The sequence below is a fragment of the Pseudomonas sp. CFBP 13710 genome, assembly GCF_014842235.1.
Lineage (GTDB): Bacteria > Pseudomonadota > Gammaproteobacteria > Pseudomonadales > Pseudomonadaceae > Aquipseudomonas > Aquipseudomonas baltica.
The window spans coordinates 1-57274 of record NZ_JACYVJ010000004.1 but is presented as its reverse complement, the minus strand read 5'-3'; the positions used below and the strand labels follow the sequence as shown (position 1 = coordinate 57274).

The following is a 57274-nucleotide window of genomic DNA, read 5'->3' as shown; positions in this document are numbered from 1 at the left end:
CTCATCCCGGCGAAGCGTTGCTGGCAGATGTACTTCCGGCCCTGGACATCAAGATCGCGGAGTTCGCCCGGCGCTTGGGCTATGCCCGGGAAACCCTTTCACGGATCTTGCACGGTCATGCCCCCATCAGCCCGGACCTGGCCGTTCGCCTGGAGCGTGCTGGAATCGGCAAAGCACGCACCTGGCTGGCCGTTCAGGCTGATTGGGATCTATGGCAGGCAGAGCACCGCGAGCAACCGCTGATCGAGCCGTTTGCCGCTTCCGTGTCTTGACTGCTCTGCCCTCAACTCCGTCTAGACGAAGTCGGCAGCTTCAGCCAGGGCCTTGACGAATGCATGGTAGGTCCTGGGTTGTCCTCGCGAAACTTCTTGGTGGCGTACTCGTCGCTACGCGGCTCAGCCTGCCATCGCCTTGACATCATCTGTCCAATTCCTTTACAAAGCCGACACACAGGGATTCGCTGATCAGGCCACGGATGAAGGCTAACTATTTTCGATTCTGGCTGGGGCAGGTGCTGCTCGGCCTGTTCATAGGCTGCATCGCACTGCTGGACCCCTTCGGGCTTTCCAGCTCCAGTGACGCTGCGTCTTCGCAGTGGATCAATCGCATCGCCGCCAGCAGCTACCCAGACACTGGGCAGCAGCAGGTGGTCGTCGTGCTGATCGACGACGCCTACCTCATGCGCAACGCCACCTTCTGGCCCCTGCCCTATGCGCAGCAAAGCCAGCTATTCAGGCGTCTGTTGGCCTACAAACCGCGGGCGGTCTTCGTGGACTTGATGTACAGCCACGACCACTCACTCAATGATGCCGACAACGGCAGCCAACTGCTGGTCAATGTCTTCGAGCGCTATCGAGAACAGGGCATCTCGCTTCTGTTGGCCAACACCGGCGAGACCCGCGGTGTCGACGGTCAGGCCAACGCTTTGGCGGCGCTGGACCAGATGAGCCGTCGTGCACTGGTGAAGTGGAGCGATGTCGGCGACCGATACCCGTTGGCCGTCGAGACGTCGCAGGGGCTGATCGAAACGCCAGCGCTGGGTCTGTACCGCGAGTTTTGTCGCGACCGCGAATGTACCGGGCTGCCTGTCGATGCAGCCCAGGCAGCGCAACGCGCACCCATCGCGCTGCGCTGGGGAAGGGCACTGTCACCCCTGCAATCGCTGGCCACCTCGGTGGCGGAATGCTCGGTAGCGGGCAACGCCTGGTATGCCCAGTTATGGCAGGCGATCTTCTGGAAGTTCGGCGACAGCGGCCAGGCCACTTGTGCCTATACCCTCACCCTCAAGGCCAGCGCCCTGGAAGCCAATTCGCCCGAGGACCGTGCGCTCTTGCGGCAGTTGCTCAGCGACAAACTGGTGCTGGTGGGGGCTCAGATCACCTCGGCCGGCGACCTTACCCAAACGCCGGTGCACGGCCTGCTGCCAGGGGTGTACCTGCACGCCATGGCGCTGGACAACCTGGTGACCTACCACGATGCGTATCAACGCGATCCGGACAGTTATTTCTGGCTATCGATCAGTTGGCTGGACCTGGTGCAACTGGGTTTCGTCATCGTCATCGTCGGTCTGCGTGCCTGGTATCGACGGCGCCGCCATCGTCGCGCCAAAGCGTGGCGCGCCCCCCTGTTCAGTTGGGCCATCGTCCAGGCAGCACTGGCCGTGCTGTGCTGGGGACTGTGGCAAAACAACATCAGCCCGGCCAATGTCCTGGCCATTGCCGTGTTGTCGATTTCAATCATCTCAGCGCCGATCAGCCTGTTTGCCAAGCGGCGATGGCGATCGCTCGTGCGTTATTTCGCCCAGCGCAGGCGCGCTCGTATTTCACTTGTAGAAGGAACTCAAGGATGACCCGAATCACGTTTTTGCTGTTGGCAGCGCTGTGCAGCCCGAGTGTGTTGGCCACCACCGTCGACGCCTATGAAGCCGATCCGCTGACATTGCTCGACGAGCATGGCAAATCTCAGGGCAGGTTGCCTGTGAAGGATGCACCCAAGCCGCCGTTGCAGGTGTTGGCCACCCACCCGAATCTGGATCAGGTACAGGTCGAGCTTGGCGGACGCAAAGTCTGGCTGGACACCATGGACCTGCGTTTGAGCGAAGGCAAGATCGTTACCACGCCTTGCGAAAGCCTGCCCATCAGCCAGAAGGCCGACACCCGGAACGCCTCGACCATCGGCTTCGGTTCTGGCTGCAGCAAACCATGAGCGCCGGGACGGTGAGGGACCGGGCTTTGCACACCAGCCTTTGCGCCTTGGCCTGCCTGCTGCTCGGTGGTTGTGGCACGCTCAAGGGCGCAGATGCTGCATTCATGAACCTGGTAGGGCCTTCTACCCAATCCCAGGTCAAAGGACGCTATCTGGACACGGCGGATGTACGCCAGTACTACAGGCTCGACCCGCAACGGGTCAGCGCACAGCGCCTGAGCTATGACGGCATGGCGGTCCCGGCCGGGGAAATTCGCCAGCACAATGTGGTGCTCATTCCACCTTTGCAGACGTACCTGCAAGGCATCGTCGGCAGGCTCGGCAAAGGTTGGCCAGGCGAGTTGCCCGCTCTGCAGGTGAAGGTCATCGACAGCTACGGTTTCGGGCCATCGGCCGACCCGTACGGCAATCTGTTCGTCCCCTTGGGCATGCTCGACAACGTCCAGAGCGAGGACGAGATCGCGGCGATGCTGGGGCACGAAATGAGCCACGTACTGCTGCACCATCATGATCGACGGGCAGCGTTCCAGCAGCAGAATGCTGTGCTGAGCAACGTGGCAACCTCGGTGGTGCTCGCGACCATGATCGCTGACACCGGAGTGAACCGTAGCTCGGGCAGCTTGAAGTTCATCAGCAAGGACCCGCAGGGCATGCAGAAAACCGTGGGCAATACGGTGCTGTATACGGCCTTGGTGAACAGCTTCTCGGAAAACATCTGGAGCACGGCCTGGGGGCGCAGCCAAGAGGACCAGGCCGATCTGCTGGGTGCCGACTTGATGATCAAGGCCGGCTATGCTCCGCGCGCCGCCAGCCACAGCCTGCAGCGCCTGAGCGATTTCCAGGGCAAGCAGAAGTCCTTGCTCGGCAGCTTTGCCACGCAGCGAAAGGAAGCCATGCAGGCGTCGTTGCAGAACCTGCAGGTCGATCGCTTGGTCAAGGAGGTGGAAGTCACCTTGAATCAAGGGCTGGCCACCGGCATCACTGCCGCAGGCCAGTATTTCCAGCGCTCGCACATGTCGCCGCTGGACCGCGATACCGAACTGCGCCAGTACCTGCAACGCCAGTACGATGGGCAACGACGTGCGCCGGTCAATGCCGATGACTGGCAGCGATTGCGGGCCTCTGGCGCGGTCGCACCGTCGCTGCAAGCCTACAAGGACGCCTATGCGGCGACCGTGGCACTTGAACAAAAGAAACTGCGCGAAGCGCAGCTGTTCAGCGACCGGGCGCTGACGTCTGCGGTACGCGACCAGCCCGGCATCCGTCGAGCCGCCTTCAGTGTCGACATGGCGCAGGGCAAACGCCGCGAAGCGCTGATCGAGTTGCAGTCGATCAAAGACTGGTCACTGGCCAGCCCTGAGCTGTATGACTTGATGATCGCTCACCATCTGCGCAACGACGATCCACGCGCAGCCCTGGCGCTGATTGCCCAAGCGGAAAGGACACTGGGCTCCGAAGAGCTTTTCATCACCGAGAAGCTGGCCGCCAACCAACGGCTCAAGGACGACGCACAGGTCAAGCTACTGGCACGCAAGTGCGCGCAGTACCCGACGCGCAAGGACGGTTGCAAGAAACTGCTACCGGCCTGAGGCGCGTCGCGTGTTCACTTGGCGAACTTGTACTCGCCGCCCTGCTCCAGCGCTTTTTGATACGCCGGCCGTGCTTGCAGGCGCTCGACCCAGGCAGCCAGGTGGGGGTAGGCGTCCAGCTTGCCCTGGGCTTTGGCCAACTCGCCGACGAAGCTCATCTGCACGTCGGCGCCGGTCAGTTCTTCACCCACCAGGTAAGGCGTCAGGCTGAGGGCGGTATTCAGGTAGCCCAGGTAGTTGTCCAGTTCGGATTCGATGCGCGGATGCAGCGGCGCGCCGGCTTCGCCCAGACGGCCGACGTACAGATTGAGCATCAACGGCAGCATGGCCGAGCCTTCGGCGAAGTGCAGCCACTGCACGTACTCGTCGTAGGTGGCACTGGCCGGGTCAGGCTGCAGGGCGCCTTGGCCGTGACGACGGATCAGGTAATCGACGATGGCGCCGGACTCGATGATGGTGTGCGGGCCGTCCTGAATCATCGGCGATTTGCCCAACGGATGGACGGCCTTGAGTTCGGCTGGCGCGAGGTTGGTCTTGGTGTCGCGTTCATAACGCTTGATCTCGTAAGGCACGCCAAGCTCTTCCAGCAGCCAGATGATGCGTTGCGAGCGTGAATTGTTCAGGTGGTGAACGGTGATCATGACGAAGACCTTCTGTAGGGGCAGGTTAAGAGCAGACCCGGCCTGACCTGCAGAGTGCAAAAAATCCCTGCGCGGGGAGCGCGCTCTTCACTCATCTCGATAGCTTCCTGTGGGCAAAACAGTTCCTGCTGCGCCACTCGGTGTTTTCGCAATAAAACGCTTCGACGGCGCCGATTTGTGGCCGCTTGCGCGCAGCCCCTGGCGGTAGATTGGACAGCAGCGGTCCAGCAGAACGACCGAGCGACAACAACCAGCTCGCCTCCCACCTGCCAACCTTCAGGAGTCCCGTACATGACACCGACGCCACTGCGCGCATTCAAGTTCGCAAGCCTTGCACTGCTGGTCGGCGCCTTCGGGCAGGCTTGGGCAGAAGACATTACCTTCGTATCGCAGGGCGGTGCCTACCAGGAGGCACAGAGCAAGGCCATCCTCGAACCGGCGGCCAAGAAGCTTGGCCTGACCCTCAGGCAGGACAGCTCGCCCAAGGCCTACCCGATCATCAAGACCCAGGTCGAAAGCGGCAAGGTCAGTTGGGACGTGGTCGACCTGCCCACCGGCGATTGCCTGCGCGGTGAGGCCGAAGGCCTGTTCGAAAAGCTGGACCCAGCCTTGGTGCCGAACGCTGCGCAGCTTCCGGCGGCGCTCAAGGACGACTACACCGTCGGCTACATCAGCTACTCCACCGTGCTGGCGTATCGCACCGATGCCTTCAAGGGCGACAACGTGCCCAGGACCTGGGCGGATTTCTGGGACACGAAGAAATTTCCGGGGCAGCGCTCGCTGCGCAACCTGCCGCGCCCCACCCTCGAGATTGCCTTGATGGCCGACGGCGTGGCGCCTGACAAGCTGTACCCGCTGGACGTGGAGCGGGCCTTCAAGAAGCTCGAGGAAATCAAGCCGCACATTGCCACCTGGTGGACGTCCGGCGGGCAGTCGGCGCAGTTGATCAGTGACGGCGAGGTGGACATGATCCAGGCCTGGAACGGTCGCATCACGGCGGTGCAGGCCGACGGTGCGCCGGTAGCCTTCGACTACAACCAGGGCGTGCTGGAAACCAACTCGCTGTGCGTGCTCAAGGGTACGGCGCACCGGACGGCAGCGATGAAGTTCGTCAACGAGGCCATCGACGCCAAGCTGCAGGCGGCGCTGCCGATGATCATCGACTACGGCCCGCTGAACCCCGAGGCGTTCAAGACCGGCACCATTCCTGCCGAACGCGCGACCAAGCTGCCGTCTTCGCCCGAAAACATCTCGCGTCAGGCGCTGCTGTCGGCCAAGTGGTGGGCGTCGCAGGAAGGGGTGAAGGCCGAAGAGCGCTGGCTGGCCTTTGTGCAGAAAAAGTAGGCGTGCCAGGGCGGGCCTCTTCGCGGGCAGAGCCCCGCTCCCACAGAAGTATGCCTGAAGCCTGCCTCTGAAACGGGGCACCTGAGCGCTGCCTTTGTGGGAGCGGGTCTCTGCCCGCGAAGGGGCCAACGCAGTTGCTGCTGTCGCCCACCCTCAATACGAAACAAACCACTCCGGCGCAGGCCTTTTAAGCCCGTTTCGTTCTTGGCTGAGTCGGTACATTGAACCTTGAGGGTCGCCATGACCGACCAACAACAAGCTGCTTGCGCTGTTTCACCGGCGCTCGGCCGTGAGGAATCGTTCCATGTCCAACGCCTATCTCGCCAAATCCATGCCTGACGCCCACAGCGAGCCGCCTGCAAGCAATGCCGATGCCCTGGCGCGCGAGGAACGTCGGGAGAATACCTCGATGTTGCTGCTGCTCGCCCCGGCGCTGTTCATGGTGGTGGTGCTGTTGATCCTGCCGATGTGCTGGCTGGCGTTCCAGTCGGTACAGACCGAAGACGGCTTTTCGCTGGCCAACTACGCGCGCATCTTCGAAGAACGCATCTACTGGGATACGTTCTACCTGACGTTCAAGATCAGCCTGATCGTGACCCTGCTGTCCATCGTCATGGGCTTCCCGATAGCCTACGCCGCCTCGCGCCTGCAGGGCTTCTGGGCCAACCTGATTCTGATCTGCGTGATCCTGCCGTTCTGGACCAGCGTGCTGGTGCGCTCCTACGCCTGGCTGGTGTTGCTGCAGCGGCGCGGGGTGGTCAACCAGACGCTGCTGGACATGGGCATCATCGACCAACCGCTGAACATGATGCACAACACCACCGGCACGGTGATCGGCACTCTACACGTGATGTTGCCGTTCATGGTGCTGCCGCTGTATTCGGTGATGAAGAAGATTCCCCAGGACCTGATGCAGGCTTCCGAAAGCCTGGGCGCCAAACCCTTCTACACCTTTCGCCGGGTGTTCCTGCCGATGGCGGCGCCGGGTGTGATGGCCGGTTCCATCCTGGTTTTCGTGATCTGCCTGGGCTTCTTCATCACCCCTGAACTGCTGGGCGGCGGTCGCACCATCCTGGTGTCGATGCTGGTGCAGCGCAACGTCGAGCTTTATCACGCCTGGGGCGCCGCCAGTGCGGTGGGCCTGGTGCTGCTGTTCGTGGTGTTCCTGATCTTCTGGGGCATCAACCGCTTCATCCCCATCGAACGCATCCTGGGAGCACGCTGATGAATACGCTTGCCTACCTGCGCCAGCTACGCCTGTCGCATGTGCTGTTCACCGTGCTGGTCGCGGCGATTCTGCTGTACCTGATCATCCCGGTGCTGATCGTGGTACCGATGTCGTTCTCCGAGGCGCGCTTCCTGCAGTTCCCGCCCAAGGAGTGGTCGCTGCGCTGGTATGAAGCCTTCTTCCACAGTGCCGAGTGGATGTCGGCGGCGCGGGTCAGCCTGATCACGGCCGTAGTGACCACTGCAGTGAGCCTGCCGATCGGCATGGCCGCGGCCTACGCCATCAACAACTCGAGCCTGAAGGTCATCCGCACCCTGCAGATCGTGTTGCTGCTGCCCATGATGGTGCCGATCATCCTGATCGCGGCGGGGGTGTTCTTCGTCTACGCGCGGGTGGGGCTGATCAGCTCGCTGACCGGCCTGGTACTGGCGCACATCATGCTGGCCCTGCCCTACGTGATCATTGCCCTGCTCGCCGGGCTGCGCAATTTCGACATGTCGCAGGAGATGGTCGCGCGCAGTCTGGGCATGAACCGCTTTCGCGCGTTCATGGCGGTGACCTTGCCGCAGATCAAGCCCAGCGTGGTTTCGGCAACCCTGTTCGCGTTCATCACTTCGCTGGATGAAACGGTGGTAGCGCTGTTCATTTCCGGGGGTGACAACCAGACCCTGACCAAGCGCATGTTCACTGCACTGCGCGACGAAATCGACCCGACGATTGCGGCGATCAGTTCGATCCTGATTCTGGCGTCGCTGATTCTGGTGGTGGTGGCTGGGCGGAACAAGCAGGGGTAACACCCCCCAGCACAGCCTGCCGCCACCCCACCGCAATTCAGCATCCGCGCCGCGCCGCGTGCCCCATCTCGGCATCGCCCGCTGCGTGGACATTTCTACACTAGGTCCATCGTTCGGACTGCAAAGGCACCTTGATCATGTTGAAGCATTCACTGCGTGACCCTTCCCTGCTCGTCGAGCGCGCCTACGCCAATGGCCAGTGGATCACCGCCGATGACGGCGCCACCCTTGCCGTGACCAATCCAGCCGATGGCAGCGTGATCGCCAACGTACCGGCCTTGCAGGCAGCCGAAACCCGGCGCGCCATTGCCGCCGCCGAGGCCTGTTTCGTCACCTGGCGCGAAGTGCCTGCGGCCGAGCGCGCCAAATTGCTGGAGAAGTGGTACCAACTGATCATGGACAACCAGGAAGACCTGGCCTTGATCATGACCGCCGAACAGGGCAAACCCCTGGGCGAGTCGCGCGGTGAAATTGCCTACGGTGCGAGCTTCGTCAAATGGTTCGCCGAGGAAGCGCGGCGCATCTATGGCGACACCATTCCTTCACCCGCTGCCGACCGCCGCATCCTGGTACTCAAGCAGCCGATCGGCGTGGTCGCGGCGATCACCCCGTGGAATTTCCCCAACGCCATGATCACCCGCAAGTGCGCACCGGCCCTGGCCGCCGGTTGCCCGGTGCTGGTCAAGCCGTCGGAGATGACCCCGCTGTCGGCCCTGGCCCTGGCGGTGTTGGCCGAACGCGCAGGCATTCCGGCCGGGGTGTTCAACGTGCTCACCGGCCTGCCGGCAGGCGTGGGCGGCGAGATGACCAGCAACCCGGCCGTGCGCAAGCTGTCGTTCACCGGTTCCACCCGCGTCGGCCAGCTGTTGATGAGCCAGTGCGCGACGACCATCAAGCGCCTGAGCCTGGAGCTGGGCGGCAACGCACCGTTCATCGTGTTCGATGACGCCGACCTGGACCTGGCCATTGCCGGCGTCATGCAGAGCAAATTCCGCAACGCCGGGCAGACCTGCGTGTGTGCCAACCGCATTCTGGTGCAGGACGGCATCTACCAACGTTTCGCCGAACGCCTGAAGGCGGCGGTGGCCGAGCTGAAAGTCGGCGACGGTCTGGCCGAGGGTGTGACCATCGGCCCGTTGATCAACGCTGCGGCAGTGGACAAGGTGGCCCGCCACATCAGCGATGCCGTGGAGAAAGGCGCTACCGTTGCCATTGGTGGGTTGCCGCAAAACGATGGCCTGTACGTGCAGCCCACGGTGTTGCTGGACGCCAACGCCGACATGCTGCTGGCCAGCGAGGAAACCTTCGGCCCCGTGGCGCCGCTGTTCCGCTTCCACACCGAGGACGAAGCGCTGACGCTGGCCAATGCCACGCCCTATGGCCTGGGTGCCTACTACTTCACCCAGGACATGCGCCGCGCCTGGCGCGTGGGCGAGCGTCTTGAGTTCGGCATGGTCGGCTTGAACACCGGGATCATCTCCATGGAAGTGGCGCCCTTCGGCGGCGTGAAGCAGTCGGGCACCGGCCGCGAGGGATCCAAGTACGGCCTGGATGAATTTCTCGAAGTGAAGGCCTGGCACATCGGTGGGTTGGGTTGATCTGTGTCGGGCATCGGCATCGCATGACGGCCCTGACGCGGCTCGCGCCGCTGCTACAGAAGATCGCATTCCCTTGTCGATCGCATTCTCCTGTAGCAGCGGCGCGAGCCGCGTCGGCGGGCAGCGCGGATTGTCAGGTAACCCATGACCACCTATTCAGCATTTTCTGGAGCACCACAGATGAATTTCACTGAAGGTTTCGAATCGGTCAGCGTCAACCAGGTCAGCAAGCACTACGGCAGCCTCAAGGCGCTGGACAACGTCAATCTCAAGGTGGAAGCCGGCGAATTCATGTCGCTGCTGGGGCCCTCGGGTTCGGGCAAGACCACCTTGCTGAGCATTCTGGGTGGCTTCATTCGGGTGAGCTCCGGCAACATCCTGTTCGGCGAGCGCAACGTTACCCTGATGCCGCCGCACAAGCGCGAAATCGGCGTGGTCTTCCAGAATTACGCGCTGTTCCCGCACATGACCGTGGGCGAGAACGTGGCCTTCCCGTTGCGTGCCCGCGGCGAAAGCGCAGGCAAGAGCCGGGAGCGGGTCAAACAGGCCCTGGCCACGGTGGAACTCAGTGGCTACGAAGAGCGCTCGATTGCCGCGCTTTCCGGCGGCCAGCGCCAGCGCGTGGCACTGGCCCGGGCCATCGTTTTCGAACCCAAACTGATTTTGATGGACGAGCCGCTGTCGGCCCTGGACAAGCAGCTGCGCGAGACCATGCAGATCGAACTGCGCGCCCTGCACAAGCGCCTGGGCGCGACCATGATCTACGTCACCCACGACCAGCGTGAAGCGCTGACCATGAGCGACCGCATCGCCATCATGCGCGGCGGGCAACTGGTTCAGGTCGACACGCCACGCCGCCTGCACGACCACCCTTCGGACGACTTCGTCGCCAGCTTCATCGGCGAAAGCACCTTGGTGCCGCTGCAACGCAGCGCGAACAACGGTTTGACCCTGGGCTCCACGGCCCTGCGCACCACGCGCCCGGTGCCCGCTACGGGCGATGTATTCCTGGCGCTGCAAGCGGAAAAGCTGCTGCTGGACAGCGCCAGCGCCGGGCCTGAATGGAACCGTCTGAGCGGGCGCGTCGCCGACATCGTCTTTCAGGGCGAAAGCTTGAAGGTCTTCGTCGATCTGGACGGTGGGCCCACCGTCAGCCTGCGCCAGCCAAGCCACCACGAAGGCAACCTGAGCCTGCCGCCGATCGGCTCGCCGATGCTCATGCGCCTGCATCCGGAAGACACCATCGTGGTGCCGCGCGCCGGGGTTTGAGGAGGTCAGTGCAGGCCCCTTCGCGGGCAGAGCCCGCTCCCACAAGGACCTGCACAACTGTGGGAGCGGGGCGGGCGGCGAGCCCTCTGCCCGCGAAGGGGCCAGCACTGACACCCCACCACCCAAACAACCGAATCTACCGCCCCACCCGCAAAAAAAACGCAAACACCCCAGCCAAACCCACAACTTCGGTGCTTGTGATTTGCGCCACTCCTTATCCTGATCACATCACCCGCCACGCTCGGCGCTCACGGAGATCGAGATGAATTCTGCACTGACCGAAAATCAACGCCTGCTGGCCCTGCGCGAACAACACGTGCCCCGTGGCATCGCCACCGCGCACCCGATAGTGGCCGCGCGCGCCCAGGGTGCCGAGCTGTGGGATGTGGACAACAAGCGCTATCTGGATTTCGTCGGCGGCATCGGCGTGCTCAATGTCGGCCACAATCACCCCGCTGTGGTCGAGGCGGTGCGCAGCCAGGTGGGCAAGGTGTCCCATGTCAGTTTTCAGGTGGCGGCCTACGAGACCTACATCGACGTGGCCGCGCGGCTGAACGTGCTGGTCGGCGGGGACGAGCACTACAAGAGCGTGCTGTTCACCTCCGGCGCCGAAGCGGTGGAAAACGCGATCAAGATCGCCCGCGGCTACACCCAGCGGCCTGCGGTGATTTCGTTTCGCGGAGGGTTCCACGGACGCACCCTGTTGGGGGTGACCTTGACCGGCATGAGCCAGCCCTACAAACAGAATTTCGGCCCGTTCCCGGCGGAGATCTATCACGCCAGCTACCCCAATGCCTATCGCGGCATCAGCAGCGACGACGCCCTGGCGCAGTTGCACGAGCTGTTTGCCAGCGACGTGGCGCCGGATCGGGTCGCGGCGATCCTGATCGAGCCGGTGCAGGGCGACGGCGGTTTCCTGGCCGCGCCGGTGGAGTTTCTCCAGGCGCTGCGTGCGCTGTGCACGCAGCATGGCATCGTGTTGATCGCCGATGAAATCCAGGCTGGATTCGGCCGCACCGGGAAAATGTTCGGTTTCCAGCATGCGGGTATCCAGCCGGATCTGGTCACGGTGGCCAAGTCTCTGGCCGGTGGCATGCCACTGTCGGGGGTGGTGGGCCGGGCCGAGATCATGGATGCGCCGACGCCCGGTGGGTTGGGCGGCACCTACGGTGGCAACGCCGTGGCCTGTGCGGCGGCGCTGGCGGTGCTGGACCTGTTCGAGCACGAAGACCTGCTGGCGCAGGGCGAGCAGCGTGCGGTGCAGTTGCGCGAGGGCTTGCTGGGGCTGCAGAAACGCTATCCGCGCATCGGTGATGTGCGGGGCCTGGGCTTCATGCTGGCCATCGAGATGGTCAAGGACGATGCCGGGCACAGCGCCGATGCCGATCTGGCCCAGCGGGTCATCGACCAAGCGCGCCAGGCGGGGTTGCTGGTGATCAAGTGTGGGCTGTATCGCAACGTGGTCCGCTTCCTCGCGCCGCTGGTGACCAGCGCCGAGCAGGTGGCAGAAGCCTTGCAGATGCTCGACACGGCATTGGCAAAAGCCGGGGCCTGACTGTGGGAGCGGGGCGGGCGGCGCGCTCTTCGCGGCCACGGACCGCTCCTACAGGGATCAGGGCCAAACGTAGGAGCGGTCATCGGCCGCGAAAAATGCGCCGCGGTACACCTGGCACACTGCGGCGCGCTGTTCGCGGCCACCGACCGCTCCTACAGGGATCAGGTCCAAACGTAGGAGCGGTCAGCGGCCGCGAAAAATGCGCCGCGGTACACCTGGCACACTGCGGCGCGCTGTTCGCGGCCACCGACCGCTCCTACGGTGGAAAAGCTGTAGGAGTCTGCAGGGAAGCCCTTCATACCGTCGCTCAGGAGCAATCCATGAAAGTCACACAGTACAAGGCCCTGGGGTTCTCCTATGCCACCCTGGTCGACCGTGAACGGGGCATTCTCGAAGGCCTGCGACCCTTGTCGGTGCAGAGCGAGACTCCCGGCAGTGACGCGCAACTGCTGACGGCCTACCGCGCCATCGCCCAGGAGCTCGGCCAGGCGGGCGGCAACCCCAGTGCCAGTGCGTTCCACGGCCAGCTGTACCAGCGCATGGCGCACCGATTGCATGTGATTCCCGGCTGGGATGAAAGTGTGGCTTTCGGTAGCTCGTCGGCCCATTGGCCGATCTTCGAAGACGCCCCCGGCGCCCTGCAGTACCTGAGCAAGTTCTACCGGTTGATACTGATCGCCCCACCCCACGGCATCGATGTCGGCGCCCTGACCCAACGCTTGCCGGTGGCATTCGATGCGGTCATCGAACCTTGCAACGATGACTGGCACAGCAGCCTCGCCACCGAGCTGCAGCGCCTGGGCCTGGAGCGCTCGCAGTTGCTGCCGGTGCGCAGTACCGAAACGGATGACCCCTGGAACCTGCGCGTGGATTTTCCGGTGTGTACCCTGCACCGTGACCACCGCCAGCCATGGAATCTTTCGCCCCAGGCTCTGGACGGCAAGCGCTGTGAATACGCCAGCCTTGCGGACCTCGCCCATGCCCATCAAACGGCATTGCACGCCTGAGGCCCACGTTCATGCTTTGACTTGACGAGGTCCACCCCATGGATGCTGCAACGAAACTGGATCGCATCGACATCAATATTTTGGTGCAGCTGCAGAAGGACGGGCGCATGACCAACGTCAGCCTCGCCGAAGCCGTTGGCCTGTCCCCCAGCCCCTGCCTGCAACGGGTCAAACGCCTTGAGTCGGCGGGCTACATCAGTGGCTATGAAGCGCACGTCAATCTGGCCAAGTTCGCCAGCTCCGTCACGGTGTTCACCGAGGTGACACTGTCGGACCACAAACGCGCCGATTTCGTGAAGTTCGAATCGAGCATCCGCAACATCGACGAGGTGCTCGAATGCCATTTGATCAGCGGCGGGTATGACTACCTGGTGCGGTTCCTGTGCAGCAGCATCCAGCACTACCAGGAGCTGATGGAGTCGATCCTCGACAAGAACATCGGTATCGACAAGTATTTCAGCTACATCGTCATCAAGAGCCCGGTGCTCAAGAGCGCTGTGCCGTTGCGCAGTTTGGTGCGCGCGGTTTGATTCACGCACCGCGGTGACCCCGGACGCGGCTTGCGCCGCTGCTACAGGCCGATGTTCACGTCCGCCCACCCTACATCCCATGCCGCGTCCGGCCGTTACGCCGTCTCAACTCAATATGCAAAACACCTTGCGCACCGTCTGCTCGCTGGACCAGGCATTGGTCGCCCCCGCCGGCACCACCACGACCTCGCCGGCGCTGACCGTGCAGGCGTCGCCCTGCTCGGGCGTCAAGGTCACTGCGCCTTCCAGAATGAACATCAGCTCGCTGTAGGCCGGCTGCACCTGCTTGCGCGCGTAGGCCTCGCACTGCCACAGGCCGATACGCAGGTTGGCCACGCTGAACAGCGTTGCGCTCCAGGCTTTCGGAGCCGGGGTCAGCAGCACTGTTGCCGACGGCGGATCGCTGGGCGGCAGTGATTGAGCGAAGTCGATCTTCAGCGGCGTGCGAGGCATGTCAGTGCTCGGCGGCAAGCCGGGGAAAGCCATGAACAGGCGACGCAGCTGCCCGCGATGCTGCCAGCGCACTGCCACACCACGAGGCACCACGAAACAATCCCCAGCCTTCAGGCGCAGGTCGAAGCCCTCGCCCTGCAGGGTCAGCTCGCCGGCCTCCACAATCCCCAGTTCGACCCAGGGAAAATCATCGATCGACAAATTGGCGCCGACGCTGGTCGAGGCGCCCACCGCGTAGCCCGTGTGGGGGTCATGGAAATGCACGGTACGGCCGGCCGCGAGGGGGTCGTCCTGCAACGCAAAGGCGGCGACGGGTAGACGGCGTTCGATGGCGGGCTGTAAATAATGCAGGATCGGGGGCATAGGTCTCGTCTTGGCAATGAAGAAGTTCGCGGCTCAGCGGCCGATGGCATCCAGCAGTTGTTGCCAACCTGCCGCCAAGCGTACACCCGGCGCGCGAAAGGCATGCAGGGGAATGGGCTTGAACGTGTCGCCCGCCAGCAGGCCCAGTTGCACCGGTTCGCCCGCGGTCATGGCTGCCAGTTGCTTGCCCATGTAGGTGGACATCGCCACGCCACCGCCGTTGTAGCCGATGGCATAGAAGCTGCGCGCGTCCAGTTGACCTGCATGGGGCAGGTAATCGAGGGTCATGGCCACCAGCCCAGACCAGCGAAACGCCACGGGCTGGTCGCGCAGGACCGGAAACACCACGCCCATGCTGCGTTGCAGGGTGGCGAAGGCGCTGTCCGAATCGTCTTTGCCGAACGCCCCGCGGCCGCCGAAGATCAACCGGTCGCCGACCACCCGGAACCAGCGCAGCATGCGTTTGGTGTCGCCACAGACCTGGCCGCCGGGCATCAGCGTGGCCAATACGTCGGCCGACAGTGGTGCAGTGGCAATGATTGCGCTACGAAAGGGAATAAGCCGTCGGTGCAGAGTATCGGTCGCGGCGCTCTGGTCGGAATAGCCATTGGTGGCATACACCACCTGTCTGGCACTGACTCGACCCTGGGGCGTCTGCACGATGATCCGGTCGCCTTCCTGGCGAACCTGCAACGCCGGGCTGTTGATGAACATCTTCACGCCGCGCTCGTTCAGGCTGTGAGCCATGCCCCGGGCGTAGTTGAGCGGGTGAATGCCGCCCGCCTTCGGCGTCAGCAGCCCGCCGTGAAAAAGGGTCGAGCCGGTCATTTCCCGCACCTGCGCCGCGTCGATCATGCGCGACGACTCGCCGCCGGTTTCGCGCTTGATCCAGTCAGCGGTGTTGCGCAGTCCGGTCAGGGCAAGTTCGTTGTGGGCCGCGGCAATGTGCCCACCCATGTGCAACTGCGCGCCCTCGATGCCCAGGCTGTCGATCATTTCCACCAGGCTGTCCACGGCGGCATAACCGGTGCGGTACATGTGCAGAGCGGTGTCGCGATCGAAGCGCTGCATCAGGGCAGGAAAGCCGACGCGAAACTTGGGCGACACCACGCCGCCGTTACGGCCACTGGCGCCCCAGGCCAGGGTATTGGCTTCCAGAATCAATGGCTCGCGGCCGCTCAGGGCAATGTGGTGAGCCGCAGACAGCCCGGTGTAGCCGGCACCGACGATCACTACGTCGCACTGCCGCTCGCCGTGCAATGCTTGCAGGGCCGGGGCCGGTCGGGCGGTGGCCGCCCATAAACTCTTCGCAGTCATAGCCGGTTTCCACCAGAAGGCGGCGCTCGGAGCAAGCGCCGCTGTTGTCAGCCCAGTTCCTGTTCGACCGCGTCGGCCAGTTGCGCCAACGAGGTGAAATGGTAGTGCGGCTTGGTGTGCTCGGATTCCAGGGTGCCGCCGCTGCCCTTCTGCGCGTGGCGACGTTCGATCCAGCAGGTCTGGTAGCCCAGACGCATGGCCACGCCAATGTCGTGGTACTGGCTCTGCGCAACGTGGAGAATCTCTTCGAAGACGATGCCCTGCGTGGCCAGCACCCCACGGGTGTAGGCGAAAAACTGCGGATCGGGCTTCTCGAATCGCACATCGTCGACGGTCACGCGCACATCGAACGGCTCGTCGAGGGTCTTGGCCATGTGGTTCAAGGCCCAGATCTGCGAGTTGGTGGTGGCCACCAGCTTGAAGTGCTTGTGCAGACGCTTGAGCGCCTCGATCGAGTCGGGGAAGGCCGGGAAGTTTTCCACCGCCAACGCCAGGCCGCGGGCGTATTCGTCGCTGTCCGGCAAGCCGAGCTGGCGCGCGATCAAGTGATAGCAGCGCTCCAGGTCATCCGGCCACCAGCCCGAATCGGGCATGGCGCGGGCATCGCGGTAGGCCTTCAGAATGTCGTCGTCGCTGCACGCCTTGCCCGCTTCGCCTGCCACTTCGCGCACATGGTTGAGAATGCCGGCTTCGAAATCGATCAGGGTGCCGACGACATCGAACGTCAGGGCTTTGAACTGCTTGAATGACATAGGGCGCTCCGCATGATGAACCAGGGGAAGGTGCAAGGTGTGGTTCAATTATCAGCCGGGTGAATCGCCATATGTTCTGTTTTGTCCTTACCTCAGGGCATAACCTACTGTTTTTCCCGCGATGGCGGCATACCTGTGTTCATGACGCCTCCGCGATCTTCCGTGCCAGGCATAACTGTGGGTAAAGCGCGTCGACGCGCATGATGTCGGCCTGCATTTCTTCGATGATCCACTGGCGCACGCTTTCCACGATAGGGCGGCTCGGACGGTTGGCCGGTGTCACCAGGCAGCAGTGCCGGGCACTGACCGTGACCTCGTCACCCACCGGCAGCAACTGCCCGTTGGCCAGGCAGTGCGAGACCACGTTGAGCCAGCCCAGGGCCATGCCCTGGCCAAGCAAGGCGGCCTGCACCACCACCGCATAATCGGAGAACACCAGGGCATTGTCTGCGCGTCCACCCTGGTCGAAAGGCGCCGCCCAGGTACGGTCCTGGTTGTCCATGTGGATCAGCGCAGGCATTGCATTCTTGCCCTTGCCGCTCGGTACGCCGGCACGGTATTGCGGGCTGCACACGGGCAGGGTGATCTCGGGGAGAACCAGGCTGTCTGCGGCCTTGACGCTGCCGGCGTCGAGGTAGCGCATGCCCAGGTCGACATCCATCAACGGCCCGCCGATGCGCCCGGACATGAGTTGGTAACGCATGTCCACCGCGGGAAAGCGCTCGCTGAAACGGCTCATGCGCGGCATCAGCCAGTGTGTGGTGAACGCGGTGGACACCGACAGGGTGATGGTTTCCATGCCGGTAGCGCGGGCCGAGATTTCGCCGATGGCCGATTCGATGGTGTCGAAACCTTCCTGGACGCGGCGGTAAAGAAGGGTCCCGCTTTCGGTGAGCCGCGCGCCGCCACGAACGCGTTCGAACAACTGTACCCCAAGGTGTTCTTCCAGGCGCGAGAGCATGCGGCTCACGGCAGGCTGGCTGACGCAGAGTTCGTCGGCCGCACGGGTGAAACTGCCGCAACGGGCGGCTGCCTCGAAAACGAACAAGGAGCCGGAGCTGGGCAGTTTTCTGCGAAGGTTGGACATGACCTGAGTTTATGCCTGGGAAAACTATTAGTAAATTGCCCTGACAGGAAAACCGTTCCTATTCTGACGGCACGTAACTCCTTTTTCCCCGCAGCGAACTCGGACGCGGCTTGCGCCGCTGCTACGGGGACGCAGGCGCATCGGCCTTTTTTATCACTGGTGGAGAGCGAATTTTGGACAACGCGTTGAAGTTCTATATAGACGGACGATGGGTCGAGCCGTCGGGCGCGCGGCGCCTGGCGGTGATCAATCCGGCCAGCGAGCAGGCGTTTACCGAAATCGCCTTGGGTGAACAGGCCGATGTCGATGCGGCGGTCGCGGCGGCGCGACGCGCCTTTACCGACTTTGCGTTTACCACTCCGGCCGAGCGCAAGGCGCTGCTCGGACGGATCCTCGAGTCGTTCATGGCCCGCTACGACGACATTGCCGCGGCCATCATGCAGGAGGTCGGCGCACCGCGAGCCTTGGCCCATGACTGGCAGGCCGGTATCGGCAAGCGTCACCTGGAGCAGATGCTGCGCACCCTGGACAGCTTCGAGTTCCGCACCCGGCGCGGCACCACGCTGATCAATCAAGAGCCAGTCGGCGTGGTGGCCTTGATCACGCCCTGGAACTGGCCGATCAATCAGATCGCCTGCAAGGTGGCACCGGCACTGGCCGCCGGCTGCACCCTGGTGCTCAAGCCCAGCGAGATCGCGCCGATCAACGCCATCATTTTTGCCGAAGTGCTGCACAGCGCCGGAGTGCCGGCGGGCGTGTTCAACCTGATCAATGGTGACGGGCCTGGCGTGGGCGCAGCGCTGGCCAGTCACCCCGACGTGGACATGGTGTCGTTCACCGGCTCCACCCGGGCCGGCGTGGAAGTGGCGCGGCTGGCCGCACCGACGGTCAAGCGGGTGCACCAGGAACTGGGCGGCAAGTCGGCTAATATCCTGCTCGACGATGTGGACCTGCACGCAGCGGTGACGGCAGGGGTCAACGGGTGTTTCGGCAACAGTGGCCAGTCCTGCAACGCGCCCACACGGATGCTGGTACCCGCCGCGCTGCACGACCAGGCAGTGGCGATCGCTCGCGCGGCGGCATCGGCCCATCGAGTCGGCGCGCCCGACGACCCGTCCACGACCCTGGGCCCGGTGATCAGTGACCGGCAATACCAGGCAATCCAGCGGATGATCGCCATCGGCATCGAGGAAGGGGCGCAGTTGGTGTGTGGCGGTCTGGGCCGGCCGGCCGGGCTGGACCTCGGGTATTACGTGCAGCCAACGATCTTTGCCGGGGTGGATGCACAGATGACGATTGCCCGTGAGGAGATCTTCGGCCCGGTGCTGGTGATCCAGCCCTATACCGATGAGCAGGACGCGGTACGTATGGCCAACGACAGTGTGTTCGGGCTGGCGGCGTACGTGCAGTCGGCCAGCCTTGCGCGGGCACGCCAGGTGGCCCTGCAGATGCGCGCCGGCAGCGTCTACATCAACTATCCCAGCTGGGACGCAGCGGCGCCGTTCGGTGGCTACAAGCAATCGGGCAATGGCCGCGAATACGCCGAATGGGGGTTGGAGGCGTTTCTAGAGGTGAAGGGTATCGTGGGTTGGGGTACCTGACACACCGCAGCGCGCCCTTCGCGGCCAAGGACCGCTCCTACCGTTGACCGGCAACCCGTAGGGGCATCCATCGGCCGCGAACCAGACGCCGCGGCCTGCCTGGAGGAACGCGGCCTCACCCCGCCTTGATCAGATCGGCGATACGCTCGGCCATCATGATGGTCGGCACATTGGTGTTGGCGCATGGAATCGACGGCATCAACGACGCATCGCACACCCGCAATCCCGTTACCCCGATCACCCGCCCGTCACTCGAGGTCACTGCCTGGGGATCCTCCGCGCGGCCCATGCGGCATGTGCCTGACGGATGCCAGGTGCCGCCCACATTGGCGCGCACGAACGCCGTCAGTGCCTTGTCGTCGGCCAGCAACTTTTCCAGGGTCACACCTTGGGTCACCAGGCCTCGCACCAACAGCCCGCGCAAGGGGCCGGCGATGTCCAGCAGCACGCTCAACAGCCCACGCTGCAGGGCATTGAAACGGCCAGGCATCGCTACCTTGGCCACCCGCGGCGAGTAGCTGGATGGAAACACCACACTGCGCAGACCGCCCAGCCCCGGTGCCGACAGCGTCTCGGCACCCATGCGCAGGGCCTGCTTCAACCGCTGCAGGTCACGGGCTTCGGACAGCATCGAGAAACTGACCTCGGGCTCCTGCAACGGATCCAGCGACGTCACCTGCACCCGCCCTCGCGAGTAGGACTTGTTGACCCAGAAAAACATCGTGCCCAGCCGGTAGCCCACCGAGTGCCAGCCGGAACGCGACAGGATCGCACCGTGCATGTCACCCGGCACCGTGCCCGGCAACCCGGATGAAAAGCGTACGATGGCCTGCTCGTGATGCTCGTCGACGTGAGGTGTTCGTCCCTGCGCCGTCAGCAGCGCCGACACGGCAATCGACGGATGCTCCATGAGATTGCCACCCACGCCCGGCCGGTCGGCCACCAGCGGCACGCCCAGATCGAGCAATTGGTCCAGCGGGCCAACGCCACTGCGGATCAACAACGCAGGGCTGTGAATCGCCCCGGCGCAGACGATCACCTCCCCGGCAAACACTTCCTCGGCCACGCCGGCCTGGCCCAGCAGACGCGCGCCCACCGCCTGGGTGCCGCGGAACAGCACGCGGTCCACTACACACTCCGTGCGCAGGGTCAGGTTGGGGCGGGCACGCACCTCGTCGGTGAGATAGCACACCGACACCGGAATCCGTTCACCCTGCTCGCTGACACCGATGGCACCCACGTAGACGCCATCCTGCCACTGCCCATTCTGGTCCGGGCGGGTGGGCAGGCCACGAGTCGCCAATACCCCCATGACCGCTTTCACGAAGGGCGACAGAAAGGCCGGCGCCGTACGCCGGATCCGTATCGGTCCGTCGCTGCCATGCAGCGGCCCGCTGAAATCGCAGTCGGTTTCCAGTTTGCGAAAGTACGGCAGGCAGTTTTCCCAGCTCCAGCCTTCGGCACCGAGCCGCCCCCACTCGTCGTAGTCATCCGGCGCCCCGCGGTTGGTCATCAGCGCATTGATCGCCGATCCGCCGCCGAGCAGGCGCGCCTGCTCATAGCGGCGGCTGCCTTGGGTGGACATGCGTGCGGTCAGGCGCTGCCAGATGTTGCGCCCATCCAGATAGGCACGGCCGGGGTAGCGACTGGCGATGGCCGCGGGCATCTTGCCCGGCGCAATGTCACGCCCGGCTTCCACCAGGCACACGCGCTTGCTGGGGTCTTCGGACAGCCGCGCGGCGAGCACGCACCCCGCGCTGCCGCCGCCGAGAATCAGATAGTCGATCACGCTTGCGGCCGCCTTACTGGACGAATTTCAACCAGCGGTCCTTGGCGGCAATACCGTCAGCCGACGACCACCACTCTTCGGACATCAGCGCCTGCTTGGCGGCGTTCTCCGGCGAGCTTGGGAGTTCCTTGCCCCGTTCGGCGCTGAGCTTGCCAGTAGCGAACGCGGCGGGGTTGCCAGGGCCGTAATCGATGTACTTGGGCAGGTCGGCCTGCAGATCGGGCGACACTGCGGTGTCGACGAACTTGACCGCCTGGGCCAGGTTCGGCGCGTTCTTGAGAATGCACAGCTGGGTGTTCTGCAAGATGCCGTCGTTGTAGGTGAAGTCGACATCGGCGTTGTCTTTCTTCACCGCGCCCACGCGGCCATTCCAGATCATCAGCATGTCCACTTCGCCGTCGTTGAGCAGTTGCGCCGACTGCCCGCCCGAACTCCACCACACGGCAATGTCCGGCTTGATCTGGGCCAGGCGCTTGTAGGCACGATCGACGTCCAGCGGGTAGAGCTTGTCGCGCGGCACGCCGTCGGAAATCAGCGCCGCTTCCAGGGTGCCCATGGGGTCGTTGCGCAATGCGCGGGTGCCGGGGAAGTCCTTGACGTTCCAGAAGTCGGCCCAGCTTTGCGGTACTTTCTTCAGGCTCTTGGTGTTGTAGCCCAGTACCGAGGAATAGAACTCGTAGGCCACCGAGTAAGGCGTGCGATAGGCCTCGGGCATGCCCTTGACGTTAGGCATTTTCGCCAGGTCCAGCGGCTCGATCAGGCCTTCGCGGCCGCCACGGATACAGTTCGAAGGCGGGGTGTCGATCACGTCCCACACCGGCTTGCCGGTTTCGCCCTGGGCCTTGACCATGGGCCAGGCGTCCGGAACGCTGTCCTGCTTGATGGTTATCCCGAGCAACTTGGCGGCAGGGTCGAGGATGGCCTTGGTCTGCGCCTCCTGATACACGCCACCTTGGGAGACGAAGGTAATCTGCTCGGCCTGGGCGCTGGTGGAACACGCCATGGCCACGTACAACAGGGATAGGACAGAACCGAAAGACAAGGTTTTCATGGCAAATCATCCTGGGGGTAGATTAATTCGGCAGCGACAAAAACCTCGACGGGTAGCCCATGTTTGCACCGGTTCTGTATTTTTGTTTGACCGAGCGGGACCGCTGGAAGGTACAAGAGGCGAAGCCTGCGCGACAATGCACCATTAGTCAGTACCACCATGATTTCAGGTTATCTATACCCACCCCGGCACGCCTACCCTGTAGCAGCGGCGCGAGCCGCGCCACCAACGCCGCGGTACATCTGCCCCACCGCGTCGAGGCCGGACGCGGCTCGCGCCGCTGCTACAGGTCACCGACCGCAAACGGCAATCGTTGGCCCAGCGCCTCGCGCAGGTAATGCACGAATGCGGTGATGCGCTGGGGCGTATGGCGCCGTTGCTGGTACATCGCAAACACGTCGGCCTGCGGTGCCTGGTGATCGGTCAGCAGTGCCTGCAGCCCACCACTCTGCAAATGGGCCTGCACGTCCCAGCGCGACCTCAGGATCAAACCGTGGCCGTCCAGCGCCCACCCCAGCGCCACCTCGCCATCATTGCTCGACAGCGTCCCGGTCACCTTGTGCGCGTAGTCCTGGCCATCCTTGCGGAAGCGCCAGATGGCGTAATCGCTGCCGAACTGACGCAGCACGATGCAGTTGTGGGCGGCCAGATCGGCCACCCGGAGGGGTGCAGCCATGTTCTCAAGGTATCCCGGTGCTGCGCACAGCACGCGCGGATTCTCCAGCAGGCGCACGGCGATGAGCCGCGAATCGGGCGGCTCGCCCATGAACACGCCGAGGTCGAACTGATCATCGAGCAGGCTCATGGGCTGGCTGCTCAGTTCCAGGGATACTTCCAGCTCGGGATGCAGGCGCGCGAATGCCGAGACTACCTGAGCCAGATGCCTGCGACCGAAGCCCAGGGTGGCGTTGATCCGCAGTCGCCCGTGCAGGGTCGGCTGACGCGTGCCCAGCGCGCTTTCCAGTTCATCGAGCTGACGCAGGATAGGCCGCCCGCCTTCCAGGTACAGCACACCCTCGGGCGTCAGCGACAAGCGTCGCGTGGTGCGTTGCAGCAACTGCACACCCAGGCGCTGTTCCAGTTGGCTCAGCCGTTTGCTCACCGCTGGCAGCGACAGGCCAAGATGCCGGGCTACGTCAGTCAGGCTGGCGCGGGTGGCCACCTGCTGAAAGAAGCTCAGGTCATCGATCATGCTCATGGATTCTTTACCTGAATCTAAGAATGGCTTAACCGCCAGGCCAATTATTAATCCGCACACCCTGATTACACTGAGTCGGCAAGTTCATCAACCCGTGGAGTGGCACCATGAGCAAGTCCAATTACAAGATTGCAGTGATTCCCGGTGACGGCATCGGCAAGGAAGTCATGCCCGAAGGGGTCCGTGTGCTGGGTACCGTGGCGGCCCGCTACGACCTGAACTTGCAGTGGGACTGGTTCGACTTCGCCAGCGCCGATTACTACCTGGCTCACGGCAAAATGATGCCGGACGACTGGTTCGAAACGCTCAAGGGCTACGACGCCATCTACTTCGGCGCCGTGGGCTGGCCCGACGTGGTGCCCGACCATGTGTCGCTGTGGGATTCGCTGTTGCAGTTCCGCCGCGAGTTCGACCAGTACGTCAACCTGCGCCCTTGCCGGCTGATGCCTGGGGTGAAGGCACCGCTGGCCAATCGCAAGCCTGGTGACATCGATTTCTGGGTCGTGCGCGAGAACACCGAAGGCGAATATTCCAGCGTGGGCGGCAAGATGTTTCCCGGCACCGACCGCGAGATTGTCCTGCAGGAAACGGTGATGACCCGGGTCGGCGTCGACCGCATTCTCAAGTTTGCCTACGAGCTGGCGCAGAGCCGACCGAAGAAGCACCTGACCTCGGCGACCAAGTCCAATGGCATTGCCATCACCATGCCGTACTGGGACGAGCGCGTGGTCGAGATGGGCAAGAAGTACCCGGAAGTGAACGTCGACAAGTACCACATCGACATTCTCACGGCCAACTTCGTGCTGCATCCGGACTGGTTCGACGTGGTGGTGGCGAGCAACCTGTTCGGCGACATCCTCTCCGACCTTGGCCCGGCCTGTACTGGCACCATCGGCATCGCGCCGTCGGCCAACATCAACCCGGAACGCAACTTCCCCAGCCTGTTCGAACCGGTACACGGCTCGGCGCCGGACATCGCCGGCAAGGGCGTGGCCAACCCCATCGGGCAGATCTGGTGCGGCGCCATGATGCTCGAACACCTGGGCCATCCGGAGGCTGGCGCGGCGGTTCTGGCGGCCATTGAAAAGGTCCTGGCCATGGGCCCAGAACACGCACCGCTGACCGCCGACATCGGCGGCACCGGCACCACCCGCGCCCTGGGCGAAGCCATCGCTGCCGCCTGTTGAGGCCGCGGTACCCCTGACACCGCACCGCCCCTTTCGCGGCCACAGGCCGCTCCTACAGGGATTGCGCAGCTCGTAGGAGCGGTCATCGGCCGCGAACCAAACGCCGCGGTACCCCTGACACACCGCACCGGCCCTTTCGCGGGCAGAGCCCCGCTCCCACACAGCACCGCTGCTACGGTCAACTTGTTCTGTTTCACCCGCTCGATTCGGAAGAATGTTGCGTAGCGATCTGGCATCGTTGGTGTAAACCCCGATGGTCCATGAGAACCCACCTTATGACGCTGCTGTTCAAAGTCCCCGACGAGCGTGCATCGGCCTGGAAGGCACTGTTCGCCCAGCATGCACCGGATATTCCCGTGCGTTTCTGGCCGGACATCGGCGACCCGGCGCAGGTCCGCTATTTCGCCGCCTGGCAGCCGCCAGCGGACCTGTATGACCGATTCCCCCAACTCCAGGTGGTCTTCGCCACGTCGGCGGGGGTGGATCAGTTCGACCTTGCGCACGTTCCCGGGTCGGTCAGCGTAGTGCGCATGCTCGACCCTGGCATTGCCCAAGGCATCATCGAGTACACCGGCTTCGCCGTGCTCGCCCTGCATCGCCAGATGCCGACCTATCTGCAGCAACAGCGCGAGGGCAAATGGGCGATCCATCCGCTGCTGGAAGCCGGCAAGCGCCGCGTCGGTGTGATGGGCCTGGGCAATCTGGGCCAGGCGGCACTGAATGCGCTGCGGCCGTTCGGCTTTGCCTTGAGTGGCTGGTCGCGCACGCTCAAGACACTGCCCGGCGTGCACTGCCATGGCGGCCGCGAGCAGTTGCCGGACTTTCTCGGCAGCTGTGACATCCTGCTGTGCCTGTTGCCCTTGACCGCCGACACCGCCGGCATCCTCGATGCGCAGACTTTCGCCGCGCTGCCGGCCGGCGCCAGCCTGATCAATCTGGGCCGCGGCGGCCATCTGGTGGAAAGCGACCTGCTGGCCGCGCTGGATTCAGGCCATCTGGCCCATGCGATCGTCGACGTGCTGGAAGAAGAGCCGCCGCGCAGCGATCACCCCTTCCTCAGCCACCCGAACATCTGGCTCACGCCACATATCGGCGCCATGACCGATCCGCATTCGGCATTCCAGGTGCTGCTGGACAACATCCGTCGGCATCAACGGGATGAACCTATGGCAGGTCTGGTGGAGCCTGGGACAGGCTACTAGTGGCAAGCGTGGGGATACAGAATCTACTGTAGGAGCGGTCTTCGGCCGCGAAACGAGCACTGCGGTGTTTCATTTGATCTGCAGGGATGCCGTTGCGGCCTTCACCGCTTGCAGCACGCCTCAGTGCTTCTTCGGCGTGCTCGGATTGATCATCCGCGACAGGCCCAGGTTCTTCAGGGCCAGTTGCAGCGAGCTGTGGATAACTTGCGGGTTGTCGATCTTGCTCAACTGCGCCAGCAGCTCCTTGGCCTTGCTCAGGTTCACCTGGCGCAGCATCCACTTCACCTTGGGCAGGTTGGTGGCGTTCATCGACAGGCTGTCGAACCCCATGGCCATCAACAAGATCGCCGCCGCCGGATCGCCCGCCATCTCGCCGCAGATACTCACCGGCTTGCCTTCGGCATGCGCCTCGGTGACCACGTGCTGCAAGGCCTGCAGCACAGCCGGGTGCAGGTAGTCGTAGAGATCGGCCACGCGCGGGTTGTTGCGGTCCACGGCCAGCAGGTACTGGGTCAGGTCGTTGGAGCCCACCGAGAGGAAATCGACCTGCCGCGCCAGTTCCTTGGTCAGGTACACCGCTGCGGGAATTTCGATCATCACCCCCACCGGCGGCATCGGTACGTCGGTGCCTTCGTCGCGCACTTCGCCCCAGGCCCGGTGAATCAGGTGCAGGGCTTCTTCCAGCTCATGGGTGCCGGAGATCATCGGCAGCAGAATGCGCAGGTTGTTCAGGCCCTCGCTGGCCTTGAGCATGGCGCGGGTCTGCACCAGAAAGATTTCCGGGTGGTCGAGGGTCACGCGGATCCCGCGCCAGCCCAGGAACGGGTTTTCTTCCTTGATGGGGAAGTACGACAGCGACTTGTCACCACCGATGTCCAGGCTGCGCATGGTCACCGGCAGGGGGTGGAAGGCCGCCAGCTGCTCACGGTAGATCGCCAGTTGTTCCTTCTCGCTGGGAAAGCGCTGGTTGATCATGAATGGCACTTCGGTGCGGTACAGCCCCACACCTTCGGCGCCGCGTTGCTGGGCACGGGCCACATCGGCCAGCAAGCCGGTGTTGACCCAAAGCGGCATGCGGTGGCCGTCCAGGGTCACGCAGGGCAGCTCGCGCAAGGCATCGAGGCCCAGCGCCAGTTGCCGCTCTTCCTCGACCACATCGGCAAATTGCTTGCTGAGAATGTCGCTGGGGTTGGTGTAGACCTCGCCATGGTAGCCATCGACGATCATCTTGATGCCGTCGACCTTGGAATACGGCAGGTCGACCAGGCCCATGACCGTGGGGATGCCCATGGCGCGCGCCAGAATGGCGACGTGGGAGTTGCCCGAGCCCAATACCGACACCAGGCCCACCAGCTTGCCTTCCGGCACCTCGCCGAGCATTGCCGGCGACAGTTCTTCGCTGATCAGGATGGTGTTATCGGGGTAGACCAGGGTTTGCTGACGCGCCTCCTGCAGGTAGGCCAGCAGGCGCCGCCCCAGGTCCTTGACGTCGGAGGCGCGCTCGCGCAGATACGCGTCGTCCATCAATTCGAAGCGGTTGACGTGCTCGGTGACGACGTGGCGCAGCGCACCCTGGGCCCACTGCCCGGTCTTGATCACGTTGGTCACTTCGCTGCCCAGCGAAGCGTCGTCGAGCATCATCAGGTAGACGTCGAACAGGGCCCGCTCTTCGGGGCGCAGCTGCGTGGCCAGTTTCGCCGACAGGGTGCGCATGTCGTTGCGCACGCCTTCCAGGGCGTTCTGGAACAACGCCAGCTCGGCATCGATGTCGCTGACGCTCTTGTCGGGCACCACGTCCAGATCGGCCGGCGGCAGCATCACCACCGCGGTCCCGACCGCCGCGCCGGGCGAGCCGGGCACGCCGACGAAACGCGCTTCCTGGATGCCCTTGCCCTGGCGCCCCAGGCCGCGGATCGAACCGGTGGCTTCGGCGTGGGCGATGACGCCCGCCAGTTGCGCGCTCATGGTGACCAGGAAGGCTTCTTCGCCTTCGTCGAACTGACGCCGCTCCTTTTGCTGGATCACCAGCACCCCCACCACACGCCGGTGGTGGATGATCGGCGTGCCGAGGAACGACGCGTAGCGTTCTTCACCGGTTTCGGCGAAGTAGCGATAACGCGGGTGGCCGGCGGCATTTTCCAGGTTGAGCGGTTCTTCGCGCGTGCCCACCAGGCCCACCAGGCCTTCGTTGGGGGCCATGCTGACCTTGCCGATGGAACGCTTGTTGAGGCCTTCGGTGGCCATGAGGACGAAACGGTTGGTTTCCAGATCCAGCAGGTACACCGAGCAGACCTGGCTGCCCATGGCTTCCTTGACGCGTTGCACGATGATCCCCAGCGCCGACTTGAGATCCTTGGCGGAGTTGACTTCCTGGACGATCTTGCGCAGCGTATTGAGCATGGCTCGGGGTCGAACTCCGTCGTCAGTCGCGCGAAAGAAGGCGCGGGGCTAGCTCTTTGAGCGCGCGTCTGTAGACCTCGCGCTTGAATGTCACCACCTGGCCCAGCGGATACCAATAGCTGACCCAGCGCCAGCCATCGAACTCGGGCTTGCCGGTCAGGTCCATGCGCACGCGCTGTTCGTTGGACACCAGGCGCAGCAGAAACCACTTCTGTTTCTGGCCGATGCACAACGGTTGGCTGTGCGTACGCACCAGGCGTTGGGGTAGACGATAACGCAACCAGCCGCGGGTGCAGGCAAGTATTTCAACATCCTGGCGTTCCAGCCCGACTTCTTCATTCAGCTCGCGGTACAAGGCCTCTTCCGGCGTTTCCTGAGGGTTGATCCCCCCTTGCGGGAATTGCCAGGCGTCCTGATTGATACGCCGAGCCCATAGCACCTGACCGGCGTCATTAGTAAGAATGATGCCAACGTTAGGGCGAAAACCATCGGGGTCGATCACGGCAACAACCTCGTAAACGCATGTTCTGGCATTGTTCCACAAAGCCTGTGAAGGCAGCAACGACGCCGCGTAGCTTATGTGCACGCATGTGAAAAGTCCGTATTCTGTGGGCCTTTTCCTTACTTCATGCGAGTCATTTCATGCGCCTGGCCCTCTTCGACCTCGACAACACGCTGCTCGGCGGCGACAGCGACCATGCCTGGGGCGACTATCTGTGCACACGCGGCATTCTCGATGCCGGCACGTACAAGGCACGCAACGATGAGTTCTACGAGGATTACCTGGCCGGCCGCCTGGACCTGAATGCGTACCTGGATTTCACCCTGGAAATCCTCGCGGCGACCGACGTGGCGCAACTGGATGAATGGCATCGCGAATTCATGCGCGATTGCATCGAGCCCATCATGCTGCCCAAGGCCGCGGCCTTGCTGCAACAGCATCGCGATGCGGGTGACAAGCTGGTGATCATCACTGCTACCAACCGCTTCGTCACTGGCCCGATCGCTGCGCGGCTTGGGGTGGAGACCTTGCTGGCAACCGAAGTCGAAATGGTTGACGGCCGCTACACCGGGCACAGCTTCGACGTGCCTTGCTTCAAGGAAGGCAAGGTGACGCGTTTGAATCGCTGGATGGAGGAAAACGGCTACGACTTGCAGGACAGTTATTTCTACAGTGACTCGATGAATGACCTGCCTCTTCTGGAGCAGGTCACCCACCCGGTGGTGGTGGACCCGGACCCACGCCTGCATGAGGAAGCCAAACGCCGCGGCTGGAAAGAACTCTCGCTGCGCTGATAGCTGCTAACTGTGGGAGGGGGCTCTGCCCGCGAAGAATGCGCTGCGGTTTGTCTGATACACCGCGGCGCTCTTTTCGCGGGCAGAGCCCGCTACCACAGGGATCGGGACCAACCGTGGGAGCGGTCATCGGCCGCGAAGAATGCGCTGCGGTTTGCCTCAGGCAGGCTTGGTCACCATCAAGCCGATGATCGACAGCAACACCACTACGGCCACCGCTGCGATGATCAACACATTGCGGCGCTTGGCCGCGATTACGCCTTCGTTCAACCCAGTCGCGAAGCGCAGGCGGTTCACCCGGTTGATCAGCAGCAACCAGACCCCACCGCCGATCACATACAGCACCGCAGCGGTGAGAATCCAGGTTTGCCCCAAAGGCCAACCGACCCTGTGCACCAGCCACCATCCCGTGACGGGAAAGCTCACCAGGCTCAGGGCCATGACCAGCCAGGCATACACCCAGGGCCGTTGCAGGGTGCTGGCGAACGGTAGCCGGTCGCCGCCCTTCCAGCTGCGCCAGGCTCGGTAGATGACGGCCGCCACACTGCCCAGCAGCACAACAGTGGCAGCGACGTGGAATATTTTCAGAACCGCCAGGCTTTCCATGACGCGTGATCCCCGTGGGTCATTACGATGCATCATCGACAAGCGTAGCAGCCATCGAGTTCAGCGCAGCGAGACCTGCCCCTGTAACCACTGGCACACCCCATCGCCCCTGTGGGAGCGGGCTCTGCCCGCGAATGGCACACCGCGGACTCAAGCCGGTGCACCGCATCACTACCCCAGGAACAACTGGTACGCCGGATTATCCGTTTCATCCCAGAACGGGTAGCCGATCTCGGCCAGCGCGCCGGCTACCAGATGGCGTTCATCCTCGGGCACCTGCAACCCAGCCACCACACGCCCATCGGCGGCGCCATGGTTGCGGTAGTGGAACATCGAGATGTTCCAGCGCCCGCCCAGCTTGTCGAGAAAGTTGAACAGTGCCCCCGGACGCTCGGGGAACTCGAAGCGCAGCACCATCTCGTCACTGACCCTGACCGCATGGCCACCGACCATATGGCGGATGTGCAGCTTGGCCAGCTCGTTGTCGGTCAGGTCCAGCACCGGGAAGCCATGCGCCTCGAGGGTCTGCAGCAGCACCGCGCGCGGGTCGCGCTCGGGATGGGTCTGCACCCCGACGAAAATGTGCGCTTCATGGCCGGTGTGGTAGCGATAGTTGAACTCGGTGATCTGGCGTTTGCCGATGGCCTCGCAGAACGCCTTGAAGCTGCCCGGACGCTCGGGGATGGTCACCGCGATGATGGCCTCACGGCCCTCGCCCAGCTCGGCTCGCTCGGCCACGTGGCGTAACCGATCGAAGTTGACGTTGGCACCCGAATCGATCGCCACCAGGGTCTGCCCCGACACGCCTCGGGCCTCGACGTACTTCTTGATCCCGGCGACCCCGAGCGCGCCCGCAGGCTCGGTGATGGAACGGGTGTCGTCGTAGATGTCCTTGATCGCCGCGCAGATCTCATCGGTGCTGACGGTGATCACCTCGTCCACGTGGTCCTTGCAGATCTCGAAGGTGTAGTGACCGATCTGCGCCACCGCCACGCCATCGGCGAACAGCCCGACCTGCGGCAGCACCACGCGCTCCCCAGCGTGCATGGCCTGCTGCAGGCAGTTGGAATCGTCCGGCTCGACGCCGATGATCTTGATGCCCGGCCGCAGGTATTTGACGTACGCGGCAATGCCGGCGATCAACCCGCCACCGCCCACCGGTACGAAGATCGCATCGAGATCGCCCGGATGCTGGCGCAGAATCTCCATGGCCACGGTGCCCTGCCCGGCAATGGTGTAGGGGTCGTCGTAGGGATGGATGTAGACCATGCCCTGCTCGTCCACCAGCTTGAGCGAGTGGGCCAGGGCTTCGGCAAACGAATCGCCATGCAGCACCACGATGCCGCCGCGCGAGCGCACACCTGCGATCTTGATTTCGGGGGTGGTGTTGGGCATCACGATGGTGGCTTTGATGCCCAGCTCGCGCGCCGCCAGCGCCAGGCCCTGGGCATGGTTGCCGGCCGACGCGGTGACCACGCCGCATGCTGCTTCCTGCGCGGTGAGCTGCGACAGCTTGTTGTAAGCGCCGCGAATCTTGAACGAGAACACCGGCTGCAGGTCTTCGCGCTTGAGCAGAATCTTGTTGTTCAGACGCTCGGACAGCTGCCCGGCGGGCTGCAAAGGGGTTTCCACCGCGACGTCGTAGACGCGCGAGGTGAGGATCATCTTTACGTACTGTTCGAGCATGGCAGACATCACTGACGATAACGGGCGGGGCCGATGAGTCTAAGCCAACGACCACCGCAAAACCAAGGTTTTGCCCTTATAATGCGTGGCTTCGGGGCCGCAACCACTAGAGCCCCAACTGCCGCTGCGGAGCTTGCATGACCCAGGACCAACTCAAACAGGCCGTCGCCCAGGCTGCCGTGGATTTCATTCTGCCCAAGCTGGGCGAAAAGAGCGTTGTCGGTGTCGGCACCGGTTCCACCGCCAATTGCTTCATCGATGCGCTGGCCCAGCACAAGAGCGCCTTCGACGGCGCCGTGGCCAGCTCCGAGGCAACCGCTGCGCGGCTCAAGGGCCATGGCATCCCTGTGTACGAACTCAACGGCGTCGGTGACCTGGAGTTCTATGTCGACGGCGCCGATGAAAGCGACGAGCACCTGAACCTGATCAAGGGCGGCGGCGCCGCGCTGACCCGCGAGAAGATCGTTGCGGCCGTGGCCACCACCTTCATCTGCATCGCCGACGGCAGCAAGCTGGTGCCGGTACTGGGCGAGTTTCCACTGCCGGTGGAAGTCATTCCCATGGCCCGCAGCCACGTCGCGCGCCAGCTGGTGAAGCTGGGCGGCGACCCGGTCTATCGCGAAGGCGTGGTGACCGACAACGGCAACATCATCATCGATGTGTACAACATGCAGATCACCGACCCGGTGGCGCTGGAAACGCAGATCAATGCCATCGTCGGCGTGGTCACCAACGGCCTGTTCGCCGCTCGCCCAGCCGATGTGCTGCTGCTGGGCACCGCCGAAGGCGTCAAGACCCTCACCCGCCCCGCCTGACCTTCTATTGTGGGAGCGGGACGGGCGGCGAGCCCTCTGCCCGCGAAAAACACACTGCGGTGTACTAATACACCGCAGCGCCCCCTTCGCGGCCACGGACCGCTCCTACGGGAACCACCACATGCCCCCCGTAGGAGCGGTCATCGGCCGCGAAAAACACACTGCGGTGTGCCTGATACACCGCAGCGCCCCCTTCGCGGCCACGGACCGCTCCTACGGGAATCACCGGATGCCCCCCCGTAGGAGCGGTCATCGGCCGCGAAAAACACACTGCGGTGTACCTGGTATACCGCAGAGGCTGCGCCCGCAAGGGTCACTATACGGCTCCAAGGAAAAACCCATCTATCCATATTCCCAATCGTTAGTTCATTTAAACTTAACAAACGATTAGGGTATATACACCGGACCACCGGACCTGCGTACACCCAAGCAAGGCGACATACGCCGTGCATGACGTGAGGACGGTATGGTCACCCACTCGATTTCCCGCGAACACTCCCAAACCTTGCCGGCCGACCACGGCCCGGCGCTCGTGCCCGCGCAGATACTGCGCAATGACCTCGACGCGCTCGACGCCGCGCAAACCCTCGCCGCCAGCGCCCGTACCCATGCCGCCCGGCGCGACCAGCACCGCGAGCTGCCCTGGCAACTGATCGAGCAGTTCACCGCGAGCGGCCTGGGCAGTATCACCGTGCCACGTGCCTTCGGCGGCCCGGACGTCAGTTTCGAAACCCTGGCCGAGGTGTTCCGTCTGATCAGCGCCGCCGATCCGGCCCTGGGGCAGATTCCGCAAAACCATTTCGGCATCCTGCAGATGCTTCGCGGCACCGCCACCGCGCACCAGCAGCAGACGCTGTTCAGCGCCGTGCTGCAAGGCGCGCGCATCGGCAATGGCGGCCCCGAACGCGGCACTCGCAACACCCTGGAGATCAAGACTCGCATCGTCCGCGACGGAGACGACTGGCAGATCAGCGGACAAAAGTTCTACTCCACCGGCGCGCTGTTCGCCCACTGGGTAGCGGTCAAGGCCATGGATGAGCACCAGCGCCTGGTCATGGCCTTCGTGCGGCGCGGCACGCCCGGCCTGCAAATCATCGACGACTGGTCCGGCTTCGGCCAGCGCACCACCGCCAGCGGCACCGTGGTGCTGGAACACGTGCAGGTGCCCGCCACCCATGTCGTGGAGATCTGGCGCCAGGCGCAACAACCGAACATTCAGGGCGCCGTATCGCAACTGATGCAAGCGGCCATCGACGCCGGCATTGCCGCTGCGGCCATCGACGACACCATCGCCTTCGTCCGCGAGAAATCCCGCCCGTGGATCGACGCCGGGGTCGAGCGCGCCAGCGACGACCCTTTCGTGATCGCCGATATCGGTCGCCTGAAGCTGGAGCTGCACGCGGCCCAGGCACTGCTGCGCAAGGCCGCGCGCGTGCTCGACCAGACTCGCCACGCGCCGGTGGACGCCACCTTGGCAGGCCAGGCGTCGATCGCCGTGGCCGAGGCCAAGGTGATCACCACCGAAATCGCCCTGCACGCCAGCGAAAAGCTCTTCGAGCTGGCCGGGAGCCGCGCCAGCCTCGCCGAGTTCAACCTCGACCGTCACTGGCGCAATGCCCGCGTGCACACCCTGCACGATCCCGTGCGCTGGAAATACCACGCTATCGGCGCCTACCACCTGAACGGCAGCCTGCCTGCGCGCCATTCCTGGATTTGACCAGACCGCTGGAGATCAGCATGAGCTCATTGCCCCACCCCCTCGACGGCGTCGCATTGATCGCCAACGACCAACAGGCCCTGGACGTTGCCCGCCAACTGGCTCCCCTGTTGCAACGCGACAGCGCCCTGCGCGACCGCGAACGGCTGCTGCCCCATGGCGAACTGGCGCTGTTCTCGCGCTCTGGCCTGGGCGGCATCAGCGTGCCCAAGGCATTCGGCGGAGCGGCTGTGTCCAACGTCACCCTGGCCCAGGTCATTGCCTTGCTGGCCGCCGCCGACGGCTCGCTGGGGCAGATCCCACAGAATCATTTCTATGCCCTGGAAGTGCTGCGCATCAACGGCAGCGCGGCGCAGCAAAAGCGCCTGTACGCCGACGTGCTGGCAGGCCAGCGGCTGGGTAACGCCCTGGCGGAACTGGGCACGCGAACCGCCCATGACCGCACCACGCGCCTGACCCGCGACAGCGACGGTTTGCGCATCAATGGTCGCAAGTTCTACGCCACCGGCGCGCTGTATGCCCAGTGCATTCCTACCTCGGTGGTCGATGAACAGGGCGTGCAACAACTGGCTTTCGTACCCGCCGACAGTGCCGGTGTACAGGTCATCGACGATTGGAGCGGCTTCGGCCAGCGCACCACGGGCAGCGGCTCGGTGGTGTTCGACAATGTCTGGGTCAGCGCCGACGCCATCGTGCCGTTTCAAAGCGCGTTCGAACGGCCCACCACGGTCGGCCCGTTCGCGCAGATCCTGCATGCCGCGATCGACACCGGCATTGCCCGCGGGGCGTTCGAGGACGCCTTGCAGTTCGTCCGCACCCGCACTCGGCCATGGATCGACGCAACCAGTGACAAGGCTGTAGAAGATCCGCTGTCACTCAAGAGCTTCGGTCATCTGGCGATCCGTCTGCATGCTGCCGAAGCCCTGCTCGAGCGTGCCGGCGAGGTGCTCGACAAGGCGCAGGCCGAGCCCAGCGCGGAAAACGTCGGCGCCGCTTCGATTGCCGTGGCCGAGGCTCGGGCGCTGAGCACCGAAATCTCCCTGGCCGCCGGCAGCACCCTGTTCGAGCTGGCGGGCAGCCAGGCCACCCTGGCCGAGCACGGCCTCGACCGGCATTGGCGCAACGCCCGCGTACACACCCTGCACGACCCGGTGCGCTGGAAGTACCACGCCATCGGCAACTACTACCTCTACGACCAGCTGCCACCACGCCGGGGGACGATCTGATGAGCAAGAAACAGATCCTGCTCAACGCCTTCAACATGAACTGCGTGGGCCACATCAACCACGGCCTCTGGACCCATCCGCGCGATACCTCCAGCCAGTACAAGACCTTGGAGTACTGGACCGAACTGGCCCAGTTGCTGGAGCGCGGCCTGTTCGACGGCCTGTTCATCGCCGACATCGTCGGGGTCTACGACATCTATCAGGACTCGGTCGACGTGACGCTCAAGGAGTCGATCCAGCTGCCGGTCAACGACCCGTTGCTGCTGGTCTCGGCCATGGCCGCGGTTACCCGCCACCTGGGTTTCGGCCTGACCGCCAACCTCACCTACGAGGCGCCGTACCTGTTCGCCCGGCGTCTGTCCACGCTCGATCACCTGACCCGTGGCCGGGTGGGCTGGAACATCGTCACCGGGTACCTGGACAGCGCCGCCAAGGCCATGGGCCTGACCCACCAGGTGGAGCACGACCGTCGCTACGATCAGGCCGACGAATACCTGCAGGTGCTGTACAAACTCTGGGAAGGCAGTTGGGAAGACGATGCCGTGATCGAGGACCGCGAACGGCGCATCTACGCCCAGCCGGAAAAAGTCCACAAGGTAGAGCATGAAGGCGAGTTCTACCGCGTCCAGGGTTACCACCTGTGCGAACCCTCACCGCAGCGCACGCCGCTATTGTTCCAGGCCGGCAGTTCGGCACGCGGCCTGCAGTTCGCCGGTCAGCACGCCGAGTGCGTGTTCATCAGCGGGCAGAACAAGCAGGCCACCCGCGAGCAGGTGGACAAGGTCCGCAACGCCGCCCGCGCAGCCGGTCGCGACCCGCAGGCGGTGAAAGTCTTCATGGGCCTGACGGTGATCGTCGCCGCCACCGAGGCGCAGGCCCGGGCCAAGCATGACGAGTACCGCAGCTACGCCAGCGCCGAGGCCGGTGTCGCCCACTTCGCCGCCTCTACGGCAATCGACTTCGCCCGCTACGAACTCGACGAGCCCATTGAGTACGTCAAGGGCAATGCCATCGAGTCGGCCACCAAGACCTTGCAGAACAACGACTGGACCCGGCGCAAGCTGCTCGATCAACACGCCTTGGGCGGGCGCTACATCACCTTGGTCGGTGACCCGGAACAGGTCGCCGACGAACTTGAAGCCTGGATCGCCGAGACCGGCCTGGACGGTTTCAACCTGACCCGCACGGTAACCCCGGGAAGCTACGCCGACTTCATCGACCTGGTGATTCCCGTGCTGCAGGCGCGCGGTTCCTACAAGACCGCCTATGCCCAGGGCACATTGCGCGAAAAGGTCTTCGGTAAGGGCCCTGGGCTGCCTGAAGGGCATGCCGGTTTCAGTTACAAGCGCGGTGCCTGATCGGGCCTCTTCGCGGGAAGCCCGCTTCCACAATCAACGAGCGCACGCTCATGTGGGAGCGGGTTCTACCCGCGAAGAGGCCACCTCAAACAACACAAAAATCACTGGAAACCCAACATGCTCAAACACACCTTGCTGCTCGCGCTCACTCTGCTAACCGGCGCAGCCCATGCCGCCGATGACAAGCCCCTGATCGTCGGCACCACCGCCGCCTTCGCCATCCCCCTGGAAAGCGCCGTGGAGGAAGCCAAGAAACAGGGCCTGCCCGTCAAGCTGGTGGAATTCACCGACTGGATCGCACCCAACGTCAGCCTGGCCGCCGGCGACATCGACGTGAACTACTTCCAGCACATGCCGTTCCTGGAAAACGCCAATACCCAGGCTGGCACCGATCTGGTGCCGTATGCGCCGGGCATCATCAACAACGTCGGCCTGTATGCCAAACGCTACAAAAGCTTCGACGAACTGCCCAAGGGCGCGACCGTCGCCATTGCCAATGACCCGATCAACAGCGGCCGAGGCCTGCAACTGCTGGCCAAGGCTGGCTTGATCACCCTCAAGCCGGGGGTTGGCTACAAGGCCACCGAAGAGGACATTCTCACCAACCCCAAAAACCTGAAGATTCTCCAGGTCGAGGCGGTGCAGTTGGTACGCGCCTACGATGACGCCGATCTGGTGCAGGGCTACCCGGCCTACATTCGCCTGTCCAAAACCTTCGACGCAGGCTCGGCGCTGCTGTTCGACGGCCTCGACCATCCCGAGTACGTGATCCAGTTCGTGATCAAGCCCGAGCGCAAGGACGATCCGCGCCTGGCCAAGTTCATCGACATCTACCAGCATTCGCCGGTGGTGCGCGCCTCGCTCGACAAGGTCAACGGCAAACTCTACCAAGTCGGCTGGAAGGAGTGAGCATGCCCACCACCAATGTGCAACGCAGGCTGGCCGCTACCGCCGGCATTGTCCGGCAGCCTGCCGAGCCCCTGGAACTGCATCCACAGCTGGCCAATGCGCTGGTGCGTTTCATCGGCGTCGGCAAGACCTATGAGGGCGCCCAGGGCCCCGTGCAGGCGCTGCAGGGCATCGACCTGACCATCGAGCGTGGCGAAGTGTTCGGCATCATCGGCCGCAGCGGTGCTGGCAAGTCGTCGCTGATCCGCACCATCAACCGGCTTGAGCAGCCCAGCAGCGGGCGCGTGCTGGTCGATCAGGTGGACATCGGCGAGTTCGACGAGGACCGCCTGGTGGCCCTGCGACGGCGCATCGGCATGATCTTCCAGCACTTCAACCTGATGTCGGCGAAAACCGTGTGGCAGAACGTCGAGTTGCCACTCAAGGTCGCCGGTGTGCCCCAGGCCGAGCGCTGGCGCAAGGTCGGTGAACTGCTCGAACTGGTTGGCCTGCAAGGCAAGCGCGACGCCTATCCGGCGCAGTTGTCCGGCGGGCAGAAGCAGCGTGTCGGCATCGCCAGGGCGCTGGTGCACGACCCGCAGATTCTGCTCTGCGACGAAGCCACCTCGGCGCTGGACCCGGAGACTACCGAGTCGATCCTCGCCCTGTTGCGCGATATCAACCAGCGGCTGGGGCTGACGGTCATCCTGATCACCCACGAAATGGCTGTTATCCGCGCCATCTGCGACCGCGTGGTGGTGCTCGAAGGCGGCCAGGTGGTTGAGCAGGGCCCGGTGTGGCAGGTGTTCGGCAACCCCCAGCATGAGGTCAGTCGGACCTTGCTGGCCCCGCTGCAACACGGCCTGCCCGAGGAACTGCGCGCCCGTCTGCGCAGCACGCCTGCAACGCCTGGCGCAGCGCTGGTATTGCGACTGCGCGTGACTGGGGCACAGGCCGGCGAGGCGGACCTGTCGTCGTTGTTCAACCTGTTGGGTGGCCAGGTCAGCCTGCTGCAGGGCGGTATCGAACGGATTCAAGGTCGCGCACTGGGCAATCTGGTCGTGGCGGTAAGCAATTCGCCCCACGACCGCGAGCATCTGCTGCAACGCGCCGGGCAATGGGCACAACGGGTAGAGGAGCTGGGCTATGTGGTTTGATCGTCTGTTGCAGGGCGCCCTGGACACCTTGCTGATGGTGGGCGTTTCCTCGTTGATCGCGCTGCCCGTGGGCGTGGTGATGGCCGTGGTGCTGGTCACCAGCGACCGTGGCGGTATCTACCAGGCGCCAGCGCTGAACCGCGTGCTGGGCGCGTTCGTCAACCTGTTCAGGTCGGTGCCGTTTCTCATTCTGATGGTGGCGCTGATCCCGTTTACCCGGTTAATCGTCGGTACCACCTATGGCGTGTGGGCGGCCGTGGTGCCGTTGACCATCGCTGCGACGCCGTTCTTTGCGCGCATTGCCGAGGTCAGCCTGCGCGAGGTCGACCATGGCCTGGTCGAAGCCGCGCAAGCCATGGGCTGCCGACGCTGGCACATCGTCTGGCACGTGCTGCTGCCCGAAGCGCGACCGGGCATCGTGGCCGGCTTTACCATCACCGTGGTGACCATGATCAATTCATCGGCGATGGCTGGTGCGATCGGTGCCGGCGGGCTGGGAGACATCGCCTACCGCTATGGCTACCAGCGATTCGACAGCCAGATCATGCTCACGGTCATCGTGCTGCTGGTGGCCCTGGTGACCCTGATCCAGTTCGGCGGCGACCGCCTGGCGCGAGTGCTCAACAAGCGCTAGTCGCGGAACCGAGATGCGCCCTTCGCGGCCGCTGACCGCTCCTACGGGGGGTTCGTGGCGGGCCTTCGCGGCCAACGACCGCTCCTACAGGGGATAATGTTCTGCGTAGGAGCGGTCCGTGGCCGCGAACGCCACGCTGCGGTATCTCAGACGGAGCACCCTACTTTCTTTTGCCCAACCTGAATCAAGCCTCCTTCCCCTCGCCCTCGTCTTCCTTGATCCGGTACCAGGCCACATACAGCGCCGGCAGGAACAACAGGGTGAGCAAGGTCGCCACCACGATCCCGCCGATCATCGCGTAGGCCATCGGGCCCCAGAACACCTCGCGGGCGATCGGGATCATGCCCAGACTGGCGGCTGCCGCCGTGAGCAGGATCGGCCGGCGTCGATGCTCGGTTGCCTCCAGCACGGCATCCCAAGGCTTGTAGCCATCGCGTTCATAAGCGTCGATCTGGGTCACCAGAATTACCGAGTTGCGGATGATGATGCCGATCAGCGCCAGTATCCCGAGAATCGCCACAAAGCCCATGGGCGTTCCGGTCGGCACCAGCGCCAACACCACACCGATGATGCCCAGCGGCGCCACACTGGCCACCAGGAACATCTTCTGCACACTGTGCAGCTGGATCATCAGGAAGGTCGCCATGAGGAACAGCATCAACGGCACCACCTTGGCGATGGGTCCCTGCGCCTTGCCGCTTTCCTCGACCGTACCACCGGTGGCCACCTTGTAACCCACCGGAAGGCCTTCGGCGAATTTCTCGATCTCAGGCTTCAGCTGGGCCACCAGATCGGTCGGCTGGATATCGTCGCTGACCGCCGCCTTCAAGGTGATGGTCGGCAAGCGATCACGCCGCCACACCAGCGGCTGCTCCAGCTCGTAGCGCACGGTGGCGAAGGCCAGCAGCGGAATCGAGGTGCCGCTGGGCGTGACGATCTGCAGGTTCTGCAAGGTTTCCGGCGAACCGCGCTCGGCGTCGTTGGCACGGCCGACCACGTTGACCAGATAGATATCGTCATTGACCTGGGTCACCGCCGAGCCGCTGACGATGGTGTTCATCAGCTTGGCCACGTCTTCGGACGACAAGCCCAACTGCCGCGCCTTGTCCTGGGCGATGGCGATGCGCAGCACTTTGCCCGGCTCGTTCCAGTCGTAGATCATCTCGCCGACGTGCGCGTTCTGGTCCAGCAGCGTGGCCAGCTCGATGGCGTGCTTGCGCACCTGGTCGATGTCCTTGCCGCTGACCCGATACTGGATCGGCCGGCCCACCGGCGGCCCCATTTCCAACGCCTGGACGTAGGTGCCGATGCCGACGAAGTCTTCGCGCAGGCGCTTCTTCAAGCGCTCGGTCAGCGCGCCACGCTGCTCAAGGCCTTTGCTGACGATCACCAACTGGGCGTAGTAAGGGTTCTCCAACTGCTGGTCCAGCGGCAGATAGAAACGGATCGCGCCCTGACCGATGTAAGTGCTCCAGCGCGCGATGTCCGGATCATCCTTGAGCGTGGCTTCGAGGCGGTCGACCGCCTTGCGCGTCTCGTTGATCGAAGCGTTCTGCGGCAGGTTCAGGTCCACCAGGATTTCCGGGCGGTCGGACGAAGGAAAGAACTGGTTCTGCACGAAACGCATGCAGAACAGCGCCGCAGCGAACAGCAGCAACGTGCCGATGATCGTCAGCCAACGGTGGCGCATGCAGCCCAGCAGACCACTGTGGAACCAGCGCGCGACACGCCCCGGCTGCTCCGGCTTGGGTTTGACGTTCTTGCTCAGGATGTGCACGCCGATGACCGGTGCGAACAGCACCGCCACCACCCAGGACACCAGCATGGCCACCGCGATCACGGCAAACAGGGTGAAGGTGTACTCACCCGCCGAGCTGGCGTTCAGGCCAATCGGCACGAAGCCGGCCACGGTGACCAAAGTGCCGGTGAGCATCGGGAATGCGGTAGAGGTGTAAGCGAAGGTAGCCGCCTCCTCCTTGCTGTCACCCGCTTCCAGGCGAGTGACCATCATTTCCACGGTGATCATCGCATCGTCCACCAGCAGGCCCAGGGCGATGATCAACGCCCCCAGGGAAATGCGCTGCATGGTAATGCCGCTGTACTCCATGAACACGAAGACCATGGCCAGCACCAGCGGAATCGAGCAGGCCACCACCAGGCCGGCGCGCACGCCCAGGCTGATGAAGCTGACGATCAGCACGATGACCACGGCCTCGAACAAAGCGCTGGTGAACCCACCGACGGCCTTCTCGACCACCTCGGCCTGGTCCGAAACCTTGTGCACGCCCACGCCCACCGGCAACTGCGCGGTCAACGCGTTCATGCGCGCATGCAGCGCGGTACCGAATTCCTGAATGTTGCCGCCGTCTTTCATGGCAATGGCCAGGCCGATGGCGGGCTGGCCGTTGTAGCGGAACATCGGCGCGGCCGGGTCTTTGTAGCCACGTTCGATGTCGGCGATATCGGTCAGCCGGTAGAAGCGGTCGTTGAGCCTGAGGTTGACCGTTTCCAGGTCTTTTTCCGACTTGAACTGGCCCGAGGTGCGCACCGAAATGCGTTCCGGCCCTGCTTCGATCACGCCCGCCGGCGTCACCGCATTCTGTGCCTGCAGCGCGCCGACCACCTGTTGCTGGTCCAGGCCCAGCGCGGCCAGTTTGCGCGTGGAAAAATTCAGGTAGATCACTTCGTCCTGCTGGCCTACCAACTGAACCTTGCCCAGGTTCTCGACCTGACGGATCTCGGCGCGCACCTGCTCCACGTAGTCGCGCAGCTGCCGCATGCTCAGGCCGTCGGCAGTGAAGGCGTAGATGGAGCCGAACACGTCACCGAATTCATCGTTGAACGAAGGCCCCTGCAGGCCCTGGGGGAAGGTGCCGCGAATATCGTCGACCTTCTTGCGCACCTGATACCAGATCTCTGGAATCGCCTTGGCATTGGTGGTGTCGCGCAGGTACACGAACACCGTCGACTCGCCAGGCCGCGTGTAGCTTTTCACGTAGTCCAGGGAGTCCAGCTCTTCGAGCTTCTTTTCGATGCGGTCGGTGACCTGCTTGAGCGTTTCATCCTGGGTCGCGCCCGGCCAGCGGCTCTGGATGACCATGGTCTTGATGGCGAACGCCGGGTCTTCTTCACGGCCCAGGTTGAAATAGGAGAACACGCCCATCAGCAGGCCGACGAACATCAGGTACCAGACGAAGGACTGGTGCTTGAGCGCCCAGTCGGACAGGTTGAAACTTCCCTTCATTGCCGGCTCGCCTCGTCCAGTTTGATTTTCTGCCCGGGTTTCAGGCTGTTGACGCCAGCGCTGACCACGCGCTCACCCGCCTGCACACCGCTGCCCAGCACTACGACGCCACGGTCGCGGCTGAGCACGGTGACCGGGCGCGGGTTGACGGTCTTGTTCTGGACGTCCACCAGCCACACCTGGGTCTTGCCATCGACTTCCTGCACTGCGGTCTCCGGCAATTCCAGGCGCTGCGCGATACTTGAACTCAAGGTCACGCTGATCGCCGTGCCCAGGCGCAGGCCGGCGGGGCTTTCGCGCAGGGTCAGGCGTGCGCGACGGGTGCGCGTCGCACTGTCGGGCCGCGGCTCCAGCTCACGCAGGGTGCCGGTGGTGGCAACGCTCGGGTCGAGCTGGGACTGCACACGAAACTCCACGCCCTCGGGCAGGGTTTCGGCCAGCCCGTCTGGCAGGTCGATGACCGCCTCCTTGATATCGGGACGGGCCAATACCACCACCTCTTCACCGGCGCTCACCACTTGCCCGACTTCCACTTTCCATTGATTGACCACGGCGGCGTGGTCGGCGCGCAGCTCGCTATAGCCCAGTTGATCCCTGGCTTGGCTGACGGCGGCCTTGGCCTGGTCGAGCGAGGCCTGGGCGGTCTTCAGGTCGGTCTGGGCGATGTCCAGGCCAGCCTGCGCACCGACGCCACGGTCGAACAACTCCTGCTGGCGGCGAGCATTGGCCTGGGCATTGATGAACTGCGCCTGCACGCGGGCCAGATCACCCTGGCTCGAACGCAACTGGTTCTGCTGGTCGGTCGGATCGAGGGTGGCCAGCAGCTGGCTCTTCTCCACCTGGCTGCCGACATCCACCGCACGCCGGGCGATACGCCCCGATACGCGAAAGCCCAACGTGCTTTCGTAGCGCGCCTGGATATTGCCCGCGAAGCGACCCAGGCTCTGCTGGTCCAGGCCCTTGACCTCGACCGACAGCACCGGGCGGATCGGCTCGGGAGCTTGCTCTTCCTTCGAACAGCCTGCCAGCAACAGCACGGCCGCAGACAACGCGATCACCGCCTTCATGGCTGGCGCTCCTCGGCAATTTCCACCTGCATGTCCGGGTGCAGCAACTGCCCGCCGGCGACGACCACGCGGTCGCCGTTCTTCAAGCCATCGGCGATCACCACCTTGCCGGTCAGGTAACGGCCCACGTCGACCTTGCGCAGATTGACCTTGTCGCCTTCCCCCACCACCCACACGGCAGGCTCGGCGATGTCCTTGGTCAACGCCGACCAGGGCAGCTCGACGCTGGTCTTGCCCGGACCGTTGAGCGATGCGTTGACCACCGAGCCGAGGTCCATGCCCTTGGGCAGGCCTTGCAGGGCGATCTTCACGCGCACAGTACCGGTCTGCGCGGACACCGCTGGGGTGACTTCGCGCACCGTGCCGGTGGTCTTGATCGCCGGCTCGTCGAGCAGGCTGACGGTGATCGGCTGCTGGCCGGCCGGTTGGGCAAACAGCGACTCGTACACGTCGAATACCGCATCGCGGTCGCCATCGCGGGCCAGGCCGAAGATCGGCGCAGTGGCCTGTACCACCTGGCCAACCTCTGCCTGGCGGGCAGTGATCACGCCTGGGGCGTCGGCCACCAGGTCGGTGTAGCTCAATTGTTCACGGGCATTGGCCAACTGGGCGCTCGCCGCCGCCAACGAACTCTGCGCACCGCGCAGCGCCGCCTGGGCCGAGTCGTATTCACTCTGGCTGGTGTAGCCCTTGGGCAGCAGCTTCTGCTGGCGCACGAAGGCCGCCGATGTCTGTTTCACACGTGCCTGTTCGGCGGCCACTGCAGCCTTGGCCGAATCGACGTTTGTCTGCAGGTCCTTGGGGTCCAGGCGCGCCAGCACCTGCCGTGCGCTGACATGATCGCCCACGTCCACCAACCGCTGGATGATCTTGCCACCGACGCGGAACGACAACTGGGTCTGGATGCGCGCCTGCACATCGCCGGTGAGATTGACCGCAGCGGCGAACTCGCCGCTCTGTACATTCTCCACGCGCACGCGCGGATGCGTCGGCTCGATGGGCTTGTCTTCACCACACCCCGCCAGCGCAACCAACAAAAGGGAAACCCCTACAACCTTCCAACGAGGACCAGCCATGCAGGCTCCTTTGCGTGCGCTGTGATGCCAGGTGTGTATGCGACTGTGGCCGTGATGCGAGGTTCATTTGCCGGGAATGGCCCTGCCCGGACAAAGCAAAACGCCGACACTGTACAAGCTGTCGGCGCTCAGGTGAACCGTTGTCACACTCGGGAATCAGAACGCCGGCAATACCGCGCCGCTGTACTTCTTCTCGATGAAGGCTTTCACTTCGGGGCTGGTCAGCGCCTTGGCCAGTTTCTGCATGGCCGGGCTGTCCTTGTTGTCCGGACGGGCCACCAGGAAATTCACGTAAGGCGAATCCGATCCTTCGATCACCAAGGCATCCTTGGCCGGGTTCAGGCCGGCTTCAAGTGCGTAGTTGGTGTTGATCATGTCCAGGTCGACCTGGTCCAGCACGCGCGGCAGCATGGCCGATTCCAGCTCCTTGAACTTGAGGTTCTTGGGGTTGCTGGCGATGTCCTTGGGGGTGGCCAGGGCGTTGCTCGGGTCCTTCAGGGTGATCAGGCCGGCTTTCTGCAGCAGGATCAACGCACGACCGCTGTTGCTGCCCTCGTTGGGGATGGCGACGGTTGCGCCGTCCTTGAGTTCGCTCAGCGACTTGACCTTCTTCGAGTAACCGCCGAAGGGCTCGACGTGCACGCCGATCACGGTGACCAGGTTGGTGCCCTTGCCCTTGTTGAAGCTTTCCAGGTACGGCAGGGTCTGGAAGTAGTTGGCGTCCAGACGCTTTTCGTTCACCTGTACGTTGGGTTGCACGTAGTCGGTGAACACCTTGATGTCCAGCTCGACGCCTTCCTTGGCCAGGGTCGGCTTGATCAGCTCGAGGATCTCGGCGTGGGGAACCGGCGTGGCGGCGATCACGAGTTTTTCTGCCGCGTTGGCCAGGCCGAAAGACAGGGAGGCCGCCAGAGCGGTGAACAGCAAAGCCTTTTTCATGCTAAGTCCTTGAAATTGGGTGGCGGCGGCAGCAATCGGCCAGCCTTGCGCGGACAATACCGGGAATTAATATTCCTACAAATACCTTTTAGTTTGCTGCTTATGCCTTTTTACTCAAGCGCTCGACGCTGCGGTTCAGCAGCGCTGCCAAAGCAACCGGCTCGGCGTGCTCGGTGGCCTGCGTCAACAGCTGCTCGAGATGCACGAGCAAGTCCGTGTTCGCGGCCGCTGGCAGATTGAGATGCTCGGGCAGGATCTCGTCGCCGCGGCTGACCAGCAGGGCAAAATGGATGACGTTTTCCAGCTCGCGGGTATTGCCGGGCCAATCATGGCGCTCCAGCGCTCGCTGCGTATCGGCGCTGATCAGCGGCACCGCCAGGTTCAGACGGTGGCTGTAGATGCCCAGGAAATACTCGGCCAGGGCGAGGATATCGCCGGTCCGCTCGCGCAACGGCGGCAAGGTCAGGCGGCCTTCGCCCAGATAGGCGTGCAACCGTTCGTTGAATTTCCCCGCGGCCACGGCCTGGCCCAGATCGATGCTCGACGCCGCCACCAGGCGCACGTCCACGGGATTGGGCTGAGCCGCGCCGACGCGGGTCACTTCACGGGTTTCCAACGCCGCGAGCAGTTTGGTCTGGATCGCCAGCGGCAGGTCGGCGATCTCGTCCAGGTACAGCGTGCCGCCGTTGGCCGAGCCGAACCATCCGGCCCGGCTGCTGGCCGTGCCGCTGTGGGCTCCTGCGCTGTAGCCGAACAGCTCGGCATCGGCGTAGGTCGGGCTGATCGCGCCGCAATTGACCGAGACGAAAAGGCCGCCACGATCACTGCCGCGATGAATGTGGCGGGCAAGCAGTTCCTTGCCGGTGCCGCTTTCACCCTGAATCAGCACCGGCAGTGCCTTGGGCGCGAGCCGCTCGAGCTCCTCGCGCAAGCGTCGCGAGCGCGGATCGACGAACACCAGCGCCTTGGCGCGGATGCTCAGCGGGCTCTTGTCGGCGTCGGGAAAGGTCAGCAGCGGCTGGCCGAAGGTGTCGTTGTATGCGGTCATGGGCAAGGCTCCCACCGGCCTGGCTGCAGGCGGCGTACTCGGTTGTCGGGCATTCAGGCGCGCAGCTGGATGTGCTGGTCCATGCGACTCTGCAGGCGATAGAGGTAGGCAAACCCCTGTTCCCAGCGTCGATGCCCGGACTTGACGTTGATATGCCCGGCACCGGCCAGAATGCCGGCTTCGGCGCCCCAGTCGCGGGCCAGTTGCAAGGCTCGCGGAGCACTGGCCGCAGGGTCGTTGTCCGAGCCCACCACTTGGCTGGGGAATGGCAGCAGGTGTTTGGGGATGGGTGCGAAGTTGCGCAGGGCCGGCGAGCAGGCCGGGCGCTCTACGTCTGCAGGCGCCACCAGCAGGGCTCCGCGAACCTTGCGCAACGAAACCAGCGAGGCGGCGACCGACCAGTGGGCGACTGTCACGCATCCCAGGCTGTGAGCAATGAGAATCACCGGATCGGCGCTGGCATTCACCGCGCGGTCCAGCGCCGCGACCCAGTCTTCACGCCGTGGCGTGAGCCAGTCGTCCTGCTCGACACGCGCGCTGTTGGGCAGGGTTCGTTGCCAATGGCTTTGCCAATGGTCGTCGGACGAGCCCTGCCAGCCTGGCACGATCAGATAGCGGATCGACTCATTGCGCATGGGATGCGCCTCCTGCAAACGTTGCGTTGGAGGCCAGTATAAGGAAAGGAGTTATATTCGTTAAGGAATAAGAAGCTATTTATTAATAACCAAAATAAAGGTCAATCAGCCCCGTAGCAGCGCCGCAAGCCGCGTCGGCGGCACGCGCGGTCTGCCTGCTGCCACCGCATAACCCCGGACGCGGCTTGCGCCGCTGCTACAAGGTGCGCGTGATCTTCTGTAGCAGCGGCGCAAGCCGCGTCGGCGGCACGTACAGTCTGCCTGCTGCACCGCATCGACCCCGGACGCGGCTTGCGCCGCTGCTACAAGGTGCGCGTGATCTTCTGTAGCAGCGGCGCGAGCCGCGTCGGCGGTACACGCGGTGTCTCTGACGCACCGCGTTGAATTCGGACGCGGCTCGCGCCGCTGCTACAGACCTGACGCCTTCTGCCAGACCTTGGGCTTGAAGAACAACGTCTCGCCCCGCGCCAGGCCACTCAGGCTGTCATGGTCCTTGACCACTTCGGCCTCGATCAGCTCGCTCTGCCCCTCGACCTTGAGCGTCACCCGCGTGGTTGCGCCCAACGGGCGAATGTCACGCACCTCGGCGGCATGATGGTCGTCCAGCTCGTGGCGCGACAGCGACACTTCGTGCGGACGAAACAGCACATGCTCTTCACCACCCAACTGCAAGCGGTTGGAGTCGCCCAGAAAGTGATAGACGAAGTCGCTTGCCGGGTTCTCGTACACCTCGCCTGGCGAACCGATCTGCTCGATGACACCCTTGTTCATCACTACGATGCGATCCGCCACTTCCATGGCTTCTTCCTGGTCGTGGGTCACGAAGACCGAGGTCAGGTTGATGTCCTCGTGCAAGCGCGCCAGCCAGCGACGCAGCTCCTTGCGCACCTTGGCGTCGAGCGCGCCGAAAGGTTCGTCGAGCAGCAACACCTTGGGCTCGACCGCCAGGGCACGGGCCAGGGCAATACGCTGGCGCTGGCCCCCGGACAACTGCTCGGGGTAGCGATCGTGCAACCAGTCCAACTGCACCATGTTCAACAGCTCATGCACTTTCTGCGCAATCACCGTTTCGGTGGGCCGTTCGCGCTTGGGTTTCATGCGCAAGCCAAAGGCGACGTTGTCGAACACTGTCATGTGTCGGAACAGCGCGTAGTGCTGGAACACGAAACCGACGTTGCGATCCCGCACATCGTGGCCTGAAACGTCCTCGCCGTGGAACACGATGCTGCCCTGGTCGGGCGTTTCCAGGCCGGCGATGATGCGCAGCAAGGTGGTCTTGCCGCACCCGGATGGGCCCAGCAGAGCCACCAGCTCGCCACTCTGGATGTCCAGATTGATGGAGTCCAGGGCCTGGAAGGCATTGAAGCGCTTGCTGACGTTACGAACTTCGATCGACATTAATCATTCCTCCGCGGCGCTGTTGCGCAGGCGGTCAATACGGGACTCGCTCCACTGCTTGAGCAGCAGGATGAAGAGCGCCAGGATCAGCAACAGGCTCGCAACGGCAAAGGCGGCGACATGGTTGTATTCGTTGTAGAGAATTTCCACGTGCAGCGGCAGGGTATTGGTCACGCCGCGAATGTGCCCGGACACCACCGAGACGGCACCGAACTCGCCCATGGCCCGCGCGGTACACAGCACCACGCCGTAGATCAGCCCCCACTTGATGTTCGGCACGGTGACGTACCAGAACATCTGCCAGCCATTCGCGCCCAGCAGACGCGCCGCTTCCTCTTCCTGCGTGCCTTGTTCCTGCATCAGCGGGATCAGCTCGCGGGCCACGAACGGCACGGTCACGAAGATGGTGGCCAGCACGATACCTGGCAAGGCGAACACGATCTGGATGTCGTGGTCCTGCAGCCACGGCCCGAACAGGCCCTGAGCGCCGAACATCAGCACATAGACCAGACCGGCAATCACCGGCGACACCGAGAACGGCAGGTCGATCAACGTGACCAGAATGCTCTTGCCGCGAAACGAATACTTGCTCACGCACCACGCGGCGCTGACGCCGAACACCAGGTTCAGCGGCACCGAAATGAGCACGGCGAACACCGTCAGCTTGAGCGCCGACAGCGCATCGGGCTCGAAGATCGCCGCGAAAAAGGTCCCCAGGCCCTGCTTCAAGCCCTGGGACACGACGATCAGCAACGGCAGCAACAGAAACACGGCGAAGACCAGCCAGCCAAGGGCGATCAACACCCGCCGCGAGGTTGCGCTGCCACGCCGGGCCGCATTGGTGGAGGCAGCAATGGAAGATGCAGACATGTGCGGAGCCTCCTTCAAGGGGTTTCGATGCGCCGCTGCAACAAGTTGATCAGCAGCAGCAGAACGAAGGAAACCACCAGCATCATCACGCCGATGGCCGTGGCGCCGGTGTAGTCGTATTGGTCCAGCTTGACCATGATCAGCAGCGGCAGGATTTCGGTCTTCATCGGCATGTTGCCGGCAATGAAAATAACCGATCCGTACTCGCCCACGCCGCGGGCGAACGCCAGGGCAAAACCGGTGAGCCAGGCAGGCAACAGCGCCGGCGCGAGGATGAAGCGGAACACCTGCAGCGGCTTGGCACCCAGGCAGGCCGCGGCTTCCTCGACCTCGCGCGGAATGTCGGCCAGCACCGGCTGCACTGTGCGCACCACGAACGGCAAGGTGACGAAGGTCAGGGCCAGGGTGATGCCCAGCGGGGTGTAGGCGATCTTGAAACCCAGGTCGGCGGCGAACTGCCCAACCAGGCCGTTGGGTGCATACAGCGCCGTCAGGGCAATGCCTGCCACGGCCGTGGGCAGGGCGAACGGCAGGTCGATCATCGCATCGATGATCTTGCGTCCGGGAAAGGTGTAGCGCACCAGCACCCAGGCCAGCAGGGTGCCGATCACTCCATTGATGATCGCCGCACACAACGCCGTGCCGAAACTGAGTTTCAGTGCGGCGAGTACGCGAGGTGCGGTAACGATGGTCCAGAACTGTTCCCAGGTCAGCTGCGCGGCATGCACGAACATGGCGGCCAGGGGGATCAGCACGATCAGGCTGAGGTACACGACGGTGTAGCCCAGCGTCAGCCCGAAGCCGGGTATGACGGGGGAGATACGACGCGACATAGAAGTCCTTGATGAATACGGTTTACGCAATCGGGCCTCTTCGCGGGCAGAGCCCATTCCCACAGGCTTTACGGTGACCTGTGGGAACGGGGCGGGCGGCGAGCCCTCTGCCCGCGAAGAGGCCCGCCGCCTCAACGCATGTCTATAGCTTATTGAGCCTGATAAATCTGGTCGAACACCCCACCATCATTGAAGAATTTGGGCTGCGCCGTTTTCCACCCGCCGAAATCCTTGTCGATAGTGACCAGATTCAGCGCCGGAAATTGCTTCGCATACTTGGCCGCCACGTCCTTGTCGCGCGGACGATAGAAGTTCTTCGCGGCGATTTCCTGGCCAGCCGGGCTGTACAGGTGCTTGAGGTAGGCTTCGGCGATTTCCTCGTTGCCCTTCTTCTTCACGTTCTTGTCGACCACGGCCACTGGCGGCTCAGCCAAAATCGACAGCGAAGGCACGACGATGTCGAACTTGTCCGCGCCACCGTCTTCCTTCAATGCCAGGAACGCCTCGTTCTCCCAGGCCAGCAAAACGTCGCCCTGACCATTGTTGACGAAGGTGATGGTCGAGCCACGGGCACCGGTGTCCAGAATCGGCACGTGCTTGAACAGCGTCTGCACGTACTCTTTGGCCTTGCCTTCGTCGCCATCGCCGGCTTTCAGGCCGTAGGCCCAGGCTGCCAGGAAATTCCAACGGGCGCCGCCGGACGTCTTCGGATTCGGCGTGATCACCGAGACATCATTCTTGATCAGGTCGCCCCAGTCCTTGATGCCCTTGGGGTTGCCCTTGCGCACCAGAAACACGATGGTCGAGGTGTAGGGCGTGCTGGCGTCCGGCAGACGGGTCTGCCAGTTCTCCGGGATGGACTTGCCCAAGCGGCTGATCTCGTCGATGTCACCGGCCAGCGCCAGGGTCACCACATCGGCGGGCAGGCCGTCGATCACCGCGCGGCCCTGTTTGCCCGAACCACCGTGGGATTGCTTGATCGACACGGTGTCGCCCGCGTGTTCCTTCTTCCAGAAATTGACGAACTCGGCGTTGTACTCCTGGTACAGCTCGCGGGTCGGGTCGTAGGACACGTTGAGCAGCTCGTAGTCCTTGGCGACGGCGGAGCCGGCAAACACGGCGCTGGCGAGGGCTGCCAAGGCATAACGGCGGATAGACATGGACGAAGCTCCTGGAATGGCGGGTATTTTTCTTATGGCTGCTACGCAGGACGCGTACTCAGCTGGGCTTGTTGCCCGGGTTCTGCAAACGGAATTTTTCCTTGCGTTCGATCTGCACGACTTGAGCGTTGTGTACGGTGATCTCCACCGCACCGAAACGCAGGTCGCGCAGCGCACTCTGAATTTCCCGCAGAATGGTGGCTTCGTCCTGTCCTTCGACGCTGCGTAGCGATGCGCTCATGATCATGCTCCTGGGTAAGGGGTGCCAAGGTGGCGTGAGCGCGATAGTAGAGCGGTCCTATTATTCTTAAAAATACTGTTTAAGAATTTTCATATAACCAAAAGTTTTTATCTGTGCCTATTGGACCTGCCATTGCAGCGCAGCGGCTTGCACCGGACGGCCGAACCAATAGCCCTGGCCCAGTCCGCAACCGTGCTCCAGCAGGAACTGCGCCTGATTCGCCTGCTCGATGCCCTCGGCGTGCACCTGCATGCCCATGCTGTGCGCCAGCGCGATGATCGCCGTGGTGATCGCCACATCGTCCTCGTCGCCGGGCAGGCCGGCGACGAAACCCTGGTCGATCTTGAGTTTGTGGACCGGCAGGCGCTTGAGCCTGAGCAAGGATGAATAACCGGTGCCGAAGTCGTCGATCGCCAGTTGCAAACCCAGATCGCGCAGGTGATGCAGTTGCTCCAGTGCGCGGTCCGGATCATCCATCACCGCACTTTCGGTCACTTCCAGTTCCAGATGCGCAGGCGCCAGTTCCGTCTCGGCCAGGACCCTTTCGACCTGCCGGTAGAGATCATGGTGGCTGAACAGACGGCTGGAGATGTTCACCGCGACGAAATCCAGTGCCTTGCCCTCGACCTGCCACTGCCGCATCTGGCGGCACGCGGTGGCCAGCACCCAGGTGTCGATTTCGGCGATCAAACCACTGCGCTCGGCAATCGGTATGAACTGCCCTGGCGGCACCAGGCCGCGCTCCGGGTGCTGCCAGCGCACCAGCGCCTCCACCCCGACCATGGCCTTGTCGCGCAGGGCATGCACCGGTTGGTAGTGCACGCGCAGCTGGCCGTCGGCCAAGGCCTGGCGCAGTTCTGCGGTCACTTCGATCTGCTGCTGGGCGCGGGTGGTCAGCTCTTCGGTATACAGGGCATAGCTCGAACGGCCCCGTGCCTTGGCCTGGAACAGCGCCGAGTCGGCGTTGCGCAACAGCTGCTCGGCACCCTGCGCGTCGTCGGGAAACAGACTGATGCCCATGCTGGCGCTGATGAACAAGGTGTGCCCGTCGATGGCGAAGGGCGCGCGCAGGCCTTCGAGCAACCCCTGCCCCAGCGCCGTCGCCTGCCCTGTGCGCAACTCGCCTTCCATCAGCACGGCAAATTCGTCGCCGCCCAGCCGAGCCAGGGTCACCTCCTCGCCCAACCCGCACTGCAGACGCTCGACCACGGCCATCAGCAACCGATCGCCCACGCCATGACCGAAGCTGTCGTTGACGTTCTGGAAGTGGTCGAGGTCGATGAGCAACAACGCGCAGCAGCGTTGCGCAAGCCGGGCCGTACTCAAGGCGTGCTCGGTGCGGTGGCTGAACAGCAGGCGGTTGGGCAACCCGGTCAGCGGATCATGGTGTGCCAGATGGGCCAGCTCGCGCTGCGAATGCCTGATCGCGCTGATGTCGGAGAACACCGCCACATAGTGGCTCTGCTTGCCCCGATCATCGCGGATCGCGCGGATGGTCTGCCACTGCGGGTAGCTGTCGCCGCCCTTGCGCCGGTTCCAGATCTCGCCGCTCCACTGGTCGTGCTCGGCCAGCGTGCGAAACATCTGTTGATAGAAGGCCGGCGGATGCTGCCCGGATTTGAACGTGTTCGGGTTCTGCCCGAGCACTTCGTCCTCGGCATACCCGGTGATCGCCATGAAGGCCCGGTTGACCTGCAGGATGCGCCCTGCAGTGTCGGTCACCAGCACGCCGTCGGCGGTGCAGTCGAAAACCGCTGCCGACAAACGTCGGCTTTCGCGGTTGGCCTGCCGCGCGCGCAGCCAGCCAAAGGCGAACGCACTGCCCAGCAACCACACACCGCAACCGGCCAGATGAACCCCCCATCCGGCCGACGACGCTCCGAAAAGGCCGTTTGCCACACGACTGCACAACAGAAACCACACCACACAGACAATCAGGTAAATCACAACGCCGCGCGCTGTAACCCGAGATAAAACAGACATAGGGTCAATCGGCCACACAAAATGTGTACCAATTATAGAATAGAAACATTCAGCGACTCTTATCTAAAAGAGCGACTGGCTTTATCTGATAGCTAGTCGATAATGCGCTGCACGCATTACCCACCCAACCGAGGGCCTTCCCGCCTATGTGGTACAACGGTTTTCTCGATCTGTCCGCCTGGCAAGTGGTGGCAGTCACGTTGTTGCTGACCCATGTGACCATCATCAGCGTCACTGTCTACCTGCACCGCTATTCCGCCCACCGCTCGCTGGAACTCAACGCCGGGCTCAAGCACTTCTTCCGTTTCTGGCTCTGGCTCACCACTGCCCAGAACACCCGCGAGTGGACCGCCATCCACCGCAAGCACCACGCCAAATGCGAAACCGTCGACGATCCGCACAGCCCCGTGATCAAGGGCCTGGGCACCGTGATGCGTACCGGCGCCGAGCTCTATCGCAAAGAGGCGGAAAACCCCGACACCTTGCGCATCTATGGCAAGAACTGCCCCGAAGACTGGATCGAGCGCAACCTGTACTCGCGCTTCCGCCACACTGGCGTGGTCCTGATGCTGGTCATCGACCTGTTGCTGTTCGGCGCTCTCGGCCTGACCGTGTGGGCCGTGCAGATGATGTGGATTCCCTTCTGGGCAGCCGGTGTCATCAATGGCCTCGGCCATGCCGTGGGCTACCGCAACTTCGAATGCCGCGACGCGGCCACCAACCTGGTGCCGTGGGGCATCATCGTCGGCGGCGAAGAACTGCACAACAACCACCACACCTACCCCAATTCGGCCAAGCTGTCGGTCAAGAAATGGGAGTTCGACATGGGTTGGGCCTGGATCAAGCTGTTTACCTGGCTGCGCCTGGCCAAGGTCCAGCGCGTGGCACCGATTGCCCACCGCGTGGAAGGCAAGGGCCAGCTCGACATGGACACCGCCATGGCGATCCTCAACAATCGCTTCCAGATCATGGCGCAGTACCGCAAGCTGGTGATCGCGCCGCTGGTGCAACAGGAGCTGAGCAGGGTCGACGAATCGGTACGTCACCAATTCCGCCGGGCCAAGCGCCTGCTGTCGCGTGAAACCAGCCTGCTGGACGAAGGGCATCACCTGCACATCCAGACGATGCTCGAACACAGCCACGCATTGCGCGTCATCTATGAAAAACGCCTGGCCCTGCAACAGATCTGGGCGCGCACCAGTTCCAACGGTCATGATATGCTCGCCGCCATCAAGGATTGGATCCAAGAGGCCGAAGCCAGTGGCATTCACTCGCTGCGCGACTTCGCGACCCAGCTCAAGACGTACTCGCTGAGGCCTGCTGCAGCCTGAGCCGTTTATCGGTGCGCCTTGGCCCCAGGGCGCGCCGTTCGGAACTTCGTTACAATTTTCCGCTCTCAGACTCATAGCGCTACCGCCTGGGATCATGCCTTGGCCGCGCCTTTTCGCGCATCCGTTCGCAGTAATCCCAACGCCTCTGAGATGCCGTGATGATGGTCAATAAAAAATTACCTTCTACACCCGTCAAACCTCTACCCGAAGCCGCTGAAACCCTATTGGCCTTGATGCATGCCCAGGGTGAGGTCGCGCGGCTCAAGGAGCGCGAGCAGCTGTTCAGCTCGCTGTTGGTCAGCGTCAACGCGGTACTCTGGGCGTTCGATTGGGAAACCCAGCAGATGATCTACGTCAGCCCCGCCTACGAACGGATTTTCGGCCGCTCGGTGGGTTTGCTGCTGGCCGACTACAACGAATGGCGCGACAGCATCTACCCGGATGACTTGGACTACGCCGATCGCAGCCTGGCCGAAGTGCTCGACAAGGGCGCCGTCGAAGACCGCGAATACCGCATCATCAGCGCCGATGGCCAGATCCGCTGGCTCAGCGACAAGTGCTTCGTCAGCCATCAGGTGGATGCAGGCCAACGCGTGATCGTGGTGGGTATCGCCGAGGACATTACCGAAAAGAAGCACCTTGAAGGCGAGCTCCAACGCCTCGCCACCACCGATGTCCTGACCCAGAGCAGCAACCGTCGACACTTCTTCGAATGCGCCCACCGCGAGTTCGAGCAGTCCCGCCTCAACGACACGCCCATGGCCTTCCTGCTGCTGGACATCGACGATTTCAAGATGATCAACGATACCTATGGGCACCAGGAAGGTGACCACGTGCTGCAACGCATCGCCGAAACCGGCCGTGCGGTACTGCGCCGTGGCGATTTGTTCGGGCGCATCGGTGGTGAAGAATTCGCCGCCGTGTTCCCGGGCTGCGCGCCGGACATGGCCATGCAGATCGCCGAGCGCCTGCAGCGCGAAATCCAGCGCCTGAGCTTCCACCACAATGGCAAGAACTACGGCGTGACGGTAAGCCAGGGCCTGACCAGTATTCAGCCGCAAGACGAAATGCTTGACTCCCTCTTCTCGCGTTCCGACGCCGCCATGTACCAGGCCAAGCGTCAGGGCAAGAACCAGATCGTGCCGGCCTAGTCAGCGAACCATTGGTGTCCCCGGCCACTCGTTCCATTGCGACACGCCTATTTTATGCAACTGTGCTGGATTGATTCGCGTCTGGCCCATTAGGGAATTCAAGCATGTTGTATCAATTTGCAGAATTATCTACCTAGATCAAAACTCATTGGGTGGAGGGTTGTGCCAGCCAACTTCATTATTCTCTATTAAAAAGACATATTCGTTTCCTTGAGCCATACGTTAGGTCATGGTTTACTTTTCCATGAAGCTACGGAGAATTACCACTCAAGGAGTTGCACATGAAACAATTATTTATGATTGCCACGCTTGTCCCGCTATCGGTTGCTGCTAATTATGGTAGCGAAAACTGCCTAAGCTTTCCCCCTGCTTATTCCAGGTTAACCAAAGTTGATTTGGAGGACTGGGAGTCTGTCACAAAAGAATTCAGAGACAACGCTCTTTGGAATCAAAACACTACTGAAATCCAGTCATGTGAAAGCCTCTATACCTTGCCGGTTACCACATCGCGCGAAGGTAATGTCAGCTTTGGCGGTATCTGCACCATCGCAGGCTCTGGCCAAAAGGTATTCATCTGCACCGACCGCATGCTGGGCCGCTTCGAGGTATTTCCAGAATATCAGCGCGACTTGCCCTGGATCGCCCAGACAATATTCGACCATTGCTGGGGTGGTTGATCCCGACCTCTCTCGATCACCGCGAAGGCCCGTGGTCAGATAGAGGCCGTTATTCATGTCCCGGCGTAGTCCAGGGCA

50 protein-coding genes (1 of these 50 cut by a window edge) are annotated in these 57274 nt (G+C 63.3%); 26 read left to right on the top strand and 24 right to left on the bottom strand.

Annotated features, from left to right (window positions below):
- The 4 genes from IFT44_RS11210 to IFT44_RS11195 all read left to right on the top strand — a co-directional run.
- Positions 1 to 272 carry the 3' portion of a HigA family addiction module antitoxin gene (locus tag IFT44_RS11210; protein WP_192137510.1) on the top strand. The gene continues 19 nt to the left of window position 1, outside the view, so only the last 272 of its 291 coding nucleotides appear in the window; its start codon lies off the left edge, out of view; it ends in the stop codon at positions 270 to 272.
- A gap of 203 nt (positions 273 to 475) precedes the next feature.
- Complete coding sequence (locus IFT44_RS11205) at positions 476 to 1849, top strand: CHASE2 domain-containing protein (protein WP_192137509.1); 1374 nt, start codon at positions 476 to 478, stop codon at positions 1847 to 1849.
- Positions 1846 to 2205 carry a hypothetical protein gene (locus tag IFT44_RS11200; RefSeq protein ID WP_122801319.1) on the top strand — a complete coding sequence of 120 codons (360 nt, stop codon included), beginning with the start codon at positions 1846 to 1848 and terminating at the stop codon, positions 2203 to 2205. Before IFT44_RS11205 ends, IFT44_RS11200 begins: the two co-directional genes overlap by 4 nt.
- Entirely contained in the window at positions 2202 to 3794 is a 1593-nt protein-coding gene (locus IFT44_RS11195) for a M48 family metallopeptidase (protein ID WP_192175913.1), read from the top strand. The genes IFT44_RS11200 and IFT44_RS11195 overlap by 4 nt, the downstream gene beginning before the upstream one ends.
- A gap of 14 nt (positions 3795 to 3808) precedes the next feature.
- On the opposite strand, the gene IFT44_RS11190 is transcribed toward IFT44_RS11195, so the two are convergent.
- The gene (locus IFT44_RS11190) at positions 3809 to 4435 is read right to left on the bottom strand and encodes a glutathione S-transferase family protein (RefSeq protein ID WP_192137507.1); all 627 of its coding nucleotides are present in this window, start codon (positions 4433 to 4435) and stop codon (positions 3809 to 3811) included.
- Between the two features lie 291 nt (positions 4436 to 4726).
- On the opposite strand from IFT44_RS11190, the gene IFT44_RS11185 reads away from it, so the two are divergent.
- From IFT44_RS11185 to IFT44_RS11150, 8 genes are all read left to right on the top strand, one after another.
- Positions 4727 to 5779, top strand: a complete 1053-nt coding sequence (locus IFT44_RS11185) for an ABC transporter substrate-binding protein (protein ID WP_192058850.1) — start codon at positions 4727 to 4729, stop codon at positions 5777 to 5779.
- Positions 5780 to 6083: 304 nt separating this feature from the next.
- Positions 6084 to 7004, top strand: coding sequence for an ABC transporter permease (locus tag IFT44_RS11180; protein WP_122801315.1), 921 nt, complete (start codon positions 6084 to 6086; stop codon positions 7002 to 7004).
- Positions 7004 to 7801, top strand: a complete 798-nt coding sequence (locus IFT44_RS11175) for an ABC transporter permease (protein ID WP_122480602.1) — start codon at positions 7004 to 7006, stop codon at positions 7799 to 7801. Before IFT44_RS11180 ends, IFT44_RS11175 begins: the two co-directional genes overlap by 1 nt.
- A 137-nt stretch (positions 7802 to 7938) precedes the next feature.
- Positions 7939 to 9399 (top strand): NAD-dependent succinate-semialdehyde dehydrogenase, encoded by a 1461-nt coding sequence (locus IFT44_RS11170; protein WP_192175912.1) that lies wholly within the window; start codon positions 7939 to 7941, stop codon positions 9397 to 9399.
- 180 nt (positions 9400 to 9579) lie between these two features.
- Positions 9580 to 10668 carry an ABC transporter ATP-binding protein gene (locus IFT44_RS11165; RefSeq protein WP_192056596.1) on the top strand — a complete coding sequence of 363 codons (1089 nt, stop codon included), beginning with the start codon at positions 9580 to 9582 and terminating at the stop codon, positions 10666 to 10668.
- A 262-nt stretch (positions 10669 to 10930) separates the two neighbouring features.
- Complete coding sequence (gene gabT, locus IFT44_RS11160; RefSeq protein WP_192058845.1) at positions 10931 to 12223, top strand: 4-aminobutyrate--2-oxoglutarate transaminase; 1293 nt, start codon at positions 10931 to 10933, stop codon at positions 12221 to 12223.
- 320 nt (positions 12224 to 12543) lie between these two features.
- Entirely contained in the window at positions 12544 to 13230 is a 687-nt protein-coding gene (locus IFT44_RS11155; RefSeq protein WP_185794848.1) for a hypothetical protein, read from the top strand.
- 38 nt (positions 13231 to 13268) lie between these two features.
- Positions 13269 to 13760, top strand: a complete 492-nt coding sequence (locus IFT44_RS11150) for an Lrp/AsnC family transcriptional regulator (protein WP_043191751.1) — start codon at positions 13269 to 13271, stop codon at positions 13758 to 13760.
- 105 nt (positions 13761 to 13865) lie between these two features.
- On the opposite strand, the gene IFT44_RS11145 is transcribed toward IFT44_RS11150, so the two are convergent.
- From IFT44_RS11145 to IFT44_RS11130, 4 genes are all read right to left on the bottom strand, one after another.
- Positions 13866 to 14576, bottom strand: a complete 711-nt coding sequence (locus IFT44_RS11145) for a cupin domain-containing protein (RefSeq protein ID WP_192175911.1) — start codon at positions 14574 to 14576, stop codon at positions 13866 to 13868.
- A gap of 33 nt (positions 14577 to 14609) precedes the next feature.
- On the bottom strand, positions 14610 to 15893 hold the full coding sequence (locus IFT44_RS11140) for an NAD(P)/FAD-dependent oxidoreductase (RefSeq protein WP_192175910.1): 1284 nt from the start codon (positions 15891 to 15893) through the stop codon (positions 14610 to 14612).
- 47 nt (positions 15894 to 15940) lie between these two features.
- Entirely contained in the window at positions 15941 to 16645 is a 705-nt protein-coding gene (locus IFT44_RS11135) for an HAD-IA family hydrolase (RefSeq protein WP_122480608.1), read from the bottom strand.
- Between the two features lie 139 nt (positions 16646 to 16784).
- A complete protein-coding gene (locus IFT44_RS11130) occupies positions 16785 to 17732 on the bottom strand; it encodes a LysR family transcriptional regulator (protein ID WP_192175909.1) in 948 nt (315 codons plus the stop codon).
- A gap of 173 nt (positions 17733 to 17905) precedes the next feature.
- On the opposite strand from IFT44_RS11130, the gene IFT44_RS11125 reads away from it, so the two are divergent.
- Positions 17906 to 19333: an aldehyde dehydrogenase family protein gene (locus IFT44_RS11125; protein WP_192175908.1), complete on the top strand. Its 1428-nt coding sequence runs from the start codon at positions 17906 to 17908 to the stop codon at positions 19331 to 19333.
- Between the two features lie 115 nt (positions 19334 to 19448).
- Here IFT44_RS11125 and IFT44_RS11120 read toward each other — a convergent pair whose 3' ends face one another.
- From IFT44_RS11120 to IFT44_RS11110, 3 genes are all read right to left on the bottom strand, one after another.
- Positions 19449 to 21122, bottom strand: coding sequence for a GMC family oxidoreductase (locus tag IFT44_RS11120; protein ID WP_192137502.1), 1674 nt, complete (start codon positions 21120 to 21122; stop codon positions 19449 to 19451).
- Positions 21123 to 21135: 13 nt separating this feature from the next.
- Positions 21136 to 22173, bottom strand: a complete 1038-nt coding sequence (locus tag IFT44_RS11115) for an ABC transporter substrate-binding protein (RefSeq protein WP_122480612.1) — start codon at positions 22171 to 22173, stop codon at positions 21136 to 21138.
- Between the two features lie 283 nt (positions 22174 to 22456).
- Entirely contained in the window at positions 22457 to 23371 is a 915-nt protein-coding gene (locus IFT44_RS11110; protein ID WP_192175907.1) for a LysR substrate-binding domain-containing protein, read from the bottom strand.
- A gap of 107 nt (positions 23372 to 23478) precedes the next feature.
- On the opposite strand from IFT44_RS11110, the gene IFT44_RS11105 reads away from it, so the two are divergent.
- Both IFT44_RS11105 and IFT44_RS11100 read left to right on the top strand, forming a co-directional pair.
- The gene (locus tag IFT44_RS11105) at positions 23479 to 24558 is read left to right on the top strand and encodes a tartrate dehydrogenase (protein ID WP_192175906.1); all 1080 of its coding nucleotides are present in this window, start codon (positions 23479 to 23481) and stop codon (positions 24556 to 24558) included.
- 275 nt (positions 24559 to 24833) lie between these two features.
- The gene (locus tag IFT44_RS11100) at positions 24834 to 25760 is read left to right on the top strand and encodes a 2-hydroxyacid dehydrogenase (RefSeq protein ID WP_192176004.1); all 927 of its coding nucleotides are present in this window, start codon (positions 24834 to 24836) and stop codon (positions 25758 to 25760) included.
- A gap of 120 nt (positions 25761 to 25880) precedes the next feature.
- Here the strand turns inward: IFT44_RS11100 and ptsP are convergent, their stop codons facing one another.
- Both ptsP and IFT44_RS11090 read right to left on the bottom strand, forming a co-directional pair.
- The gene (gene ptsP, locus IFT44_RS11095) at positions 25881 to 28160 is read right to left on the bottom strand and encodes a phosphoenolpyruvate--protein phosphotransferase (protein ID WP_043191774.1); all 2280 of its coding nucleotides are present in this window, start codon (positions 28158 to 28160) and stop codon (positions 25881 to 25883) included.
- A 22-nt stretch (positions 28161 to 28182) separates the two neighbouring features.
- Positions 28183 to 28662 carry an RNA pyrophosphohydrolase gene (locus tag IFT44_RS11090; protein WP_043191776.1) on the bottom strand — a complete coding sequence of 160 codons (480 nt, stop codon included), beginning with the start codon at positions 28660 to 28662 and terminating at the stop codon, positions 28183 to 28185.
- 140 nt (positions 28663 to 28802) lie between these two features.
- Between IFT44_RS11090 and IFT44_RS11085 the strand changes: the two genes are divergently transcribed.
- A complete protein-coding gene (locus IFT44_RS11085; protein ID WP_192175905.1) occupies positions 28803 to 29456 on the top strand; it encodes a histidinol-phosphatase in 654 nt (217 codons plus the stop codon).
- A gap of 159 nt (positions 29457 to 29615) precedes the next feature.
- On the opposite strand, the gene IFT44_RS11080 is transcribed toward IFT44_RS11085, so the two are convergent.
- Entirely contained in the window at positions 29616 to 30062 is a 447-nt protein-coding gene (locus IFT44_RS11080; protein ID WP_122714411.1) for a DUF2269 family protein, read from the bottom strand.
- Between the two features lie 171 nt (positions 30063 to 30233).
- Entirely contained in the window at positions 30234 to 31748 is a 1515-nt protein-coding gene (gene ilvA, locus IFT44_RS11075) for a threonine ammonia-lyase, biosynthetic (protein WP_192047942.1), read from the bottom strand.
- A gap of 137 nt (positions 31749 to 31885) precedes the next feature.
- On the opposite strand from ilvA, the gene rpiA reads away from it, so the two are divergent.
- The 7 genes from rpiA to IFT44_RS11040 all read left to right on the top strand — a co-directional run bounded on the left by rpiA (position 31886) and on the right by IFT44_RS11040 (position 39543).
- Positions 31886 to 32563, top strand: a complete 678-nt coding sequence (rpiA, locus tag IFT44_RS11070) for a ribose-5-phosphate isomerase RpiA (protein ID WP_122714267.1) — start codon at positions 31886 to 31888, stop codon at positions 32561 to 32563.
- A gap of 466 nt (positions 32564 to 33029) precedes the next feature.
- Positions 33030 to 34280: an SfnB family sulfur acquisition oxidoreductase gene (locus IFT44_RS11065; RefSeq protein ID WP_192175904.1), complete on the top strand. Its 1251-nt coding sequence runs from the start codon at positions 33030 to 33032 to the stop codon at positions 34278 to 34280.
- A gap of 20 nt (positions 34281 to 34300) precedes the next feature.
- Positions 34301 to 35506: an SfnB family sulfur acquisition oxidoreductase gene (locus IFT44_RS11060; RefSeq protein WP_192175903.1), complete on the top strand. Its 1206-nt coding sequence runs from the start codon at positions 34301 to 34303 to the stop codon at positions 35504 to 35506.
- Positions 35506 to 36864, top strand: coding sequence for an LLM class flavin-dependent oxidoreductase (locus IFT44_RS11055; protein ID WP_192175902.1), 1359 nt, complete (start codon positions 35506 to 35508; stop codon positions 36862 to 36864). Before IFT44_RS11060 ends, IFT44_RS11055 begins: the two co-directional genes overlap by 1 nt.
- Positions 36865 to 36981: 117 nt before the next feature.
- Positions 36982 to 37773 (top strand): MetQ/NlpA family ABC transporter substrate-binding protein, encoded by a 792-nt coding sequence (locus tag IFT44_RS11050; protein WP_192175901.1) that lies wholly within the window; start codon positions 36982 to 36984, stop codon positions 37771 to 37773.
- 2 nt (positions 37774 to 37775) lie between these two features.
- Positions 37776 to 38909, top strand: a complete 1134-nt coding sequence (locus IFT44_RS11045) for a methionine ABC transporter ATP-binding protein (RefSeq protein WP_192175900.1) — start codon at positions 37776 to 37778, stop codon at positions 38907 to 38909.
- On the top strand, positions 38899 to 39543 hold the full coding sequence (locus IFT44_RS11040; RefSeq protein ID WP_122480625.1) for a methionine ABC transporter permease: 645 nt from the start codon (positions 38899 to 38901) through the stop codon (positions 39541 to 39543). Before IFT44_RS11045 ends, IFT44_RS11040 begins: the two co-directional genes overlap by 11 nt.
- Positions 39544 to 39727: 184 nt before the next feature.
- On the opposite strand, the gene IFT44_RS11035 is transcribed toward IFT44_RS11040, so the two are convergent.
- The 12 genes from IFT44_RS11035 to dibA all read right to left on the bottom strand — a co-directional run bounded on the left by IFT44_RS11035 (position 39728) and on the right by dibA (position 54037).
- A complete protein-coding gene (locus IFT44_RS11035; RefSeq protein WP_192175899.1) occupies positions 39728 to 42787 on the bottom strand; it encodes an efflux RND transporter permease subunit in 3060 nt (1019 codons plus the stop codon).
- Positions 42784 to 43854 carry an efflux RND transporter periplasmic adaptor subunit gene (locus IFT44_RS11030; RefSeq protein ID WP_122480627.1) on the bottom strand — a complete coding sequence of 357 codons (1071 nt, stop codon included), beginning with the start codon at positions 43852 to 43854 and terminating at the stop codon, positions 42784 to 42786. Before IFT44_RS11030 ends, IFT44_RS11035 begins: the two co-directional genes overlap by 4 nt.
- Positions 43851 to 44930, bottom strand: coding sequence for an efflux RND transporter periplasmic adaptor subunit (locus IFT44_RS11025; RefSeq protein ID WP_122480628.1), 1080 nt, complete (start codon positions 44928 to 44930; stop codon positions 43851 to 43853). The genes IFT44_RS11030 and IFT44_RS11025 overlap by 4 nt, the downstream gene beginning before the upstream one ends.
- Positions 44931 to 45086: 156 nt before the next feature.
- Complete coding sequence (locus tag IFT44_RS11020) at positions 45087 to 45869, bottom strand: MetQ/NlpA family ABC transporter substrate-binding protein (RefSeq protein WP_122480629.1); 783 nt, start codon at positions 45867 to 45869, stop codon at positions 45087 to 45089.
- Between the two features lie 100 nt (positions 45870 to 45969).
- Positions 45970 to 46917, bottom strand: coding sequence for a sigma 54-interacting transcriptional regulator (locus IFT44_RS11015; RefSeq protein WP_192058813.1), 948 nt, complete (start codon positions 46915 to 46917; stop codon positions 45970 to 45972).
- Positions 46918 to 46970: 53 nt separating this feature from the next.
- Positions 46971 to 47552, bottom strand: a complete 582-nt coding sequence (locus IFT44_RS11010; protein ID WP_192058811.1) for an alpha/beta hydrolase — start codon at positions 47550 to 47552, stop codon at positions 46971 to 46973.
- Between the two features lie 408 nt (positions 47553 to 47960).
- On the bottom strand, positions 47961 to 48950 hold the full coding sequence (locus IFT44_RS11005) for a sulfate/molybdate ABC transporter ATP-binding protein (protein ID WP_122480632.1): 990 nt from the start codon (positions 48948 to 48950) through the stop codon (positions 47961 to 47963).
- 3 nt (positions 48951 to 48953) lie between these two features.
- On the bottom strand, positions 48954 to 49820 hold the full coding sequence (cysW, locus tag IFT44_RS11000; RefSeq protein ID WP_122480633.1) for a sulfate ABC transporter permease subunit CysW: 867 nt from the start codon (positions 49818 to 49820) through the stop codon (positions 48954 to 48956).
- A 14-nt stretch (positions 49821 to 49834) separates the two neighbouring features.
- Positions 49835 to 50653 (bottom strand): sulfate ABC transporter permease subunit CysT, encoded by an 819-nt coding sequence (cysT, locus tag IFT44_RS10995; RefSeq protein WP_192102766.1) that lies wholly within the window; start codon positions 50651 to 50653, stop codon positions 49835 to 49837.
- 149 nt (positions 50654 to 50802) lie between these two features.
- On the bottom strand, positions 50803 to 51813 hold the full coding sequence (locus tag IFT44_RS10990) for a sulfate ABC transporter substrate-binding protein (RefSeq protein WP_185794828.1): 1011 nt from the start codon (positions 51811 to 51813) through the stop codon (positions 50803 to 50805).
- A 58-nt stretch (positions 51814 to 51871) separates the two neighbouring features.
- Positions 51872 to 52054, bottom strand: a complete 183-nt coding sequence (gene oscA / locus IFT44_RS10985; RefSeq protein WP_043191814.1) for a sulfur starvation response protein OscA — start codon at positions 52052 to 52054, stop codon at positions 51872 to 51874.
- Between the two features lie 117 nt (positions 52055 to 52171).
- Positions 52172 to 54037, bottom strand: a complete 1866-nt coding sequence (gene dibA / locus IFT44_RS10980) for a phosphodiesterase DibA (protein WP_192175898.1) — start codon at positions 54035 to 54037, stop codon at positions 52172 to 52174.
- 146 nt (positions 54038 to 54183) lie between these two features.
- Here dibA and desA point away from each other — a divergent pair, with 146 nt between their 5' ends.
- From desA to IFT44_RS10965, 3 genes are all read left to right on the top strand, one after another.
- On the top strand, positions 54184 to 55368 hold the full coding sequence (desA, locus tag IFT44_RS10975) for a delta-9 fatty acid desaturase DesA (RefSeq protein WP_122480636.1): 1185 nt from the start codon (positions 54184 to 54186) through the stop codon (positions 55366 to 55368).
- Between the two features lie 161 nt (positions 55369 to 55529).
- The gene (locus tag IFT44_RS10970; RefSeq protein WP_240998864.1) at positions 55530 to 56519 is read left to right on the top strand and encodes a GGDEF domain-containing protein; all 990 of its coding nucleotides are present in this window, start codon (positions 55530 to 55532) and stop codon (positions 56517 to 56519) included.
- A gap of 281 nt (positions 56520 to 56800) precedes the next feature.
- Positions 56801 to 57196: a hypothetical protein gene (locus IFT44_RS10965; protein WP_192175897.1), complete on the top strand. Its 396-nt coding sequence runs from the start codon at positions 56801 to 56803 to the stop codon at positions 57194 to 57196.
- Positions 57197 to 57274 lie beyond the last annotated feature (78 nt).

Excerpts from the sequence above, each read along its gene's own strand:
- IFT44_RS11205 (WP_192137509.1), top strand. The coding sequence starts at position 476 with ATGAAGGCTAACTATTTTCGATTCTGGCTGGGGCAGGTGCTGCTCGGC.
- IFT44_RS11200 (WP_122801319.1), top strand. The coding sequence starts at position 1,846 with ATGACCCGAATCACGTTTTTGCTGTTGGCAGCGCTGTGCAGCCCGAGT.
- IFT44_RS11195 (WP_192175913.1), top strand. The coding sequence starts at position 2,202 with ATGAGCGCCGGGACGGTGAGGGACCGGGCTTTGCACACCAGCCTTTGC.
- IFT44_RS11190 (WP_192137507.1), bottom strand. The coding sequence starts at position 4,435 with ATGATCACCGTTCACCACCTGAACAATTCACGCTCGCAACGCATCATC.
- IFT44_RS11185 (WP_192058850.1), top strand. The coding sequence starts at position 4,727 with ATGACACCGACGCCACTGCGCGCATTCAAGTTCGCAAGCCTTGCACTG.
- IFT44_RS11180 (WP_122801315.1), top strand. The coding sequence starts at position 6,084 with ATGTCCAACGCCTATCTCGCCAAATCCATGCCTGACGCCCACAGCGAG.
- IFT44_RS11175 (WP_122480602.1), top strand. The coding sequence starts at position 7,004 with ATGAATACGCTTGCCTACCTGCGCCAGCTACGCCTGTCGCATGTGCTG.
- IFT44_RS11170 (WP_192175912.1), top strand. The coding sequence starts at position 7,939 with ATGTTGAAGCATTCACTGCGTGACCCTTCCCTGCTCGTCGAGCGCGCC.
- IFT44_RS11165 (WP_192056596.1), top strand. The coding sequence starts at position 9,580 with ATGAATTTCACTGAAGGTTTCGAATCGGTCAGCGTCAACCAGGTCAGC.
- gabT (WP_192058845.1), top strand. The coding sequence starts at position 10,931 with ATGAATTCTGCACTGACCGAAAATCAACGCCTGCTGGCCCTGCGCGAA.
- IFT44_RS11155 (WP_185794848.1), top strand. The coding sequence starts at position 12,544 with ATGAAAGTCACACAGTACAAGGCCCTGGGGTTCTCCTATGCCACCCTG.
- IFT44_RS11150 (WP_043191751.1), top strand. The coding sequence starts at position 13,269 with ATGGATGCTGCAACGAAACTGGATCGCATCGACATCAATATTTTGGTG.
- IFT44_RS11145 (WP_192175911.1), bottom strand. The coding sequence starts at position 14,576 with ATGCCCCCGATCCTGCATTATTTACAGCCCGCCATCGAACGCCGTCTA.
- IFT44_RS11140 (WP_192175910.1), bottom strand. The coding sequence starts at position 15,893 with ATGACTGCGAAGAGTTTATGGGCGGCCACCGCCCGACCGGCCCCGGCC.
- IFT44_RS11135 (WP_122480608.1), bottom strand. The coding sequence starts at position 16,645 with ATGTCATTCAAGCAGTTCAAAGCCCTGACGTTCGATGTCGTCGGCACC.
- IFT44_RS11130 (WP_192175909.1), bottom strand. The coding sequence starts at position 17,732 with ATGTCCAACCTTCGCAGAAAACTGCCCAGCTCCGGCTCCTTGTTCGTT.
- IFT44_RS11115 (WP_122480612.1), bottom strand. The coding sequence starts at position 22,173 with ATGAAAACCTTGTCTTTCGGTTCTGTCCTATCCCTGTTGTACGTGGCC.
- IFT44_RS11110 (WP_192175907.1), bottom strand. The coding sequence starts at position 23,371 with ATGAGCATGATCGATGACCTGAGCTTCTTTCAGCAGGTGGCCACCCGC.
- IFT44_RS11105 (WP_192175906.1), top strand. The coding sequence starts at position 23,479 with ATGAGCAAGTCCAATTACAAGATTGCAGTGATTCCCGGTGACGGCATC.
- IFT44_RS11100 (WP_192176004.1), top strand. The coding sequence starts at position 24,834 with ATGACGCTGCTGTTCAAAGTCCCCGACGAGCGTGCATCGGCCTGGAAG.
- ptsP (WP_043191774.1), bottom strand. The coding sequence starts at position 28,160 with ATGCTCAATACGCTGCGCAAGATCGTCCAGGAAGTCAACTCCGCCAAG.
- IFT44_RS11085 (WP_192175905.1), top strand. The coding sequence starts at position 28,803 with ATGCGCCTGGCCCTCTTCGACCTCGACAACACGCTGCTCGGCGGCGAC.
- IFT44_RS11080 (WP_122714411.1), bottom strand. The coding sequence starts at position 30,062 with ATGGAAAGCCTGGCGGTTCTGAAAATATTCCACGTCGCTGCCACTGTT.
- ilvA (WP_192047942.1), bottom strand. The coding sequence starts at position 31,748 with ATGCTCGAACAGTACGTAAAGATGATCCTCACCTCGCGCGTCTACGAC.
- rpiA (WP_122714267.1), top strand. The coding sequence starts at position 31,886 with ATGACCCAGGACCAACTCAAACAGGCCGTCGCCCAGGCTGCCGTGGAT.
- IFT44_RS11065 (WP_192175904.1), top strand. The coding sequence starts at position 33,030 with ATGGTCACCCACTCGATTTCCCGCGAACACTCCCAAACCTTGCCGGCC.
- IFT44_RS11060 (WP_192175903.1), top strand. The coding sequence starts at position 34,301 with ATGAGCTCATTGCCCCACCCCCTCGACGGCGTCGCATTGATCGCCAAC.
- IFT44_RS11055 (WP_192175902.1), top strand. The coding sequence starts at position 35,506 with ATGAGCAAGAAACAGATCCTGCTCAACGCCTTCAACATGAACTGCGTG.
- IFT44_RS11050 (WP_192175901.1), top strand. The coding sequence starts at position 36,982 with ATGCTCAAACACACCTTGCTGCTCGCGCTCACTCTGCTAACCGGCGCA.
- IFT44_RS11045 (WP_192175900.1), top strand. The coding sequence starts at position 37,776 with ATGCCCACCACCAATGTGCAACGCAGGCTGGCCGCTACCGCCGGCATT.
- IFT44_RS11040 (WP_122480625.1), top strand. The coding sequence starts at position 38,899 with ATGTGGTTTGATCGTCTGTTGCAGGGCGCCCTGGACACCTTGCTGATG.
- IFT44_RS11035 (WP_192175899.1), bottom strand. The coding sequence starts at position 42,787 with ATGAAGGGAAGTTTCAACCTGTCCGACTGGGCGCTCAAGCACCAGTCC.
- IFT44_RS11030 (WP_122480627.1), bottom strand. The coding sequence starts at position 43,854 with ATGAAGGCGGTGATCGCGTTGTCTGCGGCCGTGCTGTTGCTGGCAGGC.
- IFT44_RS11025 (WP_122480628.1), bottom strand. The coding sequence starts at position 44,930 with ATGGCTGGTCCTCGTTGGAAGGTTGTAGGGGTTTCCCTTTTGTTGGTT.
- IFT44_RS11020 (WP_122480629.1), bottom strand. The coding sequence starts at position 45,869 with ATGAAAAAGGCTTTGCTGTTCACCGCTCTGGCGGCCTCCCTGTCTTTC.
- IFT44_RS11015 (WP_192058813.1), bottom strand. The coding sequence starts at position 46,917 with ATGACCGCATACAACGACACCTTCGGCCAGCCGCTGCTGACCTTTCCC.
- IFT44_RS11010 (WP_192058811.1), bottom strand. The coding sequence starts at position 47,552 with ATGCGCAATGAGTCGATCCGCTATCTGATCGTGCCAGGCTGGCAGGGC.
- IFT44_RS11005 (WP_122480632.1), bottom strand. The coding sequence starts at position 48,950 with ATGTCGATCGAAGTTCGTAACGTCAGCAAGCGCTTCAATGCCTTCCAG.
- cysW (WP_122480633.1), bottom strand. The coding sequence starts at position 49,820 with ATGTCTGCATCTTCCATTGCTGCCTCCACCAATGCGGCCCGGCGTGGC.
- cysT (WP_192102766.1), bottom strand. The coding sequence starts at position 50,653 with ATGTCGCGTCGTATCTCCCCCGTCATACCCGGCTTCGGGCTGACGCTG.
- IFT44_RS10990 (WP_185794828.1), bottom strand. The coding sequence starts at position 51,813 with ATGTCTATCCGCCGTTATGCCTTGGCAGCCCTCGCCAGCGCCGTGTTT.
- oscA (WP_043191814.1), bottom strand. The coding sequence starts at position 52,054 with ATGAGCGCATCGCTACGCAGCGTCGAAGGACAGGACGAAGCCACCATT.
- dibA (WP_192175898.1), bottom strand. The coding sequence starts at position 54,037 with ATGTCTGTTTTATCTCGGGTTACAGCGCGCGGCGTTGTGATTTACCTG.
- desA (WP_122480636.1), top strand. The coding sequence starts at position 54,184 with ATGTGGTACAACGGTTTTCTCGATCTGTCCGCCTGGCAAGTGGTGGCA.
- IFT44_RS10970 (WP_240998864.1), top strand. The coding sequence starts at position 55,530 with ATGGTCAATAAAAAATTACCTTCTACACCCGTCAAACCTCTACCCGAA.
- IFT44_RS10965 (WP_192175897.1), top strand. The coding sequence starts at position 56,801 with ATGAAACAATTATTTATGATTGCCACGCTTGTCCCGCTATCGGTTGCT.